At 60.6% G+C, this 56,417-nt stretch carries 52 protein-coding genes, 2 tRNA genes and 2 pseudogenes (1 of these 56 only partly in view); 14 read left to right on the top strand and 42 right to left on the bottom strand.

Going from position 1 to position 56,417, the window contains the following annotated elements:
* The 17 genes from accB to A37A_RS0113125 form a co-directional block, all read right to left on the bottom strand.
* On the bottom strand, positions 1-174 hold the start of the coding sequence (gene accB, locus A37A_RS0113205) for an acetyl-CoA carboxylase biotin carboxyl carrier protein (protein WP_018291958.1). Its footprint begins 276 nt before the window's first position; only the first 174 of its 450 coding nucleotides appear in the window; its start codon is at positions 172-174; its stop codon lies off the left edge, out of view.
* A gap of 25 nt (positions 175-199) precedes the next feature.
* The gene (locus tag A37A_RS0113200) at positions 200-1,072 is read right to left on the bottom strand and encodes a hypothetical protein (RefSeq protein ID WP_020494449.1); all 873 of its coding nucleotides are present in this window, start codon (positions 1,070-1,072) and stop codon (positions 200-202) included.
* Entirely contained in the window at positions 1,056-1,706 is a 651-nt protein-coding gene (gene tmk / locus A37A_RS0113195; RefSeq protein ID WP_018291956.1) for a dTMP kinase, read from the bottom strand. Before tmk ends, A37A_RS0113200 begins: the two co-directional genes overlap by 17 nt.
* The gene (gene cysS, locus A37A_RS0113190; protein WP_018291955.1) at positions 1,703-3,100 is read right to left on the bottom strand and encodes a cysteine--tRNA ligase; all 1,398 of its coding nucleotides are present in this window, start codon (positions 3,098-3,100) and stop codon (positions 1,703-1,705) included. The genes tmk and cysS overlap by 4 nt, the downstream gene beginning before the upstream one ends.
* Positions 3,097-4,563 carry an NAD(P)/FAD-dependent oxidoreductase gene (locus A37A_RS0113185; protein ID WP_018291954.1) on the bottom strand — a complete coding sequence of 489 codons (1,467 nt, stop codon included), beginning with the start codon at positions 4,561-4,563 and terminating at the stop codon, positions 3,097-3,099. The genes cysS and A37A_RS0113185 overlap by 4 nt, the downstream gene beginning before the upstream one ends.
* A gap of 81 nt (positions 4,564-4,644) precedes the next feature.
* Entirely contained in the window at positions 4,645-5,337 is a 693-nt protein-coding gene (locus A37A_RS0113180) for an HAD family hydrolase (RefSeq protein ID WP_018291953.1), read from the bottom strand.
* Positions 5,338-5,364: 27 nt separating this feature from the next.
* Entirely contained in the window at positions 5,365-6,141 is a 777-nt protein-coding gene (locus tag A37A_RS0113175; RefSeq protein ID WP_018291952.1) for an enoyl-ACP reductase, read from the bottom strand.
* Between the two features lie 98 nt (positions 6,142-6,239).
* On the bottom strand, positions 6,240-6,884 hold the full coding sequence (locus A37A_RS0113170) for an MBL fold metallo-hydrolase (protein ID WP_018291951.1): 645 nt from the start codon (positions 6,882-6,884) through the stop codon (positions 6,240-6,242).
* A complete protein-coding gene (locus A37A_RS0113165; RefSeq protein WP_081616322.1) occupies positions 6,881-8,455 on the bottom strand; it encodes a glycoside hydrolase family 1 protein in 1,575 nt (524 codons plus the stop codon). The genes A37A_RS0113170 and A37A_RS0113165 overlap by 4 nt, the downstream gene beginning before the upstream one ends.
* Before the next feature lie 14 nt (positions 8,456-8,469).
* Positions 8,470-9,672: a glycosyltransferase gene (locus tag A37A_RS0113160; RefSeq protein WP_020494447.1), complete on the bottom strand. Its 1,203-nt coding sequence runs from the start codon at positions 9,670-9,672 to the stop codon at positions 8,470-8,472.
* A 15-nt stretch (positions 9,673-9,687) separates the two neighbouring features.
* On the bottom strand, positions 9,688-10,218 hold the full coding sequence (locus tag A37A_RS0113155) for an LptA/OstA family protein (protein ID WP_018291948.1): 531 nt from the start codon (positions 10,216-10,218) through the stop codon (positions 9,688-9,690).
* Positions 10,215-10,832: a hypothetical protein gene (locus A37A_RS17570; RefSeq protein ID WP_018291947.1), complete on the bottom strand. Its 618-nt coding sequence runs from the start codon at positions 10,830-10,832 to the stop codon at positions 10,215-10,217. Before A37A_RS17570 ends, A37A_RS0113155 begins: the two co-directional genes overlap by 4 nt.
* The gene (gene kdsA, locus A37A_RS0113145; protein WP_018291946.1) at positions 10,801-11,604 is read right to left on the bottom strand and encodes a 3-deoxy-8-phosphooctulonate synthase; all 804 of its coding nucleotides are present in this window, start codon (positions 11,602-11,604) and stop codon (positions 10,801-10,803) included. The genes A37A_RS17570 and kdsA overlap by 32 nt, the downstream gene beginning before the upstream one ends.
* A gap of 2 nt (positions 11,605-11,606) precedes the next feature.
* Positions 11,607-13,211, bottom strand: a complete 1,605-nt coding sequence (locus tag A37A_RS0113140; protein WP_018291945.1) for a CTP synthase — start codon at positions 13,209-13,211, stop codon at positions 11,607-11,609.
* The gene (kdsB, locus tag A37A_RS0113135; protein WP_018291944.1) at positions 13,208-13,930 is read right to left on the bottom strand and encodes a 3-deoxy-manno-octulosonate cytidylyltransferase; all 723 of its coding nucleotides are present in this window, start codon (positions 13,928-13,930) and stop codon (positions 13,208-13,210) included. Before kdsB ends, A37A_RS0113140 begins: the two co-directional genes overlap by 4 nt.
* A 197-nt stretch (positions 13,931-14,127) precedes the next feature.
* Positions 14,128-14,685 (bottom strand): HAD-IIIA family hydrolase, encoded by a 558-nt coding sequence (locus A37A_RS17565; RefSeq protein ID WP_018291943.1) that lies wholly within the window; start codon positions 14,683-14,685, stop codon positions 14,128-14,130.
* A complete protein-coding gene (locus A37A_RS0113125; RefSeq protein WP_018291942.1) occupies positions 14,682-15,677 on the bottom strand; it encodes a bifunctional heptose 7-phosphate kinase/heptose 1-phosphate adenyltransferase in 996 nt (331 codons plus the stop codon). The genes A37A_RS17565 and A37A_RS0113125 overlap by 4 nt, the downstream gene beginning before the upstream one ends.
* Before the next feature lie 164 nt (positions 15,678-15,841).
* Here A37A_RS0113125 and A37A_RS0113120 point away from each other — a divergent pair, with 164 nt between their 5' ends.
* Positions 15,842-16,696 carry a prephenate dehydratase domain-containing protein gene (locus tag A37A_RS0113120; RefSeq protein WP_018291941.1) on the top strand — a complete coding sequence of 285 codons (855 nt, stop codon included), beginning with the start codon at positions 15,842-15,844 and terminating at the stop codon, positions 16,694-16,696.
* Here A37A_RS0113120 and A37A_RS0113115 read toward each other — a convergent pair.
* The gene (locus tag A37A_RS0113115; RefSeq protein WP_196799635.1) at positions 16,620-17,447 is read right to left on the bottom strand and encodes a L,D-transpeptidase; all 828 of its coding nucleotides are present in this window, start codon (positions 17,445-17,447) and stop codon (positions 16,620-16,622) included. The genes A37A_RS0113120 and A37A_RS0113115 overlap by 77 nt on opposite strands.
* 270 nt (positions 17,448-17,717) lie before the next feature.
* Here A37A_RS0113115 and A37A_RS0113110 point away from each other — a divergent pair, with 270 nt between their 5' ends.
* Positions 17,718-18,905, top strand: coding sequence for a cation:proton antiporter (locus A37A_RS0113110; protein ID WP_018291938.1), 1,188 nt, complete (start codon positions 17,718-17,720; stop codon positions 18,903-18,905).
* Positions 18,906-19,263: 358 nt separating this feature from the next.
* A complete protein-coding gene (locus A37A_RS0113100; RefSeq protein WP_018291936.1) occupies positions 19,264-19,686 on the top strand; it encodes a CopD family protein in 423 nt (140 codons plus the stop codon).
* An 87-nt stretch (positions 19,687-19,773) separates the two neighbouring features.
* On the opposite strand, the gene A37A_RS0113095 is transcribed toward A37A_RS0113100, so the two are convergent.
* Positions 19,774-20,310 carry an RDD family protein gene (locus A37A_RS0113095; RefSeq protein WP_020494446.1) on the bottom strand — a complete coding sequence of 179 codons (537 nt, stop codon included), beginning with the start codon at positions 20,308-20,310 and terminating at the stop codon, positions 19,774-19,776.
* Positions 20,311-20,448: 138 nt separating this feature from the next.
* Between A37A_RS0113095 and A37A_RS22095 the strand changes: the two are divergent.
* Positions 20,449-20,601 (top strand): annotated as a pseudogene (locus A37A_RS22095) (RNA-guided endonuclease TnpB family protein); the annotation flags it as partial.
* A gap of 127 nt (positions 20,602-20,728) precedes the next feature.
* Here the strand turns inward: A37A_RS22095 and A37A_RS0113090 are convergent.
* The 13 genes from A37A_RS0113090 to A37A_RS0113030 form a co-directional block, all read right to left on the bottom strand.
* Positions 20,729-20,819: transfer RNA gene (locus A37A_RS0113090), tRNA-Ser, on the bottom strand.
* Positions 20,820-20,888: 69 nt separating this feature from the next.
* A complete protein-coding gene (locus A37A_RS17560) occupies positions 20,889-21,251 on the bottom strand; it encodes an SH3 domain-containing protein (RefSeq protein WP_018291934.1) in 363 nt (120 codons plus the stop codon).
* A complete protein-coding gene (locus A37A_RS0113080) occupies positions 21,248-22,621 on the bottom strand; it encodes an aconitase family protein (RefSeq protein WP_018291933.1) in 1,374 nt (457 codons plus the stop codon). The genes A37A_RS17560 and A37A_RS0113080 overlap by 4 nt, the downstream gene beginning before the upstream one ends.
* Positions 22,622-22,682: 61 nt before the next feature.
* Positions 22,683-23,747 (bottom strand): threonine synthase, encoded by a 1,065-nt coding sequence (thrC, locus tag A37A_RS0113075; RefSeq protein ID WP_018291932.1) that lies wholly within the window; start codon positions 23,745-23,747, stop codon positions 22,683-22,685.
* Positions 23,744-25,060 (bottom strand): homoserine dehydrogenase, encoded by a 1,317-nt coding sequence (locus tag A37A_RS0113070; RefSeq protein WP_018291931.1) that lies wholly within the window; start codon positions 25,058-25,060, stop codon positions 23,744-23,746. Before A37A_RS0113070 ends, thrC begins: the two co-directional genes overlap by 4 nt.
* On the bottom strand, positions 25,057-26,124 hold the full coding sequence (lpxD, locus tag A37A_RS0113065) for a UDP-3-O-(3-hydroxymyristoyl)glucosamine N-acyltransferase (protein ID WP_018291930.1): 1,068 nt from the start codon (positions 26,122-26,124) through the stop codon (positions 25,057-25,059). The genes A37A_RS0113070 and lpxD overlap by 4 nt, the downstream gene beginning before the upstream one ends.
* A gap of 13 nt (positions 26,125-26,137) precedes the next feature.
* The gene (locus A37A_RS0113060; RefSeq protein WP_020494445.1) at positions 26,138-26,722 is read right to left on the bottom strand and encodes an OmpH family outer membrane protein; all 585 of its coding nucleotides are present in this window, start codon (positions 26,720-26,722) and stop codon (positions 26,138-26,140) included.
* 31 nt (positions 26,723-26,753) lie between these two features.
* Positions 26,754-29,015 (bottom strand): outer membrane protein assembly factor BamA, encoded by a 2,262-nt coding sequence (gene bamA, locus A37A_RS0113055; RefSeq protein WP_196799634.1) that lies wholly within the window; start codon positions 29,013-29,015, stop codon positions 26,754-26,756.
* A gap of 568 nt (positions 29,016-29,583) precedes the next feature.
* Positions 29,584-30,162, bottom strand: a complete 579-nt coding sequence (gene rplI, locus A37A_RS0113050) for a 50S ribosomal protein L9 (RefSeq protein WP_018291927.1) — start codon at positions 30,160-30,162, stop codon at positions 29,584-29,586.
* Positions 30,163-30,277: 115 nt separating this feature from the next.
* Positions 30,278-30,721 (bottom strand): single-stranded DNA-binding protein, encoded by a 444-nt coding sequence (ssb, locus tag A37A_RS0113045; protein ID WP_018291926.1) that lies wholly within the window; start codon positions 30,719-30,721, stop codon positions 30,278-30,280.
* Between the two features lie 15 nt (positions 30,722-30,736).
* Positions 30,737-31,054, bottom strand: coding sequence for a 30S ribosomal protein S6 (locus A37A_RS0113040; protein ID WP_018291925.1), 318 nt, complete (start codon positions 31,052-31,054; stop codon positions 30,737-30,739).
* 40 nt (positions 31,055-31,094) lie between these two features.
* The gene (gene pth / locus A37A_RS0113035; protein WP_018291924.1) at positions 31,095-31,649 is read right to left on the bottom strand and encodes an aminoacyl-tRNA hydrolase; all 555 of its coding nucleotides are present in this window, start codon (positions 31,647-31,649) and stop codon (positions 31,095-31,097) included.
* A gap of 91 nt (positions 31,650-31,740) precedes the next feature.
* On the bottom strand, positions 31,741-32,394 hold the full coding sequence (locus A37A_RS0113030) for a 50S ribosomal protein L25 (RefSeq protein ID WP_018291923.1): 654 nt from the start codon (positions 32,392-32,394) through the stop codon (positions 31,741-31,743).
* 162 nt (positions 32,395-32,556) lie between these two features.
* Here A37A_RS0113030 and A37A_RS0113025 point away from each other — a divergent pair, with 162 nt between their 5' ends.
* From A37A_RS0113025 to A37A_RS0113015, 3 genes are all read left to right on the top strand, one after another.
* The gene (locus tag A37A_RS0113025; RefSeq protein ID WP_018291922.1) at positions 32,557-35,253 is read left to right on the top strand and encodes a sensor histidine kinase KdpD; all 2,697 of its coding nucleotides are present in this window, start codon (positions 32,557-32,559) and stop codon (positions 35,251-35,253) included.
* A gap of 5 nt (positions 35,254-35,258) precedes the next feature.
* Positions 35,259-35,966 carry a response regulator gene (locus A37A_RS0113020; RefSeq protein WP_018291921.1) on the top strand — a complete coding sequence of 236 codons (708 nt, stop codon included), beginning with the start codon at positions 35,259-35,261 and terminating at the stop codon, positions 35,964-35,966.
* A 256-nt stretch (positions 35,967-36,222) separates the two neighbouring features.
* Entirely contained in the window at positions 36,223-37,128 is a 906-nt protein-coding gene (locus tag A37A_RS0113015; RefSeq protein ID WP_018291920.1) for an AraC family transcriptional regulator, read from the top strand.
* A 24-nt stretch (positions 37,129-37,152) separates the two neighbouring features.
* On the opposite strand, the gene A37A_RS0113010 is transcribed toward A37A_RS0113015, so the two are convergent.
* Positions 37,153-37,914, bottom strand: coding sequence for a pyridoxine 5'-phosphate synthase (locus tag A37A_RS0113010; protein WP_231363933.1), 762 nt, complete (start codon positions 37,912-37,914; stop codon positions 37,153-37,155).
* Between A37A_RS0113010 and glnD the strand changes: the two genes are divergently transcribed.
* Complete coding sequence (glnD, locus tag A37A_RS0113005; protein ID WP_196799633.1) at positions 37,913-40,675, top strand: [protein-PII] uridylyltransferase; 2,763 nt, start codon at positions 37,913-37,915, stop codon at positions 40,673-40,675. The genes A37A_RS0113010 and glnD overlap by 2 nt on opposite strands.
* A gap of 1 nt (position 40,676) precedes the next feature.
* Positions 40,677-42,371 carry a GAF domain-containing protein gene (locus tag A37A_RS0113000; protein ID WP_018291917.1) on the top strand — a complete coding sequence of 565 codons (1,695 nt, stop codon included), beginning with the start codon at positions 40,677-40,679 and terminating at the stop codon, positions 42,369-42,371.
* A 184-nt stretch (positions 42,372-42,555) separates the two neighbouring features.
* Here the strand turns inward: A37A_RS0113000 and A37A_RS0112995 are convergent, their stop codons facing one another.
* The 3 genes from A37A_RS0112995 to A37A_RS17555 form a co-directional block, all read right to left on the bottom strand.
* Complete coding sequence (locus A37A_RS0112995; RefSeq protein ID WP_020494442.1) at positions 42,556-42,969, bottom strand: secondary thiamine-phosphate synthase enzyme YjbQ; 414 nt, start codon at positions 42,967-42,969, stop codon at positions 42,556-42,558.
* Between the two features lie 54 nt (positions 42,970-43,023).
* Positions 43,024-43,096: transfer RNA gene (locus A37A_RS0112990), tRNA-Glu, on the bottom strand.
* 141 nt (positions 43,097-43,237) lie between these two features.
* Entirely contained in the window at positions 43,238-44,140 is a 903-nt protein-coding gene (locus A37A_RS17555) for an NAD(P)-dependent oxidoreductase (protein WP_018291915.1), read from the bottom strand.
* A 110-nt stretch (positions 44,141-44,250) separates the two neighbouring features.
* Between A37A_RS17555 and ispF the strand changes: the two genes are divergently transcribed.
* Complete coding sequence (gene ispF, locus A37A_RS0112980) at positions 44,251-44,727, top strand: 2-C-methyl-D-erythritol 2,4-cyclodiphosphate synthase (RefSeq protein ID WP_196799632.1); 477 nt, start codon at positions 44,251-44,253, stop codon at positions 44,725-44,727.
* Between the two features lie 178 nt (positions 44,728-44,905).
* Here the strand turns inward: ispF and A37A_RS0112970 are convergent, their stop codons facing one another.
* Positions 44,906-45,580: a lipid-binding SYLF domain-containing protein gene (locus A37A_RS0112970; RefSeq protein WP_018291912.1), complete on the bottom strand. Its 675-nt coding sequence runs from the start codon at positions 45,578-45,580 to the stop codon at positions 44,906-44,908.
* 191 nt (positions 45,581-45,771) lie between these two features.
* Between A37A_RS0112970 and A37A_RS0112965 the strand changes: the two genes are divergently transcribed.
* Together A37A_RS0112965 and A37A_RS19595 are read left to right on the top strand one after the other, a co-directional pair.
* Entirely contained in the window at positions 45,772-46,272 is a 501-nt protein-coding gene (locus A37A_RS0112965) for a hypothetical protein (RefSeq protein ID WP_020494441.1), read from the top strand.
* Positions 46,269-46,694: a 3-hydroxyacyl-ACP dehydratase FabZ family protein gene (locus A37A_RS19595; RefSeq protein WP_081616316.1), complete on the top strand. Its 426-nt coding sequence runs from the start codon at positions 46,269-46,271 to the stop codon at positions 46,692-46,694. Before A37A_RS0112965 ends, A37A_RS19595 begins: the two co-directional genes overlap by 4 nt.
* Here the strand turns inward: A37A_RS19595 and A37A_RS0112960 are convergent.
* Both A37A_RS0112960 and A37A_RS21570 read right to left on the bottom strand, forming a co-directional pair.
* Positions 46,592-48,031, bottom strand: coding sequence for a class I adenylate-forming enzyme family protein (locus A37A_RS0112960; RefSeq protein ID WP_018291910.1), 1,440 nt, complete (start codon positions 48,029-48,031; stop codon positions 46,592-46,594). The genes A37A_RS19595 and A37A_RS0112960 overlap by 103 nt on opposite strands.
* Before the next feature lie 1,199 nt (positions 48,032-49,230).
* A complete protein-coding gene (locus tag A37A_RS21570; protein WP_155996685.1) occupies positions 49,231-49,590 on the bottom strand; it encodes a hypothetical protein in 360 nt (119 codons plus the stop codon).
* A gap of 329 nt (positions 49,591-49,919) precedes the next feature.
* Here A37A_RS21570 and A37A_RS0112945 point away from each other — a divergent pair, with 329 nt between their 5' ends.
* The gene (locus A37A_RS0112945; RefSeq protein ID WP_018291907.1) at positions 49,920-51,089 is read left to right on the top strand and encodes a radical SAM protein; all 1,170 of its coding nucleotides are present in this window, start codon (positions 49,920-49,922) and stop codon (positions 51,087-51,089) included.
* A 13-nt stretch (positions 51,090-51,102) separates the two neighbouring features.
* Here the strand turns inward: A37A_RS0112945 and A37A_RS0112940 are convergent, their stop codons facing one another.
* Positions 51,103-52,173, bottom strand: coding sequence for a beta-ketoacyl synthase N-terminal-like domain-containing protein (locus A37A_RS0112940; protein ID WP_196799630.1), 1,071 nt, complete (start codon positions 52,171-52,173; stop codon positions 51,103-51,105).
* Positions 52,166-53,398, bottom strand: a complete 1,233-nt coding sequence (locus A37A_RS0112935; RefSeq protein ID WP_026195837.1) for a beta-ketoacyl-[acyl-carrier-protein] synthase family protein — start codon at positions 53,396-53,398, stop codon at positions 52,166-52,168. Before A37A_RS0112935 ends, A37A_RS0112940 begins: the two co-directional genes overlap by 8 nt.
* A gap of 397 nt (positions 53,399-53,795) precedes the next feature.
* Here A37A_RS0112935 and A37A_RS17545 point away from each other — a divergent pair.
* A pseudogene (locus tag A37A_RS17545) lies at positions 53,796-54,437 on the top strand (IS256 family transposase); the annotation flags it as partial.
* Positions 54,438-56,200: 1,763 nt separating this feature from the next.
* Here A37A_RS17545 and A37A_RS0112915 read toward each other — a convergent pair.
* Positions 56,201-56,417 (bottom strand): transposase (locus A37A_RS0112915; protein WP_018291904.1); only part of this gene is annotated, 217 nt, incomplete at its 5' end.

Below are 56,417 nucleotides of genomic sequence, written 5' to 3'. Positions count from 1 at the left end.
TTTTTCCGGACCCACGATCGAGGTCGGGGAAGCATAGATCATCTGCGGATGGGAGGCGGCTGGAGGAAGCTCTTTCCGGAGCCGCAAGCGAAAGCCCTCTCTCTCTACCTCGATCTCCGAGAGGTTCCCCTTGGTCATTAACTCGATCAGCTCGGCAATTTCTTTGGTTTCCATGAAGATTCCTTCGCATCACATCCGTCTATTTCGTCGACTTCTCGATCTCAAGGCAAGCTCGGGCATAGGCAAGCGACGGATCGAGACCGGCCCGAAGATCCCGCAACAACTCCTCGAGGATGCGGATTTCCCTTCCGGGGATTCCTCCCCCCCTCGGCTCGGCTTCGCCGAGGCATGCCTCCTTCGCATAGGCTTCCTCCAGCTTGGCCAATAAGCGTTCGCGGCGAAGATCAACCGCCGACTCGACGAGGGCGGTTTGGATCCCCTCGGCTTCGCTCTGGTCCCCATCGCTCATTTCGGCTTCGATCTCTTTGCGGATTCCCAGCACGGCGGCTTCCAGGATGGCGGCTCGCCGAAAAGCCCGAAGCAGAGGAGCTTCGCTTGCCGTAAACCAGTCGGCCAAGAACTCTGCTTCCCGCGGATCGGTTGGCTCCCGAGCCGCGCGATCCGCTCGAACATTCAGCCGGATGCACCGGGAGGCGATCGTTGGGAGAAGCATCTGGGGCTGGGTGCTGGTGAGCAAGATCACCACATCTTCTGGCGGCTCTTCCAGCGTTTTCAAGAACGAGTTCGCCGCTTCGCCTCCTCCGAGGCACATGCGCTCGGCATCGCTGATCAGCGCGACCCGAAAGCGGCCGCGATAGGGCTTGAGGGCAAGCATGCCCATGAGTGCCCGCATCCGTTCGATGGGAATGCGGCGCAGCCGCGACTCGGCCCGGGCCAGATGGAAGTCAGGATGGATCTCGGGACGGGGCCCGAGCAGGAGCTCGGCGATCCGCATCGCCAGGCTCTCAAGTTGGGAAGAAGACATCCCCAGCAGAAGGTAGGCATGGGCAAGGCGCTCAGCGGACAAGGCCTCTCTCAAGCGCACGTGAATGGTCTCAGAGTCCAAAGACACAGCTCACGATCTCCCAAATGTCCGCAGCGACCTCGTCTACCGATCGGCTAGCGTCGATCAGCCTGACTCGCTCGGGCTCGAGACGGGCCAAATCCCCATAGGCGCTGCGGACCCGTTCGAAGAACTCCGCCGTCTCCTCCTCGATCCGATCTCCTTGCCCGCTCTCTCTCTTGCGCTGCGCGATGCGAGCCAACGCCTCCGGCAAGGAAAGGTCGAGAACAAAGGTAAGCTTGGGAGAGAGCCCGGCGCAGGCAATGTCGTTGAGGGACCGGAGAAGTGCTGGAGAAAAGCCGCGGCCCCCGCCCTGATAGGCGAGGGTGGAGTCGCTGAAGCGATCCGAAAGAATCCACGAATTTTTGGCCAGCGCCGGCTGGACAGCCTGCCGGACGACCTGCGCCCGGCTTGCTAAAAAGAGGAAAAGCTCGGATTCCGGGGCAATCGCAAGCTCCGGAGAGGATTCTTTGAGGAGTCGGCGCAAGCATTCTCCCAATGGAGTGCTTCCCGGCTCCCGGATGGTGAGGACCGGCTCTCCCAAGGAAAGCAGCCGGGTCTCGAGCCTGCGGATCTGGGTCGATTTTCCTGCACCTTCGGATCCCTCGAAGGCAATGAACCGAAGGAGCTCCTCCCGCATCATCTCCTCCGAACCTCTTGTCCCTTTGCGGTGTCCCGAACGGTCCATCCTTCTTTCTCGATCGCCTTGCGCAGGGAATCGCTCTCTTTCCAATCACGCCGTCTTCTCGCGGCTGCTCTTCGCTCGGCCAGTTCCTGCACTTGTGAGGGTGGGGCATCGGCCGGCTCTCCCAGCCCCAAGACCGCATCGATGGTTGGCCAGAGAGCCGGCAGGTCCGGCATGGGGGCGTTCCGATCCAATGCGCGATTGGTCGCGCGGAGGAATTCAAAGAAATGCCCAAGAGCGTCGGGGAGGTTGAGATCGTCGGCCAGCGAGGTGCAGAAAGCGGCCAGGAATGCTTCTCCTTCCGGCGTCGCGCCCGCAAATCTTTCGGCGGGGAGTAACCGCCAGCGGGCCAGCCAGTCGTCGATTCGGGTGACGGCGGCCTTGGCCGCTGCGAGTCCATCCCATGTGAAGTTCAAGGTCTGACGATAGTGGGCGGCCGTGAGCAGCAGAAAACGAAGATGCCGGCCGGTGTATCCCTTGGCCAGAACATCGGCAACGGAATAGACGTTGCCGAGAGATTTCGACATCTTTTCTCCATCTACGAGCATATGGCTGCAGTGGAGCCACAGATGAACAAACTCTTTTCCCGTGGCGCAGCGGCTCTGGGCGATTTCGTTTTCGTGATGAGGAAAGATGAGATCGCTGCCTCCACAATGGATATCGAACTCCTCTCCGAGATAGTGCATGCTCATCGCCGAGCATTCGATATGCCAGCCGGGCCGTCCTCTCCCCCAGGGAGAGTCCCATCCGACCTCCCCATCCTCCGGTTTCCAGCCCTTCCAGAGCACGAAGTCGCCGATGCTTTCCTTGGCGTATTCGTCCTGGGCGATGCGCGCTCCCGGCTGAAGTCCCTGGCGATCGAGATGGGCGAGCCTCCCGTAATCCGGGAAGGAGCTAATCCGGAAGTAGACTGAGCGGTCCTCTCCCAGGTAGGCGTGTCCGTTTTGGAGCAGCTTTTCGATCATGGCGATCATGAGCCCGATATGGTCGGTTGCCTTCGGCCGACGATCCGGGAGCAGGATATGGAGGGTCTTCATGTCCTCCTCGAAGAGGTCGATCTGTCGGCTCGTGAGCTCGCGCAGAGCCAAGGAAGCCGCCCGCGCCGCCGCAATGGTCTTGTCGTCCACGTCGGTATAGTTCATGACCAGCTCGGGTTCGAATCCGAAGAGGGTGAGCAGTCGGCGAAGCAGGTCGACGAAGAGAAAGGTCCGAAAGTTTCCGAGGTGGGCCCGTCCGTAGACGGTCGGTCCGCAGGCGTAGAGACGAACCTTGGGAGGGGCGATCGGTCGGAACTCCTCTAGGGTCCGCGAAAAGGTGTTGAAGAGATGAAGGGGAGTGCGGCAGCGCGTCATGGGATGGATGGCCGATGGTGCGGCGACGGCGGGAGGGTCCTCTGGTGCTGGGAGACGGCGACGTTCCGGGCGATCTCCTCGGCTGGATAGGTCAGGATCTCGGAAAGGGTCGGATGGTAGTGGGGCAGTTGGGCCAGATCCTCTGCGGTAGCATGGAAGGAAAATAGGGCGACGAGCTCGTGGATCAGTTCGGAGGCCTCCGGCCCTACGATTCCGGCGCCAAGGAGCTCCCCCCTCTCTGGCTCCGCGAGCAGCTTGACGAAGCCACGGGTGGTTCCCCTGAGGAGTGCCTTTCCATGATCGGCGAAGCGATAGCGAGCCACCAAGAGTGGCTGGCTGGACTGGTGTGCCCTTTCCTCCGTCAACCCGAGGCGGGCTAGTTCGGGTTCGGTGAAGACCACTTCCATCGTGAGCCGGTAGTCCATCTGGCGAGACGGCGCGCCTCTTCCCAGCGCCAGGCGAGCGGCATTTTCTCCGGCCACCTCGCCTTGGAGCACGGCGATATGAACGATCTCTTCGATTCCGACGAAGTCGCCCGCGGCAAAGAGGTTCGGTACGCTCGTCCTCATGTGGCAGTCGACCAGTGGAGCTCTCCCGTCGATTTCGATTCCGGCGGCAGGAAGGTGCAATCCTTCCAGAGCGGGAGTCCGTCCCGCCGCTAGGAAAATCTCCTCTGCGACCAGCTCGTGGACCGCCCCGTGCTGGACGAGGCGGAGCCGCTTCTCCTCTCCACTCCGGCTTGCGGAAACCAAGGAAGCGCTCGTGAGTAGCCCGATTCCCTCATCCCGCAACGCTTCTTCTAAGACGCCCGTGAGATCGGAATCAAACCGTTTCAGGAGGCGAGGTCCCCGTTGAACGAGGCGGACGTCAACACCGAGCCGCGCGAAGAACTGTGCGTACTCGACGGCGACGGGCCCGCCGCCAAGGACGATCAGGCTCTTCGGAAGCTGCGTCTGGTGGAGCACGGTATTGCTGTCCCAAAATCCGATCTCCGAAAGCTCCGGCAGCGGAGGATGGCTGACCCGGGATCCCGCGGCGATCACGAACGCCCTGGCGCGCAAGAAGCTCTTTCGACCGTCGGGATCGGCCAGGGCGACTTGGTTTGGATCGAGAAACGAGGCGTGAGCGCGGATGAGTTGGAAGTCCCCTTGGGTAAGCTCCTTTTGCCGATCGGCCGCGAACTCCGAGACGAGGCGGTGCATCCGCGCCATGATTGCTGGAAAGTCGGGCCGGATCGGCTGCGCCTGCAAGCCAAATTGGTCGACCTCTCGAATCGCGTGCCACCTCCGGCTCGCTTCGAGCAGGGCCTTCGTCGGCATGCAGCCGGCAAGGATGCAGAGACCGCCCAGTCGCTCTGCGCCCTCTACGAGGGCCGTGCGGGCGCCCAAGGCCGCCGCCGTCCTCGCAGCGGCAAATCCGGCGCTTCCCCCACCGATCACGGCTACGTCAAAGATGGGCTCCATCTGTGTCGATCTTCGTCGATCTCCTGTCGGCCATCTCGTCCGGTAGTGATTCCCTCGCTCTCTTTCCCAATCCGGTGATAGCTACGAGTGGCCTTTCACCAGAGCGAGAACCGGCTCGAATTGCTCCAGATCCGGCAAGAGCATGGTGGGACGGCAGGCAGCGAGCTCCGACAGGCAGTAGCCTCCAGTGGCCACGGCGATAGAATAGGCGCCGATCGCTTGCGCGCAAAGCACATCGTGCGGGGTGTCGCCGATCAGGAAGACCTGCGTGGCCGCGAGCGACTCCCCCCACTGCTGCCGCAAAAGCGTCATCGCGGATCGAGCGAGCTCATTCCGGCACTCCGACCGGTCGCCGAAGGCACCGAAGGAGAAGAAGCGCCCCAACCCGAAGTGATCGAGCTTGATCCTGGCTCCGTGCTCGAAATTTCCCGTGAGGAGGCCTTGGCGCCATCCGGCTCTCTCCTGGATTGCGCAGAGTAGCCGCTCCACGCCGGGGAGAACGCGGCCTGGAGAGCGTGAGATCTCATCCCTTAGATGCTGAAGATAGCGGTTGCGAAACCGGGCGACATTTTCCTCGAACCAGGGGATCTGAAAGCGGGAGAAGATCTGCCGGACGATCAAGGAGTCGGTCCGTCCCCGGTAGTCAAGATCTTGCAGGGAAAGTTCCTGTCCATGGAGTTCGCGTGCGGTGCGGACAATGGCCGTCTGCCCTGCTCCCCCGCTGTGGAGGAGCGTGCCGTCGATATCCCAAAGAATAATCCGGAGGGTCGTCATCTTTCGTCGAGAACTGCGGCCGACCGGTTACGCGCCCAGAATGGAGTAGCCGCAATCCAGGTAGATCGTCTGACCGGTGATTGCGCCCGCCCCCTCGCTGGCGAGGAAGAGAGCCGTGGCGCCCACCTCGGCAAGGTCGACGGGCTTCCGCAAAGGTGCCTTCTCCTGATGGTGCTTGAGCATCTGGGTGAAGCCAGAGATCCCACGAGCAGCGAGCGTGTTGACCGGGCCCGGGCTCAGGGCGTTGACCCGGATCCCCTGAGGGCCCAACTCATAGGCCAGATACCGGACTGCGGCCTCCAAGGCCGCCTTAGCGGTTCCCATGATGTGATATTGGGGGGTCACCTTTTCAGAGCCGTAATAGGTGAGGGTGAGAAGAAGGCCGCCTTGCGTCAGCTTCCGTTTGGCCCGCCCGGCGATCGCCAGGAAGGAATAGACGCTGATATCGAAGGTCAACCGGAAGTCATCGCGCTGGATCTCGGAAAGCTCGTGCTCGAGCGCCTCCTTGGGCGAAAAAGCGACGCTGTGGAGGACCAGGTCGACGGTAGGAGTTTGACGGGAGACTTCGGCAAAAAAAGATTCCAGCTGCGCATCATCGGCGAGATCGCAACAGAAGACCTTCCCCGGCTTCGGGAGGGATTTTGCGAGTTCTTCGACATTCTCGCGCAGCCGTTCACCCTGGCAGCCGAGAATCAGCGATGCCCCTGCCGAGCTCCACGCCTGGGCGATCGCCCAGGCAAGGCTGCGTTTGTTAGCGACGCCGAAAACAAGGGCGGTTTTTCCTTCCAGGAATCCCTTGTTCATTCTCTTCCACAGAAGCCCGCGCCTTCTCAAAAGTCACGATCTTTTCTCGGGAAAGGAGAACCAGCCGATCCTGCTTCGGGGAGCGGGAAGAGGCCCCCCTATATGCCCTCCTCCTCCCGGAGGAAGGGATTGGTCTCGCGCTCGGAGCCAATAGTGGTTGGCCGCCCATGGCCGGGAAAGACCTTGGTTTGGGGCGGGAGCGGAAGGAGGTAGCGGCGAATTCCCTGCAGAAGATCTTGGCGAGAGCCGCCGGGAATGTCCCAGCGGCCGACGCCGCCTGCGAAGAGGATGTCGCCATCAAAGAGCCGGGCGCAGCGAGGCTCGTAGTAGGCGACGCTGCCGGGGCAGTGGCCTGGAATGTGGTAGAGAATGAATTCATGGCCGCTGCAGCCCCAGCGGACGAGTCCATGAGGGGGAAGAGGGAGGGGGGTCAACTTCTCGAGCGGGGGGCATTTCCCCGGAATGCCGTACTTCTGATAGCCAATGGGATGGTGCAGGATGGGAAAGTCGGCCGGATGGGCATAGACGACAGCTTGATGTTCGGAGACGAGCAGCGCCGCGTCCCAGATGTGGTCGAAGTGGCCGTGGGTGAGAAGGAGGGTTTCGACGCGTATCTTCTTTTCCCGCAGAAAAGCGGCGATCCCTTGCGGCGCGTCGACGCAGATCCATCCATCTTTGCCGGGGAAGAGGTAGGCGTTGGTCTGGAGAGGGCCGCCAACGAAGGTTTGCAGTTCGCGGTTCATGCGGGTTTTGCTCCGGTCATTCGCCGCCGGGCGCGCGCCACCTCTTCGGCGTAGGTTTGCGCGGGGTTTTCCCCCTGGAGTCCGCTTTCCTTTCTCTCCCAAGAGTCGGGTTTGCCCATCGAGTAGAGGCCGAAATGGGGAGCATAGCTGCCCCACTCGTAGTTGTCGACAAGGGACCAGTAGAGGTAACCGAAGAGGGGAGCACCCTCTTCCCAAAGGCGCGTGACCATCCGGACATGCGCCCGGATGTAGTCGGTCCGACGGACGCCGTCTTCCCGATCTTCCAAGCTGCCGGAGGAATTTCTCCGATAGGCGATCCCGTTTTCTGCAATCAAGAGGGGTAGTCCAAAACGGCGGAGCTGCTGGGTCACGAAGGTGAGCCCTTCGGGAAGCATGTGCCAGTCCCACCATTTGCTCGTGAAGCCTTCGACGACCCACTCATGAAAGGGCTTGTTGCGACGCGGCAGCTCGTCGCGCCAATGGGGCCAGCGAAACGCATGTTCGACGAAGGGGTCGTAGTAGTCAAAGGCCACGTAGTCCAAGGGGCGGGTCGGGGAAGAGTAGATGATTTCCACCAGCCGGTCCCAGGCATCGCCCAGCGAGTAGGCGTAGGCCAGGAAGTGTTGAACGGTCTTGATGGCGCCCCCGAGGATTCTTCGGATGAGGGAGAGCGTGGGAAGCTCGACGCGCTGAAAGTCTCGATCGAACCGGCGGGCATTTTCCCAGAGGTGAGAAAAGATCTTTTGCCTAGGGACGCCCCGGTAGGGGCAGTGGAGGAGGTCGAGCCAGGCCTGGTCGAGCCAGTAGAGATTGTTGGCATAGTTGTTGAACCCGACGAGCGGGCGCACGGGGGTGTTTTCGTAGGCTTCATGGATGACCCGGTAGGCGCGAACGTGACCTTCCAAGAGGTGCATGAGGGCCTTGGCGGCGGCATGGATTCCACGCTCCGGACCCGTGGGGAAATAGCCGTAGAGGTAGTGGCAGGCCGCCAGCATGTTGGGTTCGTTGGTCGTAAGGAAAATGCGGGGGGGAAGCACGCCATGCTTTTGGGAGAGGATCTGGAGAAGGAATTGGACAGCGTGGCGGACGTAGGTGACGAAAAAGTCGATCGTATCCGTGCGCAGCCATGCATCGAGCCCCAACCAGGCCGGATGGGTGAAATGGTGAAGGGTAACGATCGGCTCGAGTCCCAGAAGTCGGCAGTGGGCCAGGATCGCGGCGTAGCGCTCGAGGGCCGCGGAATCGAAAAGAGGAGGCGGAGCGCCCGACTCGGGGTTCGGAAGAGTGCGAATCGGCTGGATGCGGCTCCAGGACATCTCCAGGCGAAAGGCGTTGAGACCCAGCCGTGCCGCCCGCTCCAGGTCGGCTTCGGCGAGCTTCCAGAAGTTGCTCGCTTGCCCCGAGGGCTCGATCAGTCGCTCGCGCTCGGCCCAAGCCCAATTGTTCAAGGGTTCTCCGGGCCCGTTGATTCCCCCTTCGTGCTGGTAGCCGGAGGTGGCGACCCCCCAGAGAAAATGCGGGAGATGGGCATCCGCAGGCGGGGGAGGGGAACGAGGAGGGCTCCCGGGCAGGCCGAGCCTCTTCGTTAGAGTTTCCCTGCCTTGGCTACCCGAGCGATCCGCTGCTTTTGTTTGCGAGTGATCCAAATGGGTTCGGGCTCCTGCGCTTCATCATCCAATAGGCGGCGGACGATGGTCTGGGCTGCATTCGGGTGGGCGGCCCCCAGAGCCGCCCGTCGCATGGTCTGCAAACGGCTTGGATCGGAAAGGAGGGAGTCGACCTTATAGGCGAGCGTAGTGAATTCGTGGCATTTGACGGCCGCTCCCTGTTCCAGCAGATAGTCGCTGTTCAGCTCTTCCTGGCCCGGAATCGGAGCCACGACGACCATGGGAAGACCTCTGGCCATCGCTTCAGACGCGGTGAGTCCGCCGGGTTTGCCGATCAAAAGGTCGGCGGCCGCCATCCATCGGTGCATCTCGTGGGTCAAGCCGAGCACTTTGAGGGGGAAGGAGCTCCTCCAGTCAGCCCGCGTTTGCAGGAGCCGGTCGCGAAGGAGCGTATTCTTGCCGGAGATCACGACGATCTGCACAGGAGTGCTCACGCTTCGGAGGGATTCGACGACGATTTCCGCCGGGCTGACGCCGAGCGCGCCAGCGGAAACCAGAAGGAGGGGAAGGCTGGGATCGCATCCTAGGGCTCGCCGAGCCTCGGAGCGATCGAGCGGCAGCGAAAAGACCGGATCGATCGGGATCCCGCTGACCGTGATTCGCTCGTTGGGGAGCCCCAGGCGACTCAGGTGGACGCGCGTCTCTTCGGTGGCGACGAAATAGCGATGAAAGAGGCGGCAGAGCCACATGGCGTGAAAGTGAAAATCGGTGACGACAATCGAAAGGCGTGTCGGCAAGCCAGCCTGAGAGATCAAGTGAGAAATCAGTTCCGCGGGTAGGAAGTGGGTACAAACGGTGATGTCCGGAGCGTAGCTTTCGATGAATTCGACCAATGGACCCGTGTTGAGCCGATCGAGCATCAGGCGCATCCGGTCGGTCTTCCACGGTTCGTCGGTCATCTTGTACCACCAGCCGAGGAAGGCGGGGGCCTTTTCCACGAGTTGAATGTAGAGGCTCGAATAAAAGTCGCGAAAGATCTTGTTGGTGAACTTGAGGGCGTCGACGGTCAGGACCTCGTCGGTTTCCGGCTGATGGCGGAAGACCTTGCCCAGCGCTTCGGCGGCGTGCACATGGCCGGTGCCGGCACTCGTGGACAGGATGAGAACTCTTCGAGGAAACATGACGTGGACGCTCTTCTATCTCTTTTGCGCGGGCTGCTCTGGTTGCGGCGAATTCTCCCCTTGGCCTTGGTAGAGGACGACCTTGCTGTGACCGTCGACCTGCATCTGATCGCTATCTCGAAAGAGGGTGATGACGTTTCCGGTGACATGGTTCTGGTCGTCGATCACTTCCGGGTTGCCGGTCATGATGAGCTTGTTCTCGGCGACGATGTATTCCATCTGGCTCGATTTCCCCGTTCGCTTGGGCTGCTCGAGAACGGCATCGCCCCGGGCGATCATTCGCTTCACCTGGCTGCCGGTCTCGTCGAAGAAGACCGTCATTTCGTTGGACCTCAGCCGCAAGCTGTTGGTGACCATGATCACGTTGCCGTTAAAAAAACCCTGATGGATGTTCATGTCCAATCGGAAAGTATTGGAGGTGACGACCGTGGCGTCCGGATGGCTCTGCAGCTCCGCGGGCTTTCCCTCGGGAAACTGTCCGCGAAGCTCGATCGCCGACAAGCTAAACAGGATCAGGCAGCCAAAGAACGGAAGGAGGAATTTCATCGGGAGGATTCCAGGGGCCGCAAGGAGGGGGCTCCGCCTTGTCGCAAGGAGGGGGCACTTGTTTTGACATTCTGCGGGCTCGGGGGCTTGCCCAGCGGAAGATGAAAAAGGACGACTCGGACGTTCTGCCGGAAAACGCCCCGGTGCTCCCCGACCTCCCAATCCATGGTCTGGCTTGTGAGCCGTAGATCGGGCCGCTCCACGACCGCCCCCGATTGCGTGCTCAGCCGGTCCTGGAGCTTCCAGAGATCGCAACGGGGAGAGAGAATGGTGGTTCCAATCTTTCCCTGATCATAGAGCTCGATCTTCATATCGATGATTTCGGTCCGGTTCACGCTGATCGCATGAGCTTCCCGACCGGTGATGACCCCATCGAGCCCCCCCTGGGCATTCCTTTGGGGAAGGCGAAACTCCTTGACGACCGATCCCAGCGGGATCGAGGCGGAATCCGCCCATAGCGTCGCGGGAGCAAAGGCAAACGCCCAAGAGCAGAGGGCGAAGCCAGAGAGAAGAAGCAGGTAGCCTTTCTTTTCCCATGCTCTCCAATGGCCGGCGGGGATCGCCCCGCAAGGGGAGAGGGCTCTACGCGGGATCGCTGTCTTGGGCCGCTGCATGGATCTCCAAAAGCTTTTCCAGAAAAGAGGGAACTTGGGCGAGGAGGATCATGGTCGCTCCGTCAGAGGGGGATTGATCGGGAGAGGGATGGGTTTCCAGGAAAAGTCCGTCGATTCCCACGGCGACGGCAGCCCTCGCCAGCGGAAAGGCCAGATCGCGATCTCCGCCCGAAGCGGAACCGAGAGCGCTCGGACGCTGGACCGAGTGGGTGGCATCAAAGACGACGCGGTATCCGCGCCTCCTCATCTTTACCAAGTTCCGCATGTCGACGACAAGGTCATGATAGCCGAACGAGGTGCCTCGCTCGGTAAAGAAGAAGTTCCGGCAGCCTCCCGAATCGAGCTTTTCGGCGATGCGGTCCATGTCCGAAGCCGCGAGGAACTGCCCTTTTTTGACGTTGATCGCTCTTCCCGTGGCAGCGGCAGCCAGCAGGAGGTCCGTCTGCCGCGAGAGAAATGCCGGAATCTGCAGAAGATCAACCACCTCCGCTACGGGTGCCGCTTGGCTGCTTTCGTGGACATCGGTGGTGACGGCAACTCCCAGCTTCTCTCGAATCCGTCCCAAGATTTCCAGGCCCTCGTCCAATCCCGGCCCGCGGTAGGAGCCGATGGATGAGCGGTTGGCCTTGTCGAACGAGGCCTTGAAGCAGAAGGACATCCCGAGGCGCGAGGTGATCTCTTGAAGGGTAGAAGCGATCCGGATGGCCAGATCCTCGGATTCCAGCACGCAGGGCCCTGCGATCAGGAAAAAGGATGAGCTCTCCAGAAACATGGCTACCCGGCTCGGACGCGTAGAGCCTCCCGCAGGAAGCCAGCAAAGAGGGGATGGGGAGCGTTGGGACGGGAATGAAACTCGGGGTGGAATTGACAGCCCACGAACCAGGGATGATCGGCCAATTCCAGGAGTTCGACGAGCTTGCTGTCCTCGGAGGTTCCGGCAACCAGGAATCCCGCCCGCTCAAAGGCTTCCCGGTAGGCGTTGTTGAATTCGTAGCGGTGGCGGTGGCGTTCTCGAGTCGAAAGGTTCTGATAAGCCGCCTGACACTTGGAACCTGGAACGAGATGACAAAAGGAAGCGCCGAGCCGCATCGAGGCTCCTTTTTGAATCATGTGCCGCTGCTCTTCGAGCAGGCAGATCACCGGATCGGGGGTTGTGGGACAAAACTCCGTGCTGTGCGCCTCGGGTAGGTTAAGGACGTGCTGGGCGAATTCGACCGCGGCGATCTGCATGCCCAGACAGAGGCCGAGATAGGGGATCTTTCGCTCCCGCGCAAAACGGGCGGCCGCGATTTTTCCCTGAACCCCCCGGTGGCCAAAGCCTCCAGGAACGACAATACCTTGTGCCTTGCCGAGCAGTTCTTCGGGCCCCCGCTTCTCCACCGCTTCCGCATCGACGGGAAGGAGCTCGATCCCGGCTTCTACGGCAGCCCCCGCATGCACCAGGGCCTCGGAAACGCTCTTGTAGGCGTCCTGATGTTCGATGTACTTGCCGACCATCGCGATCCGCACCTGGTGCTTCGAAACGAGGATCCGATGGAGGAAGGTTTCCCAATCCCGAAGATCCGCCGGCGGCAGCGAGAGGCGCAGGAAACGAGCGACCAGCTCATCGAGCCTCTCTTTCTGAAGAAGGAGCGGGAGCTCGTAGATCGAATGCTCCAAGTCGAGTTCTTCGACCACGGCATCCAGGGGTACACTGCAGTAGAGCGCGAGCTTCTGCCGAACGTCCGGCGTCAGCGGCCATTCCGAGCGGCAGACGAGGATGTTGGGCTGGATGCCGATCTCCCGGAGCTTCGCCACGCTCTGCTGGGTCGGCTTGCTTTTGAGTTCGCCCGCCGCGCGCAGGTAGGGAACGAGGGTGACATGGAGAAAGAGGGCGTTTCCGGGCCCGACTTCAATGGCGAGCTGGCGGACCGCCTCCAAGAAAGGCAGTCCTTCGATGTCTCCCGTGGTTCCGCCGATTTCGGTGATGAGCAGGTCGTATTCGCCGTCGGTGGCGGCGGCCCGTATCCGCTCCTTGATTTCGTCGGTGACATGAGGAATAACCTGGACGGTCTTCCCGAGGTAGTCGCCGCGCCTTTCTTTGTGGATCACCGATTCGTAGATCTGACCTGTGGTCGCGTTGTTCTTCCGGGTAAGCTGAACCGAGGTGAATCGCTCGTAGTGGCCGAGGTCGAGATCGGTTTCGGCCCCATCCTCCAGCACGTAGACCTCCCCATGCTGGAAGGGATTCATGGTGCCGGGATCGACGTTCAGGTAGGGATCGAGTTTCTGCAGGGTGATCTTGAGTCCACGGTGCTCAAGGAGGGTGCCCAAGGCGGCGGCGGTCAGACCTTTTCCCAGGGAGCTTACCACTCCTCCAGTGACGAACACGTATTTCATCTTTGTTTCAGGATCCGCTCCACGCGCTCGATATCTTCCGGAATATCGACGCCGAGGCAGCGCATCGCGGTGGGTACGGTTAGAATTGACATGGCGTTTTCCAAGGCGCGCAGCTGCTCGAGACTTTCCGCCTGCTCCAACTCACCCGGACCAAAACCGGCAAATTTCCGGAGCGCTTTCGACCGGAACGCGTAAATCCCCACATGAGCCCATCGGGGCACGTCCCGACCCACCTTGAGAACAAAAGGAAGGACCGCTCGAGAAAAGTAAAGCGCGTAACCTCTCCGGTCGCAAACCACTTTTATGACATTTGGATTTTCGGCCTCGTCTGGTTGAAGCTTTCGGCGAAAGGTTGTGATGGGGGCTGCGCCGATTGCATCGATCAAACGGTCGATTTCCTCGGGATCCACGGCTGGCTCGTCCCCCTGAAGATTCACATAGAGGTCGGAGCGAATCCGGCTGGCGATCTCAGCCATTCGATCGGTGCCCGATCGGTGATCCGATCGGGTCAGCTCTACTTGGGCTCCAAAAGCCCGAGCTGCGTCGAGAATCCGACGGTCGTCGGTGGCCACCACCACCTCGCGCGCTTTCCGGCAGCGCTTCGCCGCTTCCCAGGTCCACTGGATCAAGGGCTTTCCGGCAATCACGGCCAGGGGCTTTCCAGGGAAGCGCGTCGATGCCCATCGCGCCGGAATGACCAGAACTGCCTGCTCCGCCATCGGGTTCCTCTTAACCTGCCTGTCTCCCAAGGGTTCTCCTGCGGCTTGCGCAATGGACCTGTCTGCTTCGTTGGGACTTGGGTTTTTGGCTCTCCTCGCCGTATGTCGTCATACCGCTCCGGGGGAAAACCTGCGCCCCGCCTTGCATCCAGGCCCGTTCGCCGCGTCTCGGTTACGAACTTTGTGAGACATGCAGGTTAACCTTGTCCGACGGACTGCAAGATCCAGTCGGTCGCCTTCTGCAGGTTGGGGGCGACATGGTCGGCCAGGCTCCGAGCCCATTCTCGTGCCCGAAGGACCTCTTTCCTCGGCTCTTTTACGGTAAGGAGGATGGTTCGGCAGCCCGCATTGCGCCCGCAGAGGACATCGGCGATCCGGTCCCCGACGAAAAACGACCGATTCAGTTCGACGTCAAACTCGCGTGAGGCGCGCCAAAGCAGCAGAGGAGAGGGCTTGCGGTCCGATGATGGATCTTCGCCGGGAGCGGCGAACGAGAGATAGATCTTGGAGAAGAATGGAGCGCGCAGGCGGCTCAGGATCGCCTGATTTACCGCATCAACATCTTCCCGGCGGAGGCATCCACGACCGACGCCCGATTGGTTGCTGACCAGGAACAGCAGAAAACCGGCGGCCTTCAGCCGGACCAGGCATTCCTCCGCCCCTTCGATCAGTACCACCTTCTCCGGATCGCCAAGGTAGGGAACGTTGTCGATCAGAGTGTCGTCCCGATCGAAGAACACGGCCCGCCCTCTCATGAACCTGCCGAAAGGTGAGCCCGGAACTCCGCCGGGGAGACCGTTGCCGTCCCGAGCTTCCCGACCACGATTCCTGCTCCGAGATTGGCCAGCTTGGCGGCCTCCCAGGCCTCCGATCCCGCTGCCAGGGCGAGCGAGAAGAGGCAAAGGGAGGTGTCTCCGGCCCCGGTAACATCGAAGACTTCGCGCGCCGCTGTCGGTATCCGGCGACTCCGGCCCTTTTCATCGAGCAGAAGCATCCCTTCTTCCCCGAGGGTTACGAGAAGATGGAGGCAGCCCCAGCGCTCCTGCAAAAGTCGTGCTGCTTTCTCGATGGAGGAGAAGCTCTCCTCGGGATCTTCCACCCCGCTTAGGGCGAGAGCTTCCGAACGGTTGGGCTTGAGAACGCTGACTCCCTTCCAGGATAGGCGATTGTGAGTATGAGGATCGGCCGCCGTGAGTCTCCCGGATCGGGCCGCCTCTTCCAGGATCAGGTTGACGATGTCCTGATCGAGGAGTCCCTTGGCGTAGTCTTCGAGGAGAATCAGATCGCAAGCAGGGATGGTCTCTCGCAGGAAATCGATCCACTCTCCCCGGGCGGGAAGAGGCAAGGGGTCCCGGGTCTCGCGATCGACCCGGACGATCTGTTGCTGTCTTCCAAAGACCCGGGTCTTGAGGGTCGTCGTCCTTCCGGGGATTCGGCAAATCCCGTCGATGTCGCAGCCCGTCCTTTTGAGCCCATGGACCAGTTCGTCCCCTGCGGGATCATCGCCGACTGCTCCGCACAGGGCAACGCGCGGAGTGAACTCTAAAAGATTCCGGGCGACGTTCGCGGCACCTCCCGGAAACCGGGAAGAGCGTTGCACCTCGACCACGGGAACGGGTGCTTCTGGAGAGAGCCTGCGGACTCGTCCCCAGAGGAATTCGTCGAGCATGAGGTCCCCGATGACCAAGGCGCGCAGGCTACGAAAACGAACGAGGAGCAGTTCCAGTCGGTCGGGAGCGAGAAGCACGCACGCAAGGGTTACCTCAACCGACTTTCTCTGTCAAATGGCATCTCCTTTTTGCCAGAGGACTAGCAGATTCCAAGGACAGATCGTTTCCCGCTCCTCGCGCCGCGGACCGGACGCACGACAAAGAAGCTTGCGCAGCCGGCAATTCTCTCGAAGGATGAAGGATGACCTTCTTCTCTGCGGAAAAGGAGACTTCCCCGTGGCCCACGATCGCGTATCTAGGACCGGAGCACACCTTCTCCCACCTAGTCGCCAGCAGGAGGTTTCCCCAAAGCCGGCTGATTCCCTGCCTGTCGATCTCCGAGGTGATTGCCCGCGCCGAAGCCGAGGAACATCATTTAGGACTGGTTCCGATCGAAAACTCCTCGGGCGGGATGATCCTGGAGACGGTAGACCTTCTTTTGGAGGAGGAGCGGCCGCTCTTCATTCAGGAAGAACTCGCCCTTCATGTTCAGTTGGCGCTGGTCGGGCATCCCGAAGATGCGCCCCGCATCATCTATTCGCATTGGGCGCCCCTTGGTCACTGCCGGCGATGGATCGAAAAGCGGTTTCCGAAGGTCGAGTTGAGGACCGCGGCAAGCACGTCCGAGGCCGCGTGGCTAGCAGCGAAGACGCCGGAAGCCGCCGCCCTGGCTACCCGTGAGGCGGCTGCGGCAGCCGGACTTGTCGTGCTCCACTACCCGGTGGCGGAGGGGATCCTCAACCTGACTCAGTTCGTTCTCTTGGGCCGGAACAAATTCTCTCCCGGCGGCAAGGAGACCAGCCTCGTGTTTTCCTTGCCGCAGGAGCCCGGAAGCCTCTGCTCTTTCCTGGAAGTATTTCGCACCGAGCGAATCAACCTGAAGCGGATCGTCTCCCGCCCCGTGCCGGGGCAGCCCAACACCTATGTCTTCTTCGTCAGCCTGGAGGGGAGCGACGAGGAGGGGCCGATGGAGCGGTCGCTTAGGAAGGCCGAGCAGCGGGCGCTGCGGTGCCGTTCTCTTGGTTCTTACCCCGTTCTGGCTCCTTACGCGTCGTAGCGTTGGGCTCCTCCCTTCCAAGATTGGGAGAGGGCTTGGCCGATTCCGGTTTCCGCGCATCTTCCCACGGAGTCGTAAAGCTTTCATCCGAGAGAAAAAAAGAGGAGGGGGGGTCAGGTGCCGCTTCATCCATGGGGTGAGGAACGCCCTTGCCGAGGGATTGATCCTCCGGCTGCGTCTGGCGGATGGAGATCAGGGTTCCCCGGTCGATCAATGCGAAGAAGCGCTCCGCATCTCTTCCGGTCAAATGAAGACAACCGTGGGTTCTCGGCGTCGACCAGAGGTATCCCTCGTGAAAGCCGTACCCGGGTGAGAAACCAACCCAGAAAGGCATGGGATAGCCGACGAATTTCCAGCCGGGTGCCCGACTGGGCGGACCGGCGGACTTGGTTCCTTCCACCGCTTGGCCGTCCTTCACCCAGAAGCCGTATTTGCCGGACCGCCGCCGCTTGGCTTTTCCCGTGACGCGGAAGACTCCGGTGGGTGTAAGATGGCCCAGTTTGCCCGAGCAGGTGGGCGCCACCAGAAGAGAGCGATCGCCCTCCATCACGTAGACGGTTCGGCTGCTGAGGGAGACCTTGACGATTCGCTGGGCAGTACGGGACGGGGGCGCCCGATGGTGGACGCCGGCTGTCCAGGAAGCCCGGCCCTTTTCCCTCGCCCAAGCAGAGGATCCGGCGAAGAAGAATGCGAGGGATAGCAGCGATAGAACAATGACGGTAACGGGCGGAGGACGCCAATACATGTGCATCGTCGACGACTCGAGTTCTTCTACTGGATTTGACCTCTGTGGAAAAGAGGAAAGCGGGAATCTGCTCTCGTCCCGCCCGTTCTCTTCCGTCGCGGGCGAGCCCTGGACCTCGCCGCAGCGTACATTTATGCCCTGTTGACCGAAAGGCACGGTCAATTCGCTGTGCATTTACGATATCTTTACGTAAAATGAGCGCACTCACTCAAGCGGACCGGGCCGACGCTCCTCACGGTTCAGATGCCCGTTGGAAGGTCGGCCGGGGATTGTTGCATGCCACTAGAGAACCCATGGGTCTTCCTCACGATTTGGATGGGTGCGGCGTTTCTGGCCGCTGTGATTGCACTCCAGCTTCGTTTCTCCGTGGCTCTGGTGGAGGTTTTGGTCGGTATCTTGGTGAGCCACCTGCTGGGAATGGCCGAGCCGACAGAATGGATGACCTTTCTGGCCAGGCTCGGAGGCGTGACGCTCGCGTTTCTTGCCGGGACCGAGATTGATCCAGATTCCTTCCGGCATCATGCCCTCCCGAGCCTCGTCATCGGCTTTCTCTCCTTTCTTCTTCCCTTTGGGCTGATCTATCTCCTGGCACACTCGGTTTTGGGTTGGAGTACGGCGGGGTCGCTTGTCGCGGGGATCGCGCTGGCCACGACCTCGGTCGCGATCGTTTACACCGCCGTCCTCGAAAAGGGGATGGAAGCCACCCGTTTCGGTCAGATTCTTCTGACCAGTTGCTTCGTGACCGATTTTCTTTCGGTTCTCTTCCTAGGCCTCTTCTTTACTCACTGGTCGACAACCTCGGCGCTTTTGCTGCTCCTGGCTCTCTTGCTGCTCCTGGCGCTGCCGGTATCGCTGAGGCCCCTCCTCCGCTGGCTGGGACGAAGCCCGGTCAGCGAGCCGGAAATCAAGTTCCTCTTCTTTGTCCTCGCTCTCCTGGGCGCGCTTGCCTCGGTCGCGCAGACCGAGCCCGTTCTGCCGGCCTATGTGGCCGGCGTGCTCGTCGCCAAATCCTTTGCGTCCGATCGTCAGCTCGTGCGCCGCATGCGGTCGCTCGCCTACGGCCTGCTCACTCCCTTCTTCTTCATCAAGGCGGGCTTTCATATTTCCCTGCAGATTCTTCTCTTCGGCTTGCTTCCCATCCTCCTGTTTTTCACCGTCAAGTTCCTGAGCAAGATGATGGCCGTCTGGCCAGCCTTCCGAGTGCTGCAGCTCTCCCGGCGGGAGGCGCTTTTCGGCTGCCTGCTGACGAGTGGAGGGCTCACCTTCGGACTCATTGCGGCCCACTTTGGAGTGACCAAGGGAATCTTGCAGAGAGAGCAGTATTCGCAAGTGACGATCGCCATTCTCTTAAGCACGCTGGTTCCGCTGATTGGAGCAAGCCGTCTCTTTCCCCCGGCCCCCGTCAAAGGGAAAGAAAGGGAGCCGGAGCTTGCCGGGCCTGGGGAGTTCGAAGAGGAGGGGTGATCTGATCTTCAGGCCGTCGGCGTCGGGAGACTTTTTGCTGGCAGCTTCGGAGGGCGATGTTTATCGTTTCCTCCGTGATCACGGTCTCGGCCGATTGCGACTGGCGCGGTTGCCGCGCGATCCCTTGTACTTCTGGAGAAACGCGTCTGCCCCGGAAAGGGTCAAGCCATGCTTCCGAGCGCGGATTGTCTCCTGTTTACCTGAAGCTTGCTCATGGTCTCTTCCGCCGGCGGCTGGCACCGTGCCGAGGTTTGGCGCCGGCTCGGCAGCGTTCTCCCTTCCCAAACCAATGTAAACGCCGTCCTCCGGAAACGGGAGCAAGCGGCTCTGGCATAAGGGCGGAGACGGAGGGGGAAGGTTGATCTATCTCTGGCTCAAGGCACTGCACACCGCCGCCGTTCTGGTCTGGGTCGGTGGTCTGTTCACGCAGGCAGCCCTGCTCGCAGCCCTGGCACGGCCCGGCGTGGATCCGTCTTCCCGTCCCCTCATCCCTTCGATGCGCCGTTGGGACACCCACGTAACCTTGCCTGCGCTGATCCTGGTCTGGGTGCTCGGAATCGCTCTGGGCGCTCTTAGCGGGAGCTTCAGCAAGAGTTGGCTCTCCACCAAGCTCGTGTTCGTGGTCATTCTGTCCGCGCTCCACGGCATGCAGGCTGGCATGCTCCGCCGCTATTCGGCGAATCCCGATTTCCGGATTCCCGGTTTTGTACGCTGGTTTCCCGGACTCATCGTCGTGTCGGTGGTGGCGATAGCGATTCTTGTGACTGTGAAGCCGGGGTAAAAGGCGGCTTCTTCGATCAGAGTTACACGCCCAGAGTGCCTCTACGGGATTTCCCTTCGGGAGCTTGGGAGCGCATCCTCTCGTCTACTAGCCTTGGAACGAGGACGGAGGATACTCGCGCGGGAGGACCTGAGACCTGGAGATTCGGTCGACGTTTCGGTAGTAGTACCGCAGAGTGATCGGCACGTTCACGGCCAGAAGAACCCAATGGACTACAGAAGGAATTTTGGTTCCTGAAAGGAAGAGTGGCCAGAGAGCAAACATCGCCGCTGCGATCCGGCAGGCGTGCCGGCGGGTGGCGCCGATCAGGTTCACTGGTTTGCCTTCTGGGGTATAGACGCGAAGCTGGAGCCACATCTTTCCTTGCGTGGCGCCATGGGAGCTTCGCTCCAGCAGGGCGAAGTAGCACCAGGGTCCGACAAGGAAGGACACCGGCAGAATGATTGCTCGAAAGATAGGAATCAAGGCGCGATGGGTGGCCAAGTAATACCCAGCGGAGAAGCCTGCCAGCTGAAAAAGCAGGAGGGCGAAGAAGTAGCCAGCAATGGCGTCGATGAAGTCGGCGGTGAACCTCCGTCGCCAGTAGTATTTAAACATGTCGTACCGCGGACCTGCGTATTCCATAGCGAGCTAGAGTACTCACCCTCGGTGCTATTTTCCAGAGGGAAGTTGCGGTTTGTCGTCGGCAGGAAAATCGACGCACACACAAAAAAGCGGACACTACCGACTTAATGTCATTGCGACGCCTGCGGGCATGGGGTCGATCGTGACCTCAACGCCGCCAAAAATCTCGAACTTCGGGCCGCAAGCTCTACGGTGTCAGCCTGTGGAGAGGAACGCTCTGGCGCGAGGCGCAAGCCACGCGTGAAACGGGCATCGACGAAGCAGGAACCGAACAGCACGATCGCCGCATAGCTTTTTTAGTTAACTATGTGACGGTTTGCGTAGGTTCCGGAGAGCGGCAGATGGGTCCTTCGCGTCCCGCGTCGAGAGAAGCTGGACAATCAAGTCACCAGCCATTTGCCCACACAGGGACTTGACCTGGCGGACAGGGAGGGATTCGAACCCTCGGGCCGCTTTTGACGGCCACACGCTTTCCAGGCGTGCCCAATCAACCGCTCTGGCACCTGTCCTCGGGATGGAATTGAGAGAACTGCCGTCTTTGGCCGATGACAAGAAGATTTTGACGCGCCCGAGGTTGCTCAGAACATCCCGGGGCTGGCCATCGAGGAACCACCATAGGCTCCCATCCCTGCCTGCTCCGGTCCCTGCTGGAGGTCGGAGAGCCGGACAAAGCCGCGCATTCCCCGAGTCGTCTCGACACGGGCATAGTTCCCCGCCGATTGGAGAATCTTCACTCGGGTTCCCTTCTCGAGGTAGGCATCGGGCGCTTCCTGTCCAGGGCCTTGGAAATAAAGAGGCGCATCGATCTTGGTGACCAGGTCGTAGCCGCCTGTCACGGTTGCGCAGCCCGAAAGGCTCAGGAAGAGGAGGCAGGCGAGGGTAGTTGCCCAGGCGGGAAATGCGGCAATGGGTGGAAACAGGCGTGTGAAGGAAGAGATCACGAAGGGAGAAACTCCCGTGGGTCGGTAATCCGTCCCGTCAAGGCCGAAGCGGCAACGGTGTATGGGGAGGCCAAGTAAACCTTGGACTCCTTGTGACCCATGCGGCCGGGAAAGTTCCGGTTGGTTGCCGAAATGCAGGTCATGGGCCGGTCGAGCCGGCCGAAGGTGTCCATGGGACCGCCCAGGCAGGCGGCACAAGAGGCATTCTCCGTGAGCCGCACCCCGGCGGAACTCAGGATCTCCCAGACGCTCTTCCCGTCGATTTGCCGGCGATGGAGCTCGGAAGCGACGAGGGGGGTGGCTGGCACGGCAAAGGTCTCCACGGCAACCTGCTTCCCGTTGAGGACCTGGGCAAAAGCCAGAAAATCAGAGAGCTTTCCTCCTGTGCACGAGCCGAGGTAGGCCCGGTCGATGCGCACCGAGGAGAGCCGCTGCGCCAGTTCCCGGTTGCCGGGATTGGGGGGCTGGGCGACGGTCGGCTCAAGGGCGGAAAGATCGATGGTCTGCTCCGCGAGAACGGGTGCGTCCGGATCGGACTCCACGGGCTCGAACTGCGCATGGGTTCCATTGCGCCGACAGCTTTCCTGAACGAAAGATAGGGTCTTTTCGTCGGCGGGAAAGACGCCGTTTTTTCCGCCCGCCTCAATGGCCATGTTCGCGATGGTCATCCGGTCTTCCAGGGAGAGGCTGGCAATGCCCGCGCCATCAAACTCCATGGCGCAATAGGTTGCCCCGTCGAATCCGATCCGTCCGATGATCTCGAGGATGACATCCTTGGCCATGACACCCTTAGGGAGCTCGTCCTCCAAGCGGAATCGAAGAGTAGGGGGTACCTTGAGGAGCAACTTTCCCGTACCCAGGACAAAGCCCGCATCGGTGTTGCCGACGCCCGTGGCGAAAAGGTTGAAGGCTCCGGCGGTGCAGGTGTGGCTATCGGTGCCGAGAAAAACCTCTCCGGGCCGGACATGGCCGCGCTCGGGGACCGCGGCATGGCAGACTCCTCCGTAGCGGTCGCCGTATTGGCGGGCGAGCGGTCCTCGGGAGGAGTCGAATTGCCAATGGCCGGTTGGGTCGTCAATCACGTCGTAGAAGTAGGGCAACTGCTGGGCGCGGGCGAATTCGCGGAGCAGGTCGACGTTGCGGTTGGATTGAGAATCGGAGGTGAAGATGTAGTGATCCGGGATGATCACCACCTTGCGCGGGTCCCAGACCCGGGCGGATTTGCCGAATTCCCGCTGGAAGACGCCAATGGTTCCAGGGCCGCAGATGTCGTGGGTGAGCAGCACGTCGACGTTCACCCAGACGTTGTCTCCGGGGGAAACCGTTTTTTTCCCGCTTGCCCGGGCAAGAAGTTGTTCGGTGAGTGTCATGACCAGGAGGAGATACTCTACCCGTTCGTCCTACTTCCTGTCAAAGATGCGAATCGCCCCTTCACGCTTCCACGGCTCGCTGGAGATCCGCCAGAACGGGGGCAATCGAGATGGGTTGTGGCGCGGCCACTTGGGTAGAGACATCCGGATCTTTGAGTCCATGCCCGGTCAAGGTGATCACGACGCGGCTGCCGGGAGGAATTCGTCCTTGGGCGACTTCCTGGCGAAGCCCGGCCACACCCGCCGCGGAGGCGGGCTCGACGAAGATCCCTTCGCGCCTGGCGAGGAATTGATAGGCATCGAGGATCGCGTCGTCGGTGACCGAGCCGATCCATCCGCCCGACTCGCTGACTGCGGACATGGCGCCCTTCCAACTCGCGGGATTGCCGATGCGAATGGCGGAGGCGATGGTCTGCGGGTTGGGAATGATCCGTCCTTCGACAAGCGGAGCGGCCCCAGCCGCCTCAAAGCCGACCATGCGCGGAAGCCGGGAAATTTTGCCTGCCTGCGCGTATTCGCGGTATCCCTTCCAATAGGCGGTGATGTTGCCGGCGTTGCCCACGGGCAGGAAGTGAAAGTCGGGCGCGTCGCCAAGGGCATCAGAGACTTCGAACGCGGCCGTCTTTTGCCCTTCGATCCGGAAGGGGTTGACGGAGTTGACAAGCTCGATCTCCGGACGCTGCAGAACCAGCTCTTGCGCCATCCGCATCGCGTTGTCGAATGGGCCGGCGATCGAAACGATCCTGGCTCCGTGGATCGCAGCTTGTGCCAACTTTCCGCGAGCGATGCTCCCTTCGGGAAGGAGGACAATGCACCGGAGGCCGCACCGAGCCGCATAGGCGGCCGCCGAGGCAGCCGTATTGCCCGTGCTCGCGCAGAGGCAGATGCCGGCTTTTCTTGCCAGCGCCCGGGCAAACGCCACGACCATGCCCCGGTCCTTAAAAGAGCCCGTCGGGTTGAGGCCCTCGCACTTAAAGAAAATCTCGAGGTTTCCCGGCAACATCTCGCCCAGAGCCACCGAGGGGACGAGCGGGGTATTGCCTTCCAATAAAGTGATGGCCGGGGTCTCATCCGGCAGCGGCAGCCGGTCCCGATAGGCTGCAATGACGCCTGCCCATGGCTTCATGAACTCCGCCCCTCTTCTCCATCGAGATCTTCCACGCGTAAGAGGATAGCCGGTCTTTTCACGGTGGGAAGCGTTTCGATGATCCGACAGGCCTCTTGGACGTCGGCTTCCTGCGATTGATGGAGCAGAATGATGAGCGGGACGGTCTGGCCTCGGTGTCCTTCCGGCTGGATGACCGAAGAAATGCTGATGTTCCGGGCGGCGAAGATGCGCGCAATTTCCGCCAGGACCCCGGGGTGATCTTCCACCAGAAAGCGGACGTAGTATCGGGAGAGGATCTCTGCCATCGGTCGCAACGTAAGCGCGACCTGCCGACCGGATGGCACCATGCTCGGGGCGGTGGTTTCTCTTCGGGCCAGGGAGGCAAGATCGCTCAGGACCGCGCTGGAGGTCGGATCCCCGCCCGCTCCCCGACCATAGAAGAGCGTCTCGCCGACAACATCTCCTCGGACGGCGACGGCATTGAAGACCCCGCGGACCGAGCTCAAGAGATGGCCTTTTCGGAGGAGGGTAGGGTGAACGCGCGCCTCGATTTCTCCGCTCTTCGGATGGCTTCGGAGGATCGCCAAGAGCTTCAGCCTGTATCCGAGCTCTTGGGCGAAATGGAGGTCGAGGGGATCGACGTTCTGGATGCCTTCGGTATGAACTTCGTACAGAGCCGGCCAGAAGCCGTAGGCGAGAGCCGAGAGAATCACGGCTTTATGCGCGGTGTCGTGACCGGCGACATCGAGGGTTTCGTCGGCTTCCGCATAGCCGAGCTCTTTGGCTTCGCGGAGGGCTTCTTGGAAGGAGAGAGCGCGGGAGGTCATTGCGGAGAGCAGATAGTTGCAGGTTCCGTTGATGATGCCGTGGAGGGAGAGGATCTCGTTGGCAATCAATCCTTCTCTTAACGCCAGAAGCAGGGGGATCCCTCCGGCGACGCTGGCCTCGAAGAGGAGGCGCTTGCCCCGCTCGGCGGCAAATGCCGTCAACTCGCGCCCTTGTTCGGCCAAAAGTGCCTTGTTCGCGGTAACCACATCTTTCCCATGGGAAAGGCTTTCCCGAATGAGTTCGGCGGCCACGCCGGTCCCGCCGATGAGCTCGACCACGACGTCCAGGGAGGGGTCGCGCACCAACTCCCTCCAGTCGTCGACCATCTGCGCCTCGGGAACACCCGCCAGCCGGGCACGCTCGCGGTTCTTTTCTGAAACCTTTTCGATGCGAAGGGCCTTCCCGCAGCGCGCCGCCAAAAGCTCTCCTTGGCTCCGGAGATTTTTCCATACGCTGGTCCCGACGGTCCCCAGTCCGACCATGCCGATCCGCAGCGCATTCATGGTTGGCCGGATCGGGTGGGCGCGGGCGATTCAGAGCCATCGGCACCGCGCCTGTTCTGCTGCTCGAGCTTCCGGAGGCGCCGCCAAAGATCGGGGAGCTGAAGGTAAAGAGCTTCCAGTCGAAGGGTTTCGTTCGCAGGCCTCCCATGCCGTCCGGAGAGGACCGCGCCGGCGGGAACGTCTTTGGTGATGCCCGATTGCGCGGTAATGATGGCCCCATCGCCGATGCGGAGATGACCTGCCAGGCCGACTTGTCCGGCCAGCGTGACGTGCGAGCCAAGGGTTGTGCTGCCGGAAATTCCCGTTTGGGCGACGACCAGGCAGTGAGGACCGAGACTGACGTTGTGGGCGATCTGCACGAGGTTGTCGATCTTGCAGCCCTCCTGGATCCAGGTCTTGCCGAACCGTCCTCGATCGATCGTGGTATTTGCCCCGATCTCCACCTCGTCGTCGATCTGGACCGTGCCCGTCTGCGGAATTTTCCGATGGCGGCCGGCGCTAAATTCGTATCCGAACCCGTCGGAGCCGATCACAGCACCCGAATGGAGGATCACCCGGTTGCCGATCGTGCACCGCTCACGAACGACGACGTGAGGATAAAGAAAGCAGTGCTCACCCACGACCGACTCGGCGCCGATAAAAGAGCCAGCCCCAATGACGGTGCCGGTGCCGACGCGGACGCCCGCTTCCACGACGGATTGGGGCCCGACATGCACTCCTTCCTGGAGAGTGGCCTCGGAAGAGACCACGGCCGTGGGATGGACGCCTGGCGGATAGGGAATTGGCCGAGGAGCGAAGAGCGCTACCACCTGGGAAAAAGCCAGGGATGGCGAATCGACACGAACGAGCGCACAAGGAAAGTCGCCGGAAAGATCGCGACTCACCAGCAGAGCCGATGCCTTGGTCCGGCGAGCGGCCTGTTCGTAGCGAGGGTTCGCGTAGAACGAGATCTCCCCGCTTCCCGCGGATTCCAGATCGGCGACTCCTCGAATGATGATCTTTCTTTCCCCGTGAACTTCGCCATTAACCAGATCGGCCAGTTCTCCCAGCAGGAAAGACGCCACTCGGAAGCCTCGGTCATGGATGGACGGAGGCCGCCTTGGGTGCCGCGCCCTTGGTTGCGTTGATCGCGCGAACCACTTCCTCGGTGATGTCGGGAAGGTCCTGCGTGTAGAGGAGAATGGGCGTACCGGTCAGGCTTCGGCCGGTCTTGTCGACGACCATGGTGTACTTGCCTTTGGCTCCTACGTCGATGACGATCTTGGTGATCTCGTCGATCAGCCCCTGCCGGATGCGCTGCGAACGGTCTTCGAGCTCGCGGCCTCGGGTCGATCGAAACTCCTGAATCGCCCGCTGCAGGTTCTGCACCTCTTGCACCTTGGTCTGAAAGGCCTTCAACCTTTCCTGGCGCGCCGCTTCGGAAAGGGTCTTGTCCTGGGCGCCGTCTTGAAGCTTCTGCGCCTCTTCCGCAAGCTTCCGGTAATCATTGGTCCTTTCCTGGTCTTCTTTCTTGAACGTGGCGACCCGGGCTTGGAGCTCCGCCTCCGCGTCCTTGGTCTTGTAGTACTCGCTAAACGCCTTCTGGAAGTCGAAGGTGGCGATTTTGAGTTGTTGCGCACCGGCGAGCGATGCGGAAAGAAACAGAGCCGATAATAAGAGCAATCCTGATTTCATGTCGCGTACGGCAAAGTAGTTAAAACGAGTAGCCGACGTCAAAGTAAAATCGTCCCGTCCGGTTGAGCCAGGACGTGGTGATGTAGGGAATTCCGTAGTCGAGGCGCAGCGGTCCGATCGGCAGGTAGAGGCGCAGGCCCAAGCCAGCGTCGGCGACGATTTGGATTCCTTCGCCGGCCAACTGGTAAGGGACGTTGACCGAAGGGTTGGGGCCGATCAGCGAACCCGCGTTGAAGCCAATGTCGGTGAAAGCCGCCAGCCGAACGCGGTCGACCAGGGGAAACGTGAGCTCGAGGTTGGTAAAGGCCATCGTCTGACCGCCGACCGGGAAGTCCTCCGGGAGGTAGTTGGGGCCGACCAGCGCATAGTCAAACCCGCGAAGGCTCCGAGGGCCGCCGAGGAAGTAGCTGTCGTAAAGCGGGACGAAGCTGCTGCTGCCGTAGTTCTGCACAAAGCCGGCATTGAGATGTGACCAGAAAATGATGTCCCACGGAAGGTTCTCGTAATGCGAGATGTTGATCTGCGCCTTGTAGATGTCGGTTTGCCCCAGGAGAGGGCCTCCGGCTCCCAGGATGTTGAAGTCGACCAGGGTTCCGTGCCGGGTGATCGTCACGCTGTCCCTGCCGTCGTAGATGAGGTCGAGCGAAACGTCGCTCTGGCTGCGGGAGCCGCGATTTTCGGCATAGACGCTCACCTGCTCGATCTGGGGCAGCATGCCCCAGAGGGTGTAGTCCGTCAGGTCGTAGCGGGTCGTGAGCATCAGCCACTGGTTCAGACGTTTCGCCGCCCGCAGGTCGAAGCCCATGTTGGTCATGTTGAAGCCCTGGTAATATTGCATGTAGCTGTACTGGTTGAAGAAGAGGTCTCCACCGACCGCGATCGGCTTGTCCATGAACCAGGGCTCGGTAAACGACATGAGAAAGGTCTCCATGAAGATACCCAGCTGCGCGCGGACCCGGAACTTCTGTCCGGCTCCCGTGAAGGAAGGCGGATTGGCGATGTCGAAATTGCCCTGGTTGACCTCGACGAACCCCATGAGGCTTTCAATCGTGCTGTAGCCGAGCCCGAAACTGAGATTGCCAGTATGCTTTTCCTGGAGGCTGATCACCATGTTCTTCCGGTTGGGTACATTGGTGTCTTGCGGGTTGATCTCCACCTTCTCGAAATACCCTAGGTTTTCGAGTCGCTTGCGGCTCGCATCGACCTGGACGCTGTTGTAGACATCGCCCGGTTGAACCGCCAGCTCGCGCCGAATCACCTTGTCCTTGGTGATCGTGTTGCCCTGGATGACAATCTTGTCCACATAGGCCTGGCTCCCCTCGGCAATCTTGAAGAGCAGGTCGATCTTGCCGTTTTCCACGTTGGGGAGGCGCTCGGGCCGGATCTCGGCGTCGATGTATCCGCGCTGACCGTAATAATCGCGCAGGTCCTTGAGATCGTCGTCGAGCCCTTTCGGGGAAAAGACCGAGCCTTCGGTCATCTTCATCGAAGAGAGGATGTCCCCATTGGAGTAAACCTGGTTTCCGGAGAGTTGAATCGTGCCGACGTGATATTGGACCCCTTCGTGGATTGCGATGGTGATGGTCGTCTGGTCCTTGGTGGGATGCTCGATCTTGACGTCTCGGATGCTCATGTCGATGTAGCCGTGATTCTGGTAGAACTCCTTGAGCTTCCGTAAATCTTCCTGAAACTGCTCCTCTTTCATCAGGCCCGATTTATTGAAAAAGGAGAGCAAATTCTTTTTCTTGGTTTTGAACTGCTTCTGCAGCTCCTTGGCTGGAAAGCTGTTGTTGCCCGTGAAGTTCATCAAGGTGATGAACCGCTTTTCCCCTTCCGCGATCAGCACGGTGACGACGGCGCGCCCGAACTCCTCGTTCACGTCGATCTTGTAATTGACCTGTGCGTCGCCGAAACCGTGATTCTGATAGTATTCCTTGATCTTTTCCGCGTCGGCCGAAATCTGGAATTCGCTCAACGGGTCGCCGACCTTGGCTTTCATCTGGTGCCGGATCGTCTCGGTCTTAACCCCTTGCCCTCCCTTGATCACGATCTCTTTGATCAATGGCTTGGGCTGAACGACGACGAGCACCTTGACGCCATCTCCCATCGGCTCGCTCGTAATGCGCAAGTTGGTGAAGAGACCGGTCGCGTAGAGGTTGCGCACGTCTTCCTCGACCGTGGTCGCGACATACGGCTGCCCGACCGTCGTGTGCATGTTGGAGAGGATCATGCTCCGGTTGACCGACTTCGGCCCCACGTAGACGACCTCGATCTCCTTCACGCTCGGCCCGAGTGCCTGCGCTCCGGATGCGCTCGGCGGAGCGATCGTCTTCTTCGGTCGCTGTCTTGGAGCCGCCGGGGCAACGGGAGGCTGCTCCTCCGCGGGAGGGACCGGCTGAGCGACAGGCGGAGACGCTTCCTCAGAGGGCAGGGGAGGCGGTGTGAGTCGAGGAGCGGTCGGAACGACGGGCTCGGGGGGCTGCGGCTCGGATGGCGTCGGAGCAGGTGCCGGGCTTTCTCCCGGCGGAGAAGTGGTTGCCGTCGGAGGTTGGTCCAAGAGGGCCGGGGGATTTTGGGGAAGGCTTTCTAGCGGAAGGAGCGGTTGACTTCCCGCGGATTCGCCCCCTTGGGAAGCCGCAGGAGTCGCCTCGCCGCCCTCCGATGACGATCCCGCTGGATGAGCCTCCTGGCCCCAAGACCAAAACGTGAAAACAAGGATCAGGGAAGCAAACAGGGATGACCCACCGCGCAGCCATCGAGGCGGGAGCTCTGTTGTTCGCTTCACACGCTCGTGCCGTTTGGTCGGAGGGAATCCTCTTCCTCGTCTCCCTTTTTCTAGGCACCAGGGATTACGCGGAGGTGTCGGAGGAGGCAGTCTCTCCCTTCGATGGGGCAGAATGCTTGGTTTTCTTCGAAGCCGGCCTTTTGCGCGGCTCACCCTTTGTCTTCGCCTCTTTCCCTTTAGCTTGTTCCGCCGGAGGAACCAGTTCGACATGCAGCAGGGCGGTCACATCGGGATGGATGTCTACCGAAAGGCTGTAGGTCCGCATCTCCTTGAGGGGCCGATCGATTCGGATCTTCTTCCGATCGATCTCGATCCCTTCCTCCCTCAGGCGGTCGGCGACATGCTGGGCTGTGACGGCACCGAACACCTTCTCTTGCTCCTCGGATCCCGAGGCAAGGGTGAAGAGCAGCTTGAGCTTCTGCAGGCGGGAGGCGAACTCCTGGGCAGCCTGGAACTCGGCCGCCTCTCGCTCGGCCCGCCGCTTGCGTAGGAGTTCGATATGGTGCTTGGTCGCCATGGTGGCTACGGTCGCCATCCGTTTGGGCAGTAAAAAGTTGCGCGCATAGCCGCTCTTTACCTTCACTAAGTCCCCTTCCGCTCCCAACTTGTCGATTCTCGTGTGCAGAAGCACTTCCACCAGCATGGCAATTTCTCCCTTGATTGCTACTCAGATTGGGCTTGGCATCCGCCGCCCGTTCTCTTCCCGAAGCCCGTTTTTTGAGCCGCTACCAGCGGCGTGCCAGGAAATCCGGACCCTATTAAAAAGGAACTTCATCCGGCTCGCTGACGTTCCCTTCCGTCGGTCCAGTGGGTTCTCCACCCTCGCGAGGGCGGCCAGTTTCTTCGCCGGTCGGAGGGCCACCCGCCGGTTTGCCCCGGCCCAGAAATTGAATACGTTCCGCACGGACGCGCAGTCGGTTGCGCTTCTCTCCCTCGCGGGTTTCCCATTGCTCGAATTGCAGTCGCCCTTCGACCAAGATCGGCGAGCCGCGATGCAGGAACTCCTTGACCGTTTCCGCCTGACGTCCCCAGGCAACAATGTCGACGAAGCAGGTCTCCTCCTTCACCTGCCCGTCTTGTCCGCGGATGGAAGTATTGACGGCCAAGGCAAGATCACCGACGGCGGTACCCTTGGGCGTGTAGCGTACTTCGGGATCCCGGGTCAAATTCCCGATCAGAAAGACACGGTTCAGGTCAGCCATGGGAGGATCCTCGGTTTATGCTGGCGACCCGACGGGCTCCAAAGCATGGCTCTTTCGAAGGTAGAATTGCCGAAATAGGAAGGAATGGGCCTTCTGCGCCTGCGCCAAGGCCGAGATGCGGCGTGGCTCGAGCGAGAAGATCAAGTTGACGTAGTAGCCAGACTCGATTCGACGGGCCACCCGCTCGAAGCGCCGTCGATCCATCTTCTGGCAGCCGTGCGTCTCTCCTCCTTCCGTCCGAATGGCCGATTCCAACTGTTCGATGGCCTGCTTCACGTTTTCGTCTTCGCCTTGCACGTTTAAGATATATAATCCGTCGTAAATTGCTTTCATGATCGGTCCGATCGCCTTTCCTCGAAGAGGCTGTGGTTGGTTATGCGTTGAACCGGTTCATCGCTACCGCAATGCCGCACTCTTGACAACATTCAAATGCATCGGCGGCTTGCTCGATCATCGCTTCGAGATCAGGCCGCTCGTCGTTGCAAAAACGGGCGAGGACGAAATCTGCCAGATCCACACCCCGGGGCAGGGGTCCAATTCCGCACCGGAGCCTTCCGAAACCCTCGGTGCCGATTGCGGAAACAATGGAAAGCAGCCCGCGATGGCCTCCGGAAGCACCGCCTGGACGCAGGCGAAGCTTGCCCAGCGGTAGGGCGATGTCGTCAACGATCACAAAGATGTCCTCGGGTTTTTTTCTTAACCTTTGTAAGAAGTTACGCACGATCACCCCGCTTTCGTTCATATAACAGAGAGGCGAGATGAAGAGAGCCTGCTTTCCTTCGGCGACGCAGGCTGGCCCCGAGCGCTCTGGACGCCAGGAGAGCTTCTGGCGTCGGGCAACGGCTTCCAACACCATCAGGCCGACGTTGTGTCGCGTGCCGCGGTACTCCGGTCCGGGGTTGCCTAATCCGAAGATCAGAGAAAACACCTTCTCGTGTTCTCGGTTAAGCTTAGCCCGCCGGCTTTGTCCAAAAAGCCTGCGGCTTGGTCTGCGCGGTTTGACGCCTCTTCGGGGGAGGCTACTCCTTGGCTCCCTCTTCGGCTTCCTTTCGTGCCCGCACAAGCTCGGGCTCCTTGGCTTCCTGGGCCGAAGGTGCCTCTTCGGTTTGCGGAGCGGTAATCGTGAAGAGAACTTGATCTTTCGCGTTGAGAAATTCGACGCCCGCCGGCGGGGAGACGTCTCCGACGTGGATCGACTCTCCGACGCCCATCGCCTCGACGTCGACCGCGATCGACTCGGGGAGATCGTGGGGCAAGCAACTGATGCGCAGGTGGCGGATGGGAGCCTGCAGCAGGCCTCCGCCCGTGCGAACTCCGACCGGATCGCCAACCGCGCGCACTTCGACCTCCGTATGGATCTTCTCGTCGGCGGAAAGCTCATGAAGATCGACATGCAAAATGCGATCCGTCAGCGGATGCGCTTGAACGTCTTGCAAGAAAGCGAGCTTATGCTCGGCCTTCTCGGCAGCCTCAACTTGGAGATCGATCAAAACCTTTTCGGTCCCTCTCCCATGGAAAGCCTCCACCAGCTCCAGCGCGCCGATCTCCAGTGCCACGTGGCCCTTTCGGCCGTAGAGCACGGCGGGGATTTTTCCCTGCGCCCGCAGGCGACGCACCTGGTGTCTTCCCACCGCCGAGCGCCGTTGGGCCTTGAGCAATACTGTCCGCGCCATACCTGAACCTCCGATTCGGTTGAAAAAAGAGCGCTTAACATAAAGTCGGAGATTGCGCACGACAATTCTCTTTTTTTCCGCCCGCGATCGACGATCGGACGCTGGCTCCGCACTCCTCGTTTTGTTGGAAGCGGGCGGGCGGGATGCTACTCTTCTCCTCGCATGTCCGTTCCCTCAGATGAGCGTCCGAATCCGGACTCCCTATTGGCTGTTGTCTCGAAGGAAGAGGCGGAGAAGCGACGGGGGAATCTTAAGATATTTTTGGGAATGTGTCCAGGGGTCGGGAAGACTTTCACGATGCTCGAGGCTGCCCGTGTGGAACAGGCCAACGGCCGTGACGTCGTGATTGGATACGTCGAAACTCACGGGCGCAAGGAAACGGAAGCCTTGGTGGAGGGACTTCCGAAGATTCCCCGGCGCTTGGTGGAGTATCGAGGGCTACGGCTGGAGGAGATGGATCTCGATGCGCTCCTCGCTCGTCGGCCGCATCTGGCCGTCGTCGACGAGTTGGCCCACAGCAACGCTCCCGGGAGCCGTCATCCGAAGCGCTACCAGGACGTCGAAGAGCTGCTAGAGGCGGGCATCGATGTCTTTACGACGCTCAATGTGCAGCACATCGAGAGCCGAACAGACACCGTCCAACAGATCACCGGCGCTCCCGTGCAAGAGACGGTGCCGGACCGGTTCGTCGACCTGGCGGAAATCGAGGTGATTGACCTCTCGGCTGAGGATCTGCTCAAGCGGCTGTCGGAGGGAAAGGTCTATATTCCGGACCGGGCGCGCGCCGCGGCCCTCCATTTCTTCCGGGAAGGGAACCTGCGGGCCCTACGCGAGATCGTCCTGCGGCTGGCGGCGGAAAAGGCGGGCAAGGATGTGCACGAGTACATGCAGCTCATGCACATCTTGGGTCCTTGGAAGACCGGTCACCGACTGATGGTCGCCGTGAGCGCGAGCCCGTTTTCGGAGCCGCTCATCCGATGGACTCGTCGGTTGGCCGACAGCCTGGGTTGCCCTTGGATCGCTGCTTACGTCGAACGGCTTCATCCGCTCTCCACCGAGGACGAAGCGCGGCTGGGACATCATCTCGATCTCGTTCGCCGACTAGGGGGAGAGGTCGCCACGGCGACCGACGACGACCTAGTGAGCGGGCTCGTTCGGGTCGCCCGGCAGCATAATGTGACCCAGATCGTTTTGGGCAAGCCGGGAGGCAGCGGTCCCTTCGACTGGATTCGGAGCCGTTCCTTGCTCCACCGCCTGGCTCGCGTGAGTGGGGAAATCGATCTCCATATCGTGCGAGTAGAGGGAGAAGCAAAGCCGGAGCGGACTCCGCGCCGGTGGCGCATGGCGGAGTCTCCCGGCTCCTCCTACGGCGTTGCGGCCGCCGTGGTCTTCGCCTTGACCTACCTCAATCTCGCCCTTCACCACTGGCTCGGCAGCCGGTCGATCGGGCTGATCTACTTGCTCGCGATCGTGCTCATGGCCCTCTTCGTCGGAAGGGGGCCCGTTCTCTTCGCGGCCCTCTGGAGCGCTCTGCTCTGGGATTTCTTCTTCCTCTCTCCGCGTTTCACCCTGGGCGTGTTCGAGTTCGAGAACGGGATCATGGTCAGCACCTACTTGGTGGTGGCGCTCGTTTTGGGACAGTTCATTGCCCGCGCCCGAGCGCAGGAGAAAGCCGAGCGGCGGCGAGAGCAGAGGGTGACCGCCCTCTACCTCCTTACGCAGGAACTCTCGTCGGCGACGACCATGGACGACATCGTCTCCCGAGTCGTGGAGCATGTCGGAAGGACGTTTCACTCGGAGGTCGCCTTCTTCTTGGCGAATCCGATGGAGAAAGGGCTTTACTCGGTGCCGCACTGGGCGAGCACCTTTCGGGTGAGCGAGCGCGAGGCGGCTGTCGCCGCATGGGCGTTCGAAAACGTTCGGCCCTCGGGCCGGTTCACCGACAATCTTCCTCTTTCCCAAGGCCACTACATCCCGCTTGTGAGTTCAGGGAAGGCGGTTGGGGTCCTAGGGGTGCGGCTTTTGGAGGAAAAGAATCTTACCTTCGATCAGAAGACGCTCTTGCAGGCTTGTGCCAATCAGATCGCGCTCGTGGTCGATCGGCAAAATCTCTGCGAAATGGCCGAGCATTCCCGGCTGGCAGCCGAGTCGGAGCGTCTGAGTCAAACCCTTCTCAATTCGATCTCGCACGAGATGCGGACTCCTCTGGCTGTCATCACAGCGGCCATCTCGAGCCTTCCGGCAGAATCGCGCAGGAAACTCGGATCGGAGGCGGTCTACTTGGAGGAGATCGCCTCGGCATCGACCCGAATGAACCGGCTGGTTGAAAATCTGCTCGATATGGCCCGGCTCAGCTCCGGCCATTTCAAGCTCAAAAAAGAGTGGTGCGATGGAAAGGATCTGGTGAATGCGGCGCTCCACGACACCGAGAAGGAGTTGAAAGGGCGGGAAGTCCAGGTCAGGGTTTCGAGCGATCTTCCCTTGGTTCGTATCGATTTTCCGTTGGTCCAGCAGGCGCTCACCAATCTCATGCTTAACGCCGCCATGCATACTCCCCCGGCTACTCCCGTGGAAGTGACGATAGAGGCGGACCGCTCCTGGGAGGAGATGCTCCTCCGCGTCTCCGACCGGGGGCCGGGGCTCGGACCCGAGGGCGGGAGCCATCTCTTCGATAAGTTCTACCGCGGGATCGGGGCTCCTCCGGGAGGAACGGGCTTGGGCCTTTCGATCGTCAAAGGGGTGGTCGAGGCACACGGCGGGCGCGTGGAAGCGGCGAATCGGCCCGGGGGAGGGGCGGTGTTTTCCCTCTTCTTCCCCTTGGAGCGTGTTCCGGAGGCAGCGGCATCCCCGAAAGCATAGTCAAAATGGAGAGCGAAGCATCTAGGGAGCATCCGCTTCGGCTCGTCGTGATCGACGATGAGCCGCAAATCCGGCGCCTGCTGCAACTAGCCCTGGAGAGTCATGACTACCAAGTGGTGGAAGCGGTGAACGGCCGGGACGGGGTCTTGGCCGTAGCGCAAAATCGCCCCGAAGCCGTCGTGCTGGATCTCTTGCTTCCGGATATGAGCGGAGTGGAGGTGATCCGACGCATCCGTGAGTGGAGCGAGGTCCCGATTCTTGTGCTCTCCGCACTCGGCCAGGAAAAGGAAAAGGTGAGCGCTCTGGACGCCGGCGCGGACGATTATCTGACCAAGCCGTTCGGCATCGAGGAGCTGCTCGCTCGAATTCGCGTCATGCTGCGCCGGGCCCTCCGTCCTGCGGAAAGCCCCCATTTCCGCAGCGGCACTCTAGAGGTCGATCTGAGCGCGCGACGTCTCTGGGTAAAGGGAGAGGAGCTTCATCTAACCGCAACGGAGTATGCTTTGTTGCGACTTTTCGTTCGGCACGCCGGCAAGGTGCTTACCCATCGGCAGATCCTACAGGAGGTCTGGGGGCCAAAGTCGGTCGAGCAGACCCATTACCTGCGCGTCTACATTGGCCGGTTGCGCGATAAGATCGAGGCCGAGCCCGCGCAGCCTCTTTTGCTGCTGACCGAGCCGGGTGTCGGATATCGTCTCGCCCTCTTGGACTAACCTGCACGTCTCACAAGCGTTCTCCTACGGCTTGCGAGATGGAGCCGTCTGTTTCGTTGGGCTTGGTTTTCCATCCTTGCAGTATGTCGTCATACAGCTCCGGGGGAAAACCCGCGCCGCGCCTCGCATCCAAGCCCATTTGCGGCGCCTCGGGTACGAACTTGGTGAGACATGTAAGCTCGTAACAGAATCGGGTTGCCCCTGGATCGGGTTGGTGGCAGGTTTTGCTTCAATGTCCGGCACCCGAGCGAAGCCAATGGAAGCCGGCGTATGGGAGCCTGTCGGTGGCTGGAGGCAGCTCGAGGGCGATATCTTTGGCCTCGGCTGGAGCGTCGAATCCCTGGAGTTCTTCTCACCGGAAGCGGTCAACTGGGCGCGAAGCTTCCATGCGGACAGCTTGGAAATCTGCGTCAATTTCACTGGGCATGGGTTGGTGCGGGCTGGGAAGAAAAGCCTGATGTTCCTGCCGGGATTCTTCGGCTTTTACGCATTGCGGGAAGAGGGGTTGGAGGCAACCCGCTCGGGTGGAGAGTCCAATCGGTTTTTAACGTTTGAATGGTCTCGCTCTCGCTTGGCAAAAGAACTCGAAGGGTTGGAAGACGATCTACCGTCGACGGTTAGAAAATGGCTTGCCGGCCGGAATCTGGACCCCCTGGTCGGTCGGCTGCGTCTGCTCCCGGAATATTGGGGCCATGCCTGGAATCATTGGGTGGCTCCGGACGTGCCTGGGCGAGCACGCTCTCTCTGGTTTTGGGGCCGTGCTCTTGAGCTTGCGGGAGTGCTTCTCTTCGAGGAATCCCCGCGGAAATCGGAGCGTCGGCTCCATTGGAATGCGCGACGATGGGCGGAGCGGGCGCAGGAATATCTTCGGGCTCACCTGGCGGAACCGCTCTGCTTGAAGGCGCTCTCCAAGGAGGTCGGTTGCAGTCCTTTTTATCTCAGCCGCATCTTTTCGGATCAAGTGGGAGAGACCCTGCCCGCCTACTTGCGGCGGCTGCGCATGGAAAAGGCTGCGGAACTCCTCCGGAAGGGGGAACACAATGTCACGGAAGCGGCCACAGCCGTCGGATATTCGAGCTTGAGTCATTTCAGCAAGGCTTTTTGCCGAATGATGGGATGTTGCCCATGCGTTTATCCCAATCCGGCGCGGCTGATCCGCTGAAGCCGGGGAGGAGATTCTATCTTTCTATTCGCCCGCAGCGAGGAAGACCATTTCGCGGATCGCTTTCTCCCATCCGACCCAGAGGGCGCGACAGACGATGGAATGGCCGATGTTGAGCGTGCGGAGGTGCGGAATGCGCGCAACATAGCGGCGAACATTACGGTAGGTGAGTCCATGCCCCGCATGAACTTCCAGCCCCATGGAGTGCGCCAGTTCGGCAGCAGCCGCCTGTTTCGCCAACTCGACCTCTTCGGCTTCCCGATGGGGCGTATTGGCATAGCCGCCCGTGTGGAGCTCGACGCAAGCCACTCCCGCCGTTTTCGCCGCCCGTACCTGGGCTTCGTCGGGATCGATGAACGCCGTGACGAGAATGCCGGCGGAGCGGAGCCGGGCAATCCCGGAGAAAAACCGATCCTCGTGGCCAAGGAGATTCAACCCGCCTTCGGTCGTCACCTCTTCCCGCCGCTCCGGGACAAGGCAGACCTCATCCGGACCAAGCTCGCAAGCAAAGGCGATCATCTCGGGGAGGGCCGCCATCTCGAGGTTGAAACGGCGCACGACGCTGCGAATCCGGTGGATGTCTTCCGGTTGGATGTGACGCTTGTCTTCCCGAAGGTGGGCGGTGATGAGGGAGGCTCCCGCATCTTCCGCCAGCCGCGCGGCTTCCAGCGGGTCGGGCTCCGCGAACGGGGAGAACGGATCCGCGCGATACCGGGCTTGTCGCAAGGTCGCTACATGATCGATGTTTACTCCCAAGCTCGCCATAGAGAGTCTTTGAATGCTCATGGGAAGCACTGACAAGGAAATTCTGTCGGATCCGGTGGCGCCGTTCCTAAGGCCATTGGAGAAAGCTCTCCGGGACGCGGAGCGGGAGGCCGCTTTGGGGGAGAAGCGGATGGTGGATCGCGCCGTCTTCTACCGAAGGTTTCTCCAGAAGGAGTTGCACGGCCTGCGCATGGAGCAATCTCTCGGGGAAGGGGGCAGGACGAGAGCGCGCCGGCAAGCAGCGCTGCTAACGGCCCTACTGCGGCATCTCTGGGGATCTACCATAGAGCGAATTTGTCGTTCGCCACAGGACGCTCCTCCTCTTTTGCTGGCCGCCGTGGGCGGCTTTGGAAGGGGCGAGCTTTGTCCGTACAGCGATGTAGACATTCTGTTTCTCTCCGGGCCTTGCTCGCAGGCAGAAGACGAGCGAATTGTGGAAGTGGTCCAGGAGGTGCTCTACACTTTATGGGATGTTGGTCTTCAGGTAGGGCACTCGACGCGACAGATCGAAGAAATCGTCGATTATGCGAATCGGGATCTTTTGACCAAGACTGCCCTGCTGGAGGCGCGTCTGATCGCCGGGCCGCAAGCGCTCTGGAAGGATTTCCAGGCGTGCTTCGAGCAGGGGTGCCTTCAAGGGAGAGAAGACGAATACGTCGAATGGCGTATGGAGGATGAGAGGGCCCGTCATGCCAAGTACGGCGGCACTGTCCTAGTTCAAGAGCCCCAGATCAAGAATGGCTGCGGTAGCCTACGGGATTACCAGAACTTGTTTTGGGTTCTCCGGGTTCGGGAGGGAATCGGGTCCACCGATCGGCTGATCAAAAGCGGGCATCTGCAGGCGAGGGAAGGGAAGCGCCTGGACGAAGCCTACGACTTCCTGCTCCGCGTTCGCGCGGAGATGCACTACCTGGAAAGACGATCCAGTGATCTTTTGACGCTAGGATTGCAGGCAAAGGTTGCGGGCGCTCTCCGTTATCCCGGGCCGAACCTGTTGCGACGAATCGAGGAGTGCATGCGCGACTATTATCGGCACGCGCGCGTCATCTACCAACTCTCCAGGCTGATTTTTGAGAGCCTCGCGAAGAGAAAAGGCATGCCTTCTTCGGGAGGAGGCGACGTCAAAGAAATCGAAGAATTTCCCTTGATTGACGGCAAGCTGGAGTCTCCTCCGCGACGTTGGCTGCGGGAGAACCCCCTGGGCATCGTCAAAGCTTTCCTGCTCTGCGAGCGGCATGACGTGGAAATCGGTCCGGGCCTTGCGATGGAGATCGCCCGGGCTCTGCCTCTTCTGCGAGGTCCCATCCTGCAGAGAAAAGAAATTCGAGAGATGCTGCTCACTCTCCTCTCCAGCAAGGGAAGGTTGGGAAGGGTGTTTCGACCCATGCACGAACTTGGGCTTCTTGGCCGGCTCGTTCCCGAATTTGCTCCCTTGACCTGTCTCGTGCAGCATGAGTTCTATCATCGCTATACGGCCGACGAGCATACTCTGCTCTGCTTGGAGATGCTCGACCGGCTTTGGGTCGATCCCAATCCTCCTTTTTCCGCCTACCGGCCGCTCCTGGAAAATGTGGAACGTCCCTATCTCCTTGCGCTCGCGATCCTGCTCCACGATACCGGGCGGGCGATGAACCGACGCCACCATGCCGAGGAGAGCGCAAACCACGCCGTGAGGGTTGCTAAGCGACTCCGGCTTCCTCCACGGGAGCTTGCCACGATGGTTTTTCTGGTGAGCAACCATCTGCTCATGTGGGAAACGGCCCTTCGGCGGGATCTCGAGGAGAAAGAGACGGTCGAAGAGTTCTGCTGCCTAGTCCAGACACAGGAACGGCTCGATCTTCTCATGCTATTGACCTTCGTCGATGGGGAAGGAACCGCAGGTGCCGACTCCTGGTCGAGCTGGAAAGATCTCCTCCTCTGGCGGCTCTATCGCGCGGCAAGCGCCCATTTCGCGGGCGCTTTTTCGGGAGAGGGGGAGCCGAAGCAATCCAAGGAAGAGCTGGCGGAACGAATGAAAGGGACGCTCCAGGCGCAGCTCTCTGCGGAGGAGATCGACGCCCACTTCGAGAATCTGCCAGCAGGCTATTGGCTTCGTTGTCCAGAGGAGCGGATTTGCCGCCATCTCCTGACCGTCCATGCATTTCTTTACCAACAGGTGGTTGCCGAGGCCCCGAGTCTCTGCCCGGTAATCGACTGGACCGATGTGCCGGAACAGGGGTATTCCGAGATCATCGTGGCGACCTGGGATCGTCCGCGAGTCTTTGGGCGAATCTGCGGAAGCTTCGCGGCGCTGGGGATTTCGATCCTGAGCGCCGACGTCTACTCGCGCAGCGACGGAATCGCGATCGATACTTTCTCCGTCTGCCTGCCCGAAGGACCAGCGGCCGGCGCCGATCAATATCTCTCGCCCTTTTCTCGGCTTCTCGAGCGGGCCTTTTCGGTCGAGGAGTTCGATTTTTCCCCTATGGTCGATAAACAGATCGACCGCCTGCCGGAGTGGATGCGCCAAGCGGAGTTCCCCACGAGAATCCATTTTGACACCAGCAGTAGCCGCAGGTTTACCATCCTGGACCTGGAGACCCCCGATCGGCCCGGACTCCTCTACCGGATCGCCTCCGCTCTCGCGGGCGCGGGAATCGACGTGGCTTCTGCTCGGATCGCAACCGAGAAGGGTGCCGCGCTCGACACCTTCTACGTGAGGAAAACGGGTGGTGGGAAGCTCGAGGACGACAAGGATATCGAGAGGTTGACCCGGCGGCTTCGCAAAGCCATGGGCATGTGAGATGGGCGAAGGACGGCTAATCATCGAACGAGCTCGGCCCGAAGAGATTCAAAGCCTCCTCAATCCGCGGGGAGTGATCCGCTGCTTCCTTCGGCTTGCCTTGGCGAAGACGGAAGCAGACAGCGGCTCTTTCGTGCTCTTGAACCCAAGCACGGGCTTCCTCGACATCGAGGCCTCCGTCGGCCTCCGGAAGGGAGCTGGCCGAACCAAACTGCGGGCAGATGAGGGGGTGACTGGTTGGGTGGCGACCACAGGCAGGGCAATGAGGATCTTCGATGTCCGGCGGGAATCGCGCTATGTCGCCATCGATGACCGAATCCGCTCGGAACTCGCCGTCCCCGTCGAGGTCGGGTCGACGGTGATCGGAGTGCTCAATGTAGACAGTCATCGGGTCGGTCATTTCACTCGGAAACACGAGCAAGAGCTCGCGCAATTGGCGGGGGAGGCGGCCCAGTGGCTCGTCATGGGCTGGGAGATCGAAGGCTTCCGACACAAGGCCAGGCAACTCGGAACCCTGGTGGAGATGGCGCAGACGCTGGTTTCTCAGCCAGGTTTGGATCAACTCGTTGACGGCGTCGTGCGGAATGCCGCCCGCTTGATGGGGGGAGCCCGCTCTTTCCTTTTTCTTCTCACCGAGGATAAGGCGCATCTGGTCCTACGAGCCGATTTCGGCGTAGAATCGAGTCTCCCGCGAGAGCTTGCGATCCCGGTGGATGAATCGGTCTTTTCCGTCGTGGTCAAAAAAGGGAAGCCGCTGTCGGTTTTAGATTTGGCGGAGGAGCCCTACGTCCACTGCCCCGAGCTCCGGACAGAGGGCGAGGGACTCCGTTCGCTCCTGGCCGTCCCCCTTTCGTTCGCAGATCGGATTGGTGTGCTATGCGTCTTCCTGGCGGAGCGCCACCGCTTTTCCAACAGCGAAATCGAGTTGCTGCAAACGCTCGCGGATCTTGCGATGGTGGCGATCCAGAAGGCACGATTGATTCAGCAGATCATGAAGATCGAAGAGGGGCTTCGGCAATCGGAACGTCTCTCCGCATTGGGATTGCTCGCCGCGGAGGTTGCCCATGAGATCCGGAATCCGCTCACGGTGATCCAGATGCTCTTCTATACACTGGCGGAGCGATTCCCCGTCGAGTCGGGCGTTCAAAAAGATTTGGCGGTGATCGGAGCGAAGCTGCGCCAAATGAATCGGATCACCGAACAGGTCTTGACGCTCGGCCGTTCGGCGCAGCCCTTGGCGGAATCAATTTCCGTCGAGCAGATGCTCGATGAGATCCTCCTGCTGGTCCGCCATAAACTTTCGGCGCAAGGGATCCAGGTAGAAAAGAGCATTTCTTCTCCTATGCCGCTTTTGCAAGGCGACCGCGGTCAGATTGAGCAGGCGCTGCTCAACTTGATCTTGAACGCTGCGGAGGTGATGCCCAAGGGCGGGACCTTGGGCTTGGATGCATCCGTGGTGGAGCGGGACGGGATTGCCTATCTGGCCTTGGGAGTGCGGGACAGCGGGCAGGGGATGACGGCGGAAGAGATGGAGGGCCTCTTCGTTCCCTTTCTGACGCGCAAGACCCAGGGGACGGGAATCGGGATGGCGATCGTTCGGAAGATCATGGAGGACCACCGAGGGAAGGTAGAAGTCGATTCAACTCCAGGGCGGGGGAGCCGGCTCTCGCTTCTCTTTCCGGTCTCGCCGCCTTAACCTGCGTGTCTTACAAGGGTTCTCCTGCGGCTTGCGCAATGGACCTGTCTGCTTCGTTCGCACTTGGGTTTTTAGCCCTCCTCGCAGGATGTCGTCATACAACTCCGGCGGAAAACCTGCGCCGCGCCTTGCATCCAGGCTCATCGGCCCTCGCCTCGGGTACGAACTTTCTGAGAAATGGCGGCTAGACCGAAGGCGCAGGGTCGATGGAAACCCAAACCTTGCGGTTTCGCGGTCCGTCAAACTCGCTGAAGAAGACGGCCTGCCAGGTGCCTAAGCGGAGGCGGCCTTCTTCCAACAAGCAGCGAATCGAGGAGCCGAGGAGGGAAGCCTTGATGTGGGCGGCGGTATTCCCCTCCCGGTGCCGATAGGCGGGATCGACCCACGGGATGGCCCGTTCGAGCCAACCAAGAATGTCATAAGCGACATCCGGATCAGCTCCTTCTTGGATCGTGATTCCGGCCGTCGTATGGGGGACGAAGGCGGTGAGGATCCCGTTCTTCCATCCGTTGCGCTTGGCGATTTCCTGGAGACGGGGCGTGATATCCAGAAACTCGGCCCGGTGGACGGTGCAAATCTCCAATTCCGCCCGTGGCATTGGCTCGAACTGGTTTGCGTTTTTCGGCAACGTTCCCATGAGCCCGCTAACTCGTAGCCCCAACGGGATTCGAACCCGTGCACCGGCCTTGAGAGGGCCGTATCCTAACCAGCTAGATGATGGGGCCGCGTAAAGTTCTCGCAAAACAACTAAATCCGCGGAACCTCGTTGGCAAGCCTACTCTTTGAGCGGTTGGGAGCAGTCCGTTGCCGGCAAACAATCTCTCGGCGGCACCGAGGCCGACCCTTGCGGCACCATCGCCGCAATCTCATGCTGCGGGATCTGCTTCAGCCGCTCCGGCCGGAGCGAGAGGATCGACCAGATCGGCCAGCGCGGAATAGTCGAGATCGGCCCGGCCCGATTCCTCCGCTTCCCGAACGATTGTTCTTACCCCTTTTAGCGAATCGGATCGGAGTCCGAGCGTCGAGGCATTGGCGAGGAAGAGGTCGATGTCCTTGAGAAGAAGCCGAACCGAGAAGTTGGGAGAGGCGAAATTTCGTCCCCGCATCCTGGAGAGTTTCTTGTCGAAGGTAGGGCAGTAGAGGGAGCTCTCGCGGAGAATGTCGAGGAAGGGTTCGACCGGAACCTCGAAGCGCCGGACAAAGCCCAGGCTGAGCGCGAAGGCGGCGGTCTCCGCAGCAATGAGTTGGTTCAAAGCCAGCTTTAGCGCCGCGGCTTTTCCTACCGGTCCGATCCAAAAGCACTTCCCAAGAAGGCCGAGCAGCTCATACCGTCGTTCGTAATCTTCCGGGTCTGCTCCGATCATGATTTGGGCCCGGCCTTCTTCCAGATCCTTGGCGTTTCCGAGAACGGGGGCTTCGAGATAACGCGCCCCGAGAGAGGAAGCGAGCGAGGCAAACTCCTTGCTCTCTTCCGGACCGATGGTTCCCATTTGACAGATCGTCCGTCCCGACAAGAGAGGTTGGCAGGGCTCGGAAAAGACCGTCTGTCGAATGGCGGCCGCATCCGAAAGGCAGAGAAGAAGGATTTCGGAGGCCCCGATCGCCTCCTCCGGGGTCGAAGCGAGCCGCGCTCCGTCTGCGGCGAGGTCTTCGGCCTTGGCTCGAGTACGGTTGTAGACCGCCACGGGAAGCCCCTGGCGGAGGAAGCGTCGCGCCACGCCGTGACCCAAAAGACCGGCCCCAAGGAGGGCTAAGCTTGTCGGAAGCACCGCCTCCCGATATAGAGCGGGTCGACGCGTTGGTAAAGCGCGCGCTTCCGAGCAGCGGATCGGGGGCGAAACGGGATGGATGGAACGGAAGCGAAACGGAAGGGATGAGGATGGGACGAGTAGGAATTGGCTACGATGCGCACAGGCTAGTGACGGGAAGAACGCTCGTGTTGGGAGGAGTGACGATTTCCTCGGAAAAGGGGTTGCTCGGTCATTCCGACGGCGATGTGCTGCTCCACGCCATTGCGGATGCCCTGCTCGGAGCGGCGGGGGAGAGGGACATCGGTCATCTCTTTCCGAATTCCGATCCGCAGTGGAAGGGAGCCTCCAGCCTGATTTTTCTAAAGCAGATCGGGGATCTGCTCCACCGGCAAGGATGGGTCATCCAGAATATCGACGCTTCGCTGATCGCCGAGGCTCCGAAAGTCGGCCCCTACCGGGAGGCAATGCGTGCGGCGATCGGGCAGGCTTTGGGCATCGAGCCTGCTCGGATCGGGATCAAGGCGACGACCAACGAAGGGATGGGTTTTCCCGGGAGAGGGGAAGGGATGGCAGCGATGGCCGTTGCTTCCCTGGAGAAGGCGTAAACCTGCATGGTTCACAAAGTTCCTACCCGAGGCGAGGGCCGATGGGCCTGGATGCAAGGCGCAACGAAGCAGCCGGTCCCATTTTGCAAGCCGCAGGAGAACGCTTCTCTTTTGCGCGGAACTCAACCTTCCGGCTGCACCACGATCGGATCTGCCATTGGGCTCTGTTTCGTTGGCTCTATTTGGGATAGGGAGCGTTAAGCGCATTAATCAGGGTTTGTGCCCGATGGGGCGGCGCCACTTTCCCGGAGAGGATTTCGCGGGCCGTAACCGCGCGGTGGTAGTATCTCTCATTGGTATCCGGAGCTTCGCGCAGATCCGTCCCGGAGAACGCAATGCCTCCAAAGAGCCCTTGCGTGGCGCGGTAGACATAGACCGATCTCTTTGGCTTCAAGAAAACGTCATGCTCGCTCTCGGGACCGGCGACGCCGCTCATCTCTCCGACCATTTGCACCTTGCCGCCACGGGAGAACCGCCGTATGGCGCCGTCGCTATTCAGCACGAACACATAGTTGGTCTCACTTCCCCCGATTTGCGCGCCGATCCCCACAGCACTGCTGGAGATCGCCGAGGGTCCCGACCAACCATTGGCAAGACGCTGGACGACGAGCCCATGCCCATACTCCCCGCTGATGACAAGCCCTCCCTTGGTCATCCGCAAAAAGGCGACTCCTTTGGCCTTGTCGAAAACCGACTGCGGGATCTTTCCCTCCTGCTTGAATTGATGGATCGTTGCGGCGGCCTCACCGACGGTCTCCTGCAAGTTCCAAGCGGCGAGGGTTCGTGGGGCGGTCCAAAGGCAGCCGACGGCAATGAGAAGCGACCAGGCAGACAAAAGGAAGCGCGTCTTCATCGATACTCTCCTTGAATTGGTTGTGGCATTGCGAACCACTCCAGGCTACAGTGTTCCCGGCGCTTGACAAGTAAGAAGTGATCGACATCCCACGGAATGCCAGACGCTTACCGCGAGAGCGAACGCCGGCTATTAGCCGGCGCGAGCCCCACCGGCAGAGAGCAGGCCAAGAACGGGCAGGGAGGGGGTCGATGAGCTTCCCTGCAAAGAGGTTCGGCGTCTTGCGCCTCGTGGCAGCCTCTCTGTTCCTTTCCGCCGCTTGCGCCCAGGCTCGGGATATCTCCTTCGATCGTTGGAAGGGAGAGTCTCCCGAACCCGAGGGGGGAGCGAGGATTTTGGTTGTCTATCGAATTGGAGAAAGGGATGTGCCCGTCTGGTCTCGCATGCCGCGGCGCCCCTACCAAGTCCTGGGGGTGATGCGATCCTTCGAGACGGTGGGGTATTCTCATCATCCGCTCTGGCGCCTTGCGCAGGAGGCCTGCCGGCGGGGAGGAGATGGGATCGTGCTGCTTGCGCCCAGGAATCTGCCTGGCAGCTGGATTCGCGGCGACGACGTGGGTGTCACGATCCATGGGGAGCGATTCACCGTACTGGTTCTTCGCACCTCGACCGGAGCGCTCTCCCGGAAGCCGTGTCAAAGCGTCGCCGGGAGGGGCAAGGCTTCCTTCCTTTTTGGCCACGATCCCACATGACCGTGCCGGCATTGCCCCACGGGCCTAGTTTTACTTGGATCGATGAGGTCGAGATCGATCGAGTGGAGGGTTGCGCCCGCGCAAAAAAGTTTCTCGATCCGTCGCTGCCCGTCTTCGCCGATCACTTTCCCGGCCGGGCGATCTTCCCCGGGGTTCTGCTCATCGAGTGCAGTGCGCAAGCCGCGGGCTGCCTCTGGTCCAAGCTTCTTGGAATGTCTCGTGCGCAACCGCTTGTGCTCGCTCAGGTTCTTGCGTTCAAATTCGTGCGGGCTGCGCTGCCCGGGCAGACGCTCTCCATTGAGGTCAAGAGGGAGCGCATCTATGGCAAGTTGGCGGAGTTTGCCGTCTGGATCCGGGAATCGGAAGAGCTGGTTGCCAGCGGCCGCGTCCTGCTCGCTTCCTCCGACGGGAGCTGCGGATAGGCATACCGGAAGAGCTCCTGAAGCGCTTTTTCCTCTACTTTTCCTCGCCCGTTGCGAGGAAGCCGTGGGAGGCAGAGAAAGAGGCGCGGGATCTTCCAGGATGGGACGAAGTCGGCGAGAAGGCGAAGAAGCCCGGCCGCGTCCCTCCGGCTTTCCACGGCCGCGATCAGGTAGTTCCGCGACTGACTCCGCACGGATCGGACGTGGGCGTCCGTAACCGAGGGAAGGCGTCGCAAAAGGGCTTCGACTTCCGCTGGATGGATCTTGCGGCCGCCGATCGTGACCACCGGGTCGGCCCGTCCTAATAAGCGAATCTCACCCAGTTCGTTCCATTCGGCGAGGTCGGGAAGAGTGATCTGCTTGCGCAGTCCGTAGAGGGCTCGGCCGGCAACGGAAACCCTGCCAGAGCGGCGGATCGTTACGGATACGCGGGGAAGGGGTCTTCCCACGGAGCGCTCCTCGAGGGAGGCGTCTCCGCTTCCGTCGTAGCTGATGCTGCCCGTTTCGGAGGAACCGTAGAGGCTGTGGATCTTCACGGAAAAGCGGTCGTAGATACATTTGGCCGTTTCGGCGGATAAAACCGCTCCGGCGGAGACGGCGAGCCGCAGCGAAGGAAGGGGGGACTCACCGGGGAGCTGACCCAAGGCGCGCCAGATGTCCGGAATCGAGGGGAAGAAGGTGATGGCATGGTTGCGGATCCAGTTTGGGATCTGGCTCACCAGGAACTCCTTGGCGGAGGCGAGGCGCAGGCCCCGAAGCAAGAACGGGAGGATCAAGCTCCCGAGCGCATAGGAGTGGCCGAAAGGCAAAAGGGCTAGGGCCAGGTCCTTTTCGCTCATCTCCATCGCGGTGGCCGTGTTCTGCCCATCCTCGATCATTGCTTCCGCCGAGAAGGGGAGAGGCGCGCACTCCCGGCGGCTTCCGGAGCTGACTTTGATGACGGCGGGCCTGGACCGCCGCCGTTGCGAGCCTAAGAAGTTCAAGCCGCTCGAGGTCCAAAGGAAGGAGGCGCCCAGCCTGTGGGCCGTGGAGGCCAGGTTTTCTGCCGGAATGGTGGTGTCGAGCGGCATGGCTGCAGCACCCGCCGCCTGGCAGGCGAGAAAGATCTGGATCCACTCTGGACCATTCGCCTGAGAGAAGGCGATCCATGCTCCTCGCACTCTGGCGAGATGCTCCCGGGCGAGCGCCCGTGCTGCCGAATCGATGTCGCGAAAACAAATCCATTGTCCCGATTCGAGCGAAAGGAGAGCCGGTTCTTCCGCAAAGCGGGTAGCGGTGCATTCCCACGATCTCCACAGCAGCGTCGCGTTCGGAAAGGGGACTTGGTTAGCCTGCATAGCTCCCAAGCGTTCTCCTCCGGCTTGCAAAATGGAGCTGTCTGCTTCGTTGGGACTGGGTTTTTTGGCCCTCCTCGCAGGATGTCGTCATACAGCTCCGGGGAAAAATCTGCGCCCCGCCTTCGCATCCCGGTTCATTCGCCGCGCCTCGGGTACGAATGATGTGAGGTATGCAGGCCAGCGACGCCGTTCTTCGCGCGCAGACGGGCGGGAGAGGCGGCAGCCATCCTTCCCAATTGCGTTCGGGAACGCCGATTCACTGGATCCACTTCCGCTACAGATTCCTTTGCCTTTGTCTCGGGCAGCGGAGCATCCGCAGAAGCCGCCGGACGTGTTCGTCTACGCCGTCTGTCTCCCGACTCCCGATTGCTGGGGTCCTTTAGCATTTCGGTTGCGGGCTTGCGAGATCAATCGATTGCTGTCCAGGGTAAACAGGCCAGAAACTCTTAAGGAAACAGGAAAGTCTTGCTCAGACGCCGCGTTTTCGGCATAACCCAATTCCCAATGGAGCTTTACAAGATCCTGGTCAGGGGAGGTCTGCTACTAACGCTTGTCGCGGCTGAAAATGTCTCGCGCTGTTTAGCCGGTGGAGTCGTCCAGGCAAATTCGAAGCCAAATGCCAAGGCTTTCGAGAGGGCTCTCCCGAGCCATCGACATTCTCATGGGATGTGTGCACGCGCGGTTCGCGTGGCTGTCGAAGAGTTGACCGGAAGGAAGTTGGAGCGTCGGGACTACGCAAAGGAGTATGGAGACCCGCTTCTGAAGACCGGCTGTTATGTGAGAACTTCGGCCAATGTGATGCCCAGAAATTACGATGTCCGGATCCTACTTCCGAGAAGGCAAAATCATTACGGCCACATCGAGATCTTTTATCGAGGGCGCTGGTATTCAGATTTCCGCCAGCCGGCCTCTCTCTGGACTGTCTGGCCGAAGGAGTATTCCCGAATCCAGCACTATCGCTTTGTTACTCAAACCTCTGACACTCCCAGCGTCCGCCGCGCTCTTCCTGTGCAAGATACTCGCCAGGGCAGGGCGTCCAGAACGAGTTTGCGGGAATCGATCCCGACGAAGAACACACGGATGTTTTAGACCTGTTGAAGGATAGATAGAGAACACCGGCAATGGGGTGCTGCGATCGCCCGTGGCCCGTGTGATGTGCGGTTTCGGGAGGTTGAAGAACGGACGTCCCGGGGGAACGGTCAATCGTCCTTGTCCACAGTCCGAGTGCCTACGAAAAATTCTTCCAGGTCCGCACCAATCCCCCGGAAGAGTTTCTCAATCTGGATTCCAAACGGCTCGGGTTTTGTCTCTTTGGCGGTTTTTTGGCCCTTTTTGTCGGTGCGTTCCTTCGTTGCCGATCCGCTCGCTTTGGACGATGCGGCAGAGTGTTTCCGGCTTGTCTGGGAGGCGGCGGGCATCGCCTTCTGATTTGTCGACTTCGTGCCCGCTTCCGTCGAAGGAGCAGCGCTCTGCTCCTCCGAGTGAGTGGTTTTCCATTCGGAAGAGGAGTCGGTCGCGGAGGCGCTGCTGGCGAAAGCATGGGACGGGAGAAGTTCCATTGACAGAAGCCAGCCAGCGATCATCGTCCCCATCAAAAAAAGAGAGCGCAATCCTGTGGCAACTCGAGCTAGCTTGCATGTCTCACAAAGTTCGTACCCGAGGCGCGGCGAATGGACCTGAATGCAAGGCGGGGCGCAGGTTTTCCCCCGGAGCGGTATGACGACATATCGCGAGGAGGGAAAACTAAGTCCCAACGAAACAGCCGGGTCCATTTCGCAAGCCGCAGGAGAACGCTTGTGAGACATGCGGGCTAACATAGGGAAAACCTGAGTGAATGGACGCTCCCAATCAAGGAGTAACTTCACAACAGATTGGTTATGCATTGTTTATGAGCGACGACGACTTGGAGCGGGCGGCATGGTTTCGGAGGCAAGCCCGGGCAGTGAGGAGCGAGCTGCGCAGGATTCCTGCAACAGGGAAGAACGCGGATGTGAGCGTGGACTGGGTTGGAAAGGAAGAACGGTTCCTGCCTGCGGAGCAAGACTGGCGGAAATCGGCGCTGGCGGCCGGCGGCGATGCGCAAGCATCTCTCTGGGCCAGTGCGGAAAGGGTGCGCGAGGAGGTGTTCGGCAAGCGGATCTTTGTCCGAGGAGTCATCGAGGTTGCCAATTTCTGCCGGCAGAACTGCTCCTATTGCGGAATGCGCCGGGAGAATGGCGCGCTTCGTCGATTCCGGCTGGCGCGAGAAATCGTCCGGCGGGTAATTAACGAGAGCTTGCCACCCTCGGTCACCGACCTGAATTTTCAGGCAGGCGAGGATCCCGTTGCTCTAAAAGAACTGGTGTTGCCGGTGATCGAGGAGATCGCGAGGGAGAAGCGCTTGGGCATTAGCGTCTGCCTGGGAACGGTCGATCATCGCCTCTATGACGAATTGAGAAGGGCTGGGGCTCGCGGATATATCATTAAGCTCGAAACTGGCGATCCCGAGCAATATCGCCTTCTTCAATGCCCGGGCACGCTGGAGAAGCGGCTGGAGGCGATCCAATATCTTGTCCGAACGGGTTGGTGCGTTTCCTCGGGCTTGATCCTCGGTCTTCCGAACCAGACCCTGAATCAGGTGATCGCCACGCTCGACCTTCTCCGCTCGCTCTCCCTTTCCGGTTGCAGCGTCAGTCCCTTCATCCCCGGCGAAGGAACTCCGCTCTCTTCGGAGAAGGCGGCGGATCTCGATCAGACGCTCAATGCGGTAGCCGTTCTTCGGCTATCCTCCCCCCGCTGGATCGTTCCCGCCGTGAGCGCCATGAATCTCTGCGACTCTTCGGGGTACGTGCGGGCGTTGCGGGCGGGAGCGAACTTGGCAACCATCAATCTGACGCCGAGCGAATGGAGGGGGGATTACCAGCTCTATCGTCGAAAGCGCTGGATCATGACCGAGGAACGTGTCTTGCGGGCGATCGAGCAAGCGGGCTGCGAGCCAAGCCCCGAAAGCTGGGTCGCTGCTTCTTCCTCTTTTCCCTCTTTGGCGTCCCTCCTTCCCGCGAGCCGATCCTTACCGTAACTTTCGTTTCTGTTCACGCCGGCTCATCGAAGCGACTTGGAGGGAGGGTTCGCCGCCGTCCTCCGGCGTCGCCAAGGCAACGGAGGTGCAGCCACGAGATCTGATGAATGCTGCCCCATAGAGGGAGAAGGATTTCCCGGCGCCGCTCGGACAGAAGGCTGGCGGCGCGAATGGTATGCCAGCCGGCAGAGACGGCGAATGCTTCTCCCAGGTATGGGAAGGAACCGGCGGAAGGCATCTGGCGAAGAAGGGCCTTTTCGAGCGGTCCGAGCCAAGAGCCCTCGGCCGTCTGGTAGACCGGCACTCCCGGTGGCAGCTCGCAGGCGAGCCGGGAGGCAACGGAAGCCAGCTCTTCCTGGTTGCGGTAAGGGATGCTTGCCGGTGCGTCGACAAGAACAAAGAGAGCATCCTGTGGGCAGGTTGTCAGGAGAAGGGCTGCCGAGCCCTCCGCAGGTCGAAAAGCCCGTCCTTTTCGAAGCCAGCCGGCGGAGTGGAAGGCATCGAGGGAGACAGAGGTGACCTCCTCGGCTGCGGCAACAAGGACCGCGGAGGCGCGCCCAAGCTCAAGCCAGATCCGGGCCATGCGGATCCCCTCGACCCATGCGGACTCATCGCCGACGAGCGTGCAGGTGGGCCCAAGGAGCCCAAATACGGCCGCTGCGTGGCTTGTTGCCGCGTTGTAGACGGTTTCGGGAAAGAGAAGAGGACTCGCAAAGCGGCGGCCCTGACCACGATAACCGGCGAAGAAGCGAGCGGTATGGGCGATGCTGCCGTTGTTGAAGACGGAGATCAGCCCCATGCGGGATCTCGCCTGCTCGCGTAGACCGACCAGCGCCTGATGGATGGCTTCGACGAGGAATAGAGCCAATCCGCCCGCGCGGCGCAGCCGGGGCTCCTCTACCCATCTGTTCCATCGAGGATCAGAGCGGTCGACGAGGAAGACGGGAAAGCTCCGGGACGGGGAGGAAGAGAGGGCCATCTCCTTTTCGGCGGAGGAGTGCAATTGCCGGAGAGGTTCGGCACCCAGCCCAGCAGGGGAAACGATGCCAACTGCGCTCACATAGAGGGGCGAACGGTCAGTCATAACGGGAAAATAGCAAGGCGGCATTGGAGCCCCCGAACCCCACGTTGACGCTCATCGTGTGATCGAGCGGGCGGGGGGCCTCCAGAGGGCGAGCGAGGGCCTGCTCCACCTCGGGAAGCGGGTCAGGGGAGTTCCATTGTGGGGGCAGCCGGCCCGTTGACAAGGCCAGGACGGAAAAGACCGCCTCAATCGCGCCCGCAGCGCCCAGGGCGTGACCGATTGTCGCTTTGGTACTGCTCATCCGCGGAGTCTGCCAGCCGGCTCCAAAAAAACGGGAATAGGCGCGGGCCTCGGCTTCGTCGTTCAAGGCAGTGCCCGTCCCATGTGCGTTCAGGTAACCGACCGCTTCCGAAGAGAGTTTTGCCTGGGCAAGAGCCGATTCCATGGCTTGACAGAGAGCGCCCCCATCGGGAGAGGGTTGGGTGAGGTGACAGAGATCGGTGGCTTGGCCGTAACCGGTCAATAGGCAGAAAGGCCGCGTACGTCGACTCAATGCGTGCTCCAAGGATTCCAGGACGAGAAAGCCGGCTCCTTCCCCGAGTAGGAGCCCGCTGCGCCCTCGATCGAAGGGAGCGCAGCGCTCGGTGGTGAGAATGCGCAACGAGTCGAACCCGACAAAGACCGTCTCCGTAAGGGCTTCGAAGCCGCCGGCCAGCACGCAGGCGGCTTCGCCGGACCAGATTAGTTGTGCGGCATAGCCCAAGGCGTCCGCGCCGCTGGAGCAGGAGTTGGCGATCACGACGGAGTGCCCGCACAACTCGAAGCATCGCTGAAGGTCAAGGGCCTGCTGCTCCGGCTGATAGCGGCCTACCCAGCGGAGGTGGCCTTTTCGACCCGCGAGGATTTCCGCAAGAAATCGCTCTCCGAACTCCATCCCGCCTCCTGTTGTTGCCAGGCAGAGAGGGGTGTGGGGAAGCTTCGCCCGCCCGTTTGAGATTAGAAGATCTGCTTGGGCAAGGGCTTCCCAAGCAGCAGGAATGGCGAACCGGGAGGCCCGAGGGAGCCTGCGCGTCTCCTTGGACGTGAGGGAAGGAATGGGTGGAATGGCAGCCTGGGCGGCCGAACGGCAACGACATCCCTCCGTTTCGAACAGATCGACTGGGCGTGCAGGATGCGCGCCCTCCAGCACTCCTTTCCAAGAGGAGGAGACATCCCAGCCGAGGGCCGTGACCGCGCCCATTCCGGTCACCGCGACCGGGGATCTTGCTCCACGTTTAGAAGTCATGACTTGCATTGTACTAGAGAGAGAGCGAGGAAGCGATCCCAGGAGAAGAAGACGACAACCCTCTCGGCAGAGGATCTGGCTGCATCACGGCTTGCGGAAGAGGTTCTAGCCGCCATTTCTCACAAGCTTTCTCCTGCGGCTTGCACAATGGGCTTGTCTGCTTCGCTCTCGCTTGGTTTTCCATCCTTGCAGTATGTCCTCATACAGCTCCGGTGGAAAACCGGCGCCGCGCCTCGCGTCCAAGCCCATTTGCGGCGCCTCGGCTACGAAATTTGTGTGGAGTCGAGGAGTGGCGCGGTGCGACGTAGGAGAGCCATAGCGGGGGCTGCCCCTTTCGGTATGACAGTGCGAACCTGTCCGAAAATTTGTGTGTGGGTCACAACCGAAGTAGAAGGAGATGAAAATGGAAAGGGAAAGGGAAGTGACCACGAACAACGAGCAGGAAGCGCAGGGCCGAGAGGCCAAGAAGCCTGGGATCAGTGCGGCGATCATTGAAGAGCTGATGAAGGACTACCGGAGGCCGGAAGATCTGGTCGGTCCGGGAGGAATCATGGAGCAGCTGACCAAGCGGCTCTATGAGCGGGTGCTTGGGGCGGAGATGACGCACTATCTGGGTTGCGAGAAGGGCCAGGCGCCCAAGGGCGAAGCGGGCCAGAGGCGGGAGAACCATCGCAACGGGACCAGCCGAAAGACCTTGGTGAGCGAGGACGGGCGCCTGGAAATCGAGGTGCCGCGTGATCGAGCCGGGGACTTCGAGCCCCAGTTTATCCGCAAGAGGCAACGGCGGTTTGGGGGCTTTGATTCCAAGATCATCGCCATGTATGCCCAAGGGATGACGGTGCGGGAGATCCAGGCGTTTTTGGAAGAGCAGTACAAGGTGGAGGTTTCTGCCGATCTGATCAGCACGGTGACCGATTCGGTGATGGACGATGTGCTCGAGTGGCAGAGCCGGCCGCTGGAGAGGATGTATCCGGTCGTCTTCTTCGATGCCTTGCGGGTCAAGATCCGGGATGAGGGAGCGGTCAGAAATAAGGCGGTCGTGTGCTGTGGAACCTGACTTCGCAGTGGAGCAGGTTAGCTTTATCGGAGATGGAGGAAGGTCCTCCGAAGACGGCCTGCAGGGGCAGTCTTCAAACCACCACAAGCTGCGAGGGTAAAGAGCTCTCGTGGTGAGCGTTGCTGGAAAAGGCGGGGATTACCCCGTCAGGTATGGCTCATGAAGACGAACGTGAGTGAACCGCTGATGACGTGTCGTAATGTTTAAGATGGACGTCGAAACCAGGATCAAGACTGCTATCCTGCGAGCAAGGGTTGGGAAGCGCCTGTTTATTGCCCAACCGGCGTCCGGCATGAAGGCGGCGTGAGCATGAGTCTGGCTCTGATGAGGAACACAGGAACCTGTCGTCCCGATGCCAAGAGAGAAGCCCAAGTGGCCAGCCGCCATAAGGGTCAGAGTATCGATGCGGGACACAGGGGCGGAGACGCCCGTAATGTGCGCTGGGCAGCGCATGAATCAGGAGGGTTTAAGTCCCTCCGGCGCTTGAATGAGGGGCGCTGTATCCAAAAGCGGGGGTAATGCCTCGCTGGCCACTGGCGTAAGTCGGTGGAGGACAGGGTGTCCGGAGCGATCCGGAATCCGAAGGGTTTGAGGAGAAGTATCGGGCCGTAATCAATGGGGGCAACCTCGAGGATGAACAGGTCGGCCAAAGATGGGGCAAGGTCGAGCCCGCATTATGGGGGCGAAGGCGTCACTCATTCACCCATCGTACCAAGGTGTTTGCTGACAGCACGATATGGAAGATTCATGTGTGACCCCAGGAGACCTGACTGTGTCCCGGCCAACAACCGGGTAAGCGACCCTATAAGCGCAAGCGAAGTGGGAAGCGAGGCAGAGCCAGGAGTCGGAGAACGTAATGGTACCGGAAGCGCGAGACGAACAACTCGCGTGACCAGCAACGGCGGACTGCGAGTGGTCCGGGGAAGGACGTTCGTGAAAGGATCGAGGCAGGATAGATCGAGATAGGTGAGCAAGAAGCGTGAAGATGGAAAGTTCCCTTTGTGAAAAACCCGAACGTCACGCTTCGAGGAGACTATCCGATCATCTGGTTCTCGAAGATCGGGGGCAGAAGGTCCACTCTCGCTCATACCCTCTCTCCAGATCGCGCAAGCCCTTTCATGAAAGCTGGATGCGGAAAAACCGCACGTCCAGTTTGTGCGGCGGACGGAGGCAAGCTCTTCAATGGGCGCCTCCTCCGACCCGACACCTGTGAGCTCGGAGAAAGTCCGAGGGAGGGAAGGGGCCTTAGTTCAAGGGAAACGTCGGAAGGAGCGAGAACGGAGAGTGGCGGTACGCCTACAACCTCCCTTGCGTGTTCGGAAGCTCCAGAGGACGTTGCAGGAGAAAGCGAAGGCAAGTTCGACCTCCTCTCCCTCGGGAGCTGTATGCGGAGCTTACCGTGGGCATAATCCTGCGCCAACCTTGTCCGGAAGCCGAATGCGGGAAATCCGCCTGTTCGGTTTGATGAGCGGGGAGTGGAAAAGGCCGATAAGGAGAGATACTCAGGCACTGTCGGCACTGTCATACCGAAAGGGGCAGCTCCCGCTAGGTAGTGTCCGCTTTTTTGTGTGCGGGTCGATTTTCCGCTTTGTTGTCTAACAGTAAAGAGAGTTGTTCGCACGCCGTCAACTCGGACCGGCGAGACCGCTTCCCCAAAGCGGTCGGCTCTAGCCGGGACAGTTGTGAATAACCCGCTTGGGGGTTATTCAAGGCGTGGGAAGCAACTCTCCACTTTTTCATGGCTTTTAGACTCCTTCCGCCAGGAAGAATCGCTCCCCGAACTGGATGGCAAATTGCCTGGCCGCCTGGTTCCAGGTCGGCGACGGATGTTTCCATTTCTTGGTGACGTTCCGTAAGACCAGGAAAATCAATTTGGTCGCCGCTTCATCATTGGGAAAATGTCCTCTGGTTTTGAGGACCTTCCGCAACTGCATATGCAGGCTCTCGATGGCATTGGTCGTG

The organism is Verrucomicrobium sp. 3C (assembly GCF_000379365.1).
Taxonomy (GTDB): domain Bacteria; phylum Verrucomicrobiota; class Verrucomicrobiia; order Methylacidiphilales; family Methylacidiphilaceae; genus Methylacidimicrobium.
The sequence above is the reverse complement of the archived record's forward strand: the minus strand, read 5'-3'. Positions and strand labels throughout refer to the sequence as shown.

Coding starts and splice junctions, on each gene's coding strand:
- tmk (WP_018291956.1), bottom strand. CDS start 1,706: ATGATGCGGGAGGAGCTCCTTCGGTTCATTGCCTTCGAGGGATCCGAA.
- cysS (WP_018291955.1), bottom strand. CDS start 3,100: ATGACGCGCTGCCGCACTCCCCTTCATCTCTTCAACACCTTTTCGCGG.
- A37A_RS0113185 (WP_018291954.1), bottom strand. CDS start 4,563: ATGGAGCCCATCTTTGACGTAGCCGTGATCGGTGGGGGAAGCGCCGGA.
- A37A_RS0113180 (WP_018291953.1), bottom strand. CDS start 5,337: ATGACGACCCTCCGGATTATTCTTTGGGATATCGACGGCACGCTCCTC.
- A37A_RS0113175 (WP_018291952.1), bottom strand. CDS start 6,141: ATGAACAAGGGATTCCTGGAAGGAAAAACCGCCCTTGTTTTCGGCGTC.
- A37A_RS0113170 (WP_018291951.1), bottom strand. CDS start 6,884: ATGAACCGCGAACTGCAAACCTTCGTTGGCGGCCCTCTCCAGACCAAC.
- A37A_RS0113160 (WP_020494447.1), bottom strand. CDS start 9,672: ATGTTTCCTCGAAGAGTTCTCATCCTGTCCACGAGTGCCGGCACCGGC.
- A37A_RS0113155 (WP_018291948.1), bottom strand. CDS start 10,218: ATGAAATTCCTCCTTCCGTTCTTTGGCTGCCTGATCCTGTTTAGCTTG.
- A37A_RS17570 (WP_018291947.1), bottom strand. CDS start 10,832: ATGCAGCGGCCCAAGACAGCGATCCCGCGTAGAGCCCTCTCCCCTTGC.
- kdsA (WP_018291946.1), bottom strand. CDS start 11,604: ATGTTTCTGGAGAGCTCATCCTTTTTCCTGATCGCAGGGCCCTGCGTG.
- A37A_RS0113140 (WP_018291945.1), bottom strand. CDS start 13,211: ATGAAATACGTGTTCGTCACTGGAGGAGTGGTAAGCTCCCTGGGAAAA.
- kdsB (WP_018291944.1), bottom strand. CDS start 13,930: ATGGCGGAGCAGGCAGTTCTGGTCATTCCGGCGCGATGGGCATCGACG.
- A37A_RS17565 (WP_018291943.1), bottom strand. CDS start 14,685: ATGAGAGGGCGGGCCGTGTTCTTCGATCGGGACGACACTCTGATCGAC.
- A37A_RS0113120 (WP_018291941.1), top strand. CDS start 15,842: ATGACCTTCTTCTCTGCGGAAAAGGAGACTTCCCCGTGGCCCACGATC.
- A37A_RS0113115 (WP_196799635.1), bottom strand. CDS start 17,447: ATGCACATGTATTGGCGTCCTCCGCCCGTTACCGTCATTGTTCTATCG.
- A37A_RS0113110 (WP_018291938.1), top strand. CDS start 17,718: ATGCCACTAGAGAACCCATGGGTCTTCCTCACGATTTGGATGGGTGCG.
- A37A_RS0113095 (WP_020494446.1), bottom strand. CDS start 20,310: ATGGAATACGCAGGTCCGCGGTACGACATGTTTAAATACTACTGGCGA.
- A37A_RS0113080 (WP_018291933.1), bottom strand. CDS start 22,621: ATGACACTCACCGAACAACTTCTTGCCCGGGCAAGCGGGAAAAAAACG.
- thrC (WP_018291932.1), bottom strand. CDS start 23,747: ATGAAGCCATGGGCAGGCGTCATTGCAGCCTATCGGGACCGGCTGCCG.
- A37A_RS0113070 (WP_018291931.1), bottom strand. CDS start 25,060: ATGAATGCGCTGCGGATCGGCATGGTCGGACTGGGGACCGTCGGGACC.
- rplI (WP_018291927.1), bottom strand. CDS start 30,162: ATGCTGGTGGAAGTGCTTCTGCACACGAGAATCGACAAGTTGGGAGCG.
- ssb (WP_018291926.1), bottom strand. CDS start 30,721: ATGGCTGACCTGAACCGTGTCTTTCTGATCGGGAATTTGACCCGGGAT.
- A37A_RS0113040 (WP_018291925.1), bottom strand. CDS start 31,054: ATGAAAGCAATTTACGACGGATTATATATCTTAAACGTGCAAGGCGAA.
- A37A_RS0113030 (WP_018291923.1), bottom strand. CDS start 32,394: ATGGCGCGGACAGTATTGCTCAAGGCCCAACGGCGCTCGGCGGTGGGA.
- A37A_RS0113025 (WP_018291922.1), top strand. CDS start 32,557: ATGTCCGTTCCCTCAGATGAGCGTCCGAATCCGGACTCCCTATTGGCT.
- A37A_RS0113020 (WP_018291921.1), top strand. CDS start 35,259: ATGGAGAGCGAAGCATCTAGGGAGCATCCGCTTCGGCTCGTCGTGATC.
- A37A_RS0113015 (WP_018291920.1), top strand. CDS start 36,223: ATGGAAGCCGGCGTATGGGAGCCTGTCGGTGGCTGGAGGCAGCTCGAG.
- glnD (WP_196799633.1), top strand. CDS start 37,913: ATGGGAAGCACTGACAAGGAAATTCTGTCGGATCCGGTGGCGCCGTTC.
- A37A_RS0113010 (WP_231363933.1), bottom strand. CDS start 37,914: ATGAGCATTCAAAGACTCTCTATGGCGAGCTTGGGAGTAAACATCGAT.
- A37A_RS0113000 (WP_018291917.1), top strand. CDS start 40,677: ATGGGCGAAGGACGGCTAATCATCGAACGAGCTCGGCCCGAAGAGATT.
- A37A_RS0112995 (WP_020494442.1), bottom strand. CDS start 42,969: ATGCCACGGGCGGAATTGGAGATTTGCACCGTCCACCGGGCCGAGTTT.
- ispF (WP_196799632.1), top strand. CDS start 44,251: ATGGGACGAGTAGGAATTGGCTACGATGCGCACAGGCTAGTGACGGGA.
- A37A_RS0112970 (WP_018291912.1), bottom strand. CDS start 45,580: ATGAAGACGCGCTTCCTTTTGTCTGCCTGGTCGCTTCTCATTGCCGTC.
- A37A_RS0112965 (WP_020494441.1), top strand. CDS start 45,772: ATGAGCTTCCCTGCAAAGAGGTTCGGCGTCTTGCGCCTCGTGGCAGCC.
- A37A_RS19595 (WP_081616316.1), top strand. CDS start 46,269: ATGACCGTGCCGGCATTGCCCCACGGGCCTAGTTTTACTTGGATCGAT.
- A37A_RS0112960 (WP_018291910.1), bottom strand. CDS start 48,031: ATGCAGGCTAACCAAGTCCCCTTTCCGAACGCGACGCTGCTGTGGAGA.
- A37A_RS21570 (WP_155996685.1), bottom strand. CDS start 49,590: ATGGAACTTCTCCCGTCCCATGCTTTCGCCAGCAGCGCCTCCGCGACC.
- A37A_RS0112945 (WP_018291907.1), top strand. CDS start 49,920: ATGAGCGACGACGACTTGGAGCGGGCGGCATGGTTTCGGAGGCAAGCC.
- A37A_RS0112940 (WP_196799630.1), bottom strand. CDS start 52,173: ATGACTGACCGTTCGCCCCTCTATGTGAGCGCAGTTGGCATCGTTTCC.
- A37A_RS0112935 (WP_026195837.1), bottom strand. CDS start 53,398: ATGACTTCTAAACGTGGAGCAAGATCCCCGGTCGCGGTGACCGGAATG.